The 55,930-nt window shown below is 72.6% G+C and carries 51 protein-coding genes and 3 tRNA genes (1 of these 54 cut by a window edge); 22 read left to right on the top strand and 32 right to left on the bottom strand.

The window, feature by feature from the left end; all coding sequences use genetic code 11:
* Together AC4IJH_RS26370 and AC4IJH_RS26365 are read left to right on the top strand one after the other, a co-directional pair.
* Window positions 1-891 carry the 3' portion of a Leu/Phe/Val dehydrogenase gene (locus AC4IJH_RS26370; protein WP_490854348.1) on the top strand. Its footprint begins 228 nt before the window's first position, so only the last 891 of its 1,119 coding nucleotides appear in the window; its start codon lies off the left edge, out of view; the stop codon is at window positions 889-891.
* 297 nt (window positions 892-1,188) lie between these two features.
* Window positions 1,189-1,443, top strand: coding sequence for a DUF3073 domain-containing protein (locus tag AC4IJH_RS26365; RefSeq protein WP_490854347.1), 255 nt, complete (start codon window positions 1,189-1,191; stop codon window positions 1,441-1,443).
* Between the two features lie 86 nt (window positions 1,444-1,529).
* On the opposite strand, the gene purM is transcribed toward AC4IJH_RS26365, so the two are convergent.
* Both purM and purF read right to left on the bottom strand, forming a co-directional pair.
* Window positions 1,530-2,597, bottom strand: coding sequence for a phosphoribosylformylglycinamidine cyclo-ligase (gene purM / locus AC4IJH_RS26360; protein WP_490854346.1), 1,068 nt, complete (start codon window positions 2,595-2,597; stop codon window positions 1,530-1,532).
* Between the two features lie 36 nt (window positions 2,598-2,633).
* A complete protein-coding gene (gene purF / locus AC4IJH_RS26355; RefSeq protein WP_490854345.1) occupies window positions 2,634-4,193 on the bottom strand; it encodes an amidophosphoribosyltransferase in 1,560 nt (519 codons plus the stop codon).
* Between the two features lie 431 nt (window positions 4,194-4,624).
* Between purF and AC4IJH_RS26350 the strand changes: the two genes are divergently transcribed.
* Entirely contained in the window at window positions 4,625-6,202 is a 1,578-nt protein-coding gene (locus tag AC4IJH_RS26350) for a sulfatase-like hydrolase/transferase (RefSeq protein ID WP_490854344.1), read from the top strand.
* An 88-nt stretch (window positions 6,203-6,290) separates the two neighbouring features.
* Here AC4IJH_RS26350 and AC4IJH_RS26345 read toward each other — a convergent pair whose 3' ends face one another.
* From AC4IJH_RS26345 to purS, 7 genes are all read right to left on the bottom strand, one after another.
* Window positions 6,291-7,097 (bottom strand): hypothetical protein, encoded by an 807-nt coding sequence (locus tag AC4IJH_RS26345; RefSeq protein ID WP_490854343.1) that lies wholly within the window; start codon window positions 7,095-7,097, stop codon window positions 6,291-6,293.
* 114 nt (window positions 7,098-7,211) lie between these two features.
* On the bottom strand, window positions 7,212-7,994 hold the full coding sequence (locus AC4IJH_RS26340; RefSeq protein ID WP_490854342.1) for a sterol carrier family protein: 783 nt from the start codon (window positions 7,992-7,994) through the stop codon (window positions 7,212-7,214).
* 10 nt (window positions 7,995-8,004) lie between these two features.
* Window positions 8,005-8,901 carry a M23 family metallopeptidase gene (locus tag AC4IJH_RS26335; RefSeq protein WP_490854341.1) on the bottom strand — a complete coding sequence of 299 codons (897 nt, stop codon included), beginning with the start codon at window positions 8,899-8,901 and terminating at the stop codon, window positions 8,005-8,007.
* Window positions 8,902-8,967: 66 nt separating this feature from the next.
* Entirely contained in the window at window positions 8,968-9,483 is a 516-nt protein-coding gene (locus AC4IJH_RS26330; RefSeq protein WP_490854340.1) for an ArsR/SmtB family transcription factor, read from the bottom strand.
* A 107-nt stretch (window positions 9,484-9,590) separates the two neighbouring features.
* On the bottom strand, window positions 9,591-11,840 hold the full coding sequence (purL, locus tag AC4IJH_RS26325; RefSeq protein WP_490854339.1) for a phosphoribosylformylglycinamidine synthase subunit PurL: 2,250 nt from the start codon (window positions 11,838-11,840) through the stop codon (window positions 9,591-9,593).
* Window positions 11,837-12,571 (bottom strand): phosphoribosylformylglycinamidine synthase subunit PurQ, encoded by a 735-nt coding sequence (gene purQ, locus AC4IJH_RS26320; RefSeq protein ID WP_490854338.1) that lies wholly within the window; start codon window positions 12,569-12,571, stop codon window positions 11,837-11,839. Before purQ ends, purL begins: the two co-directional genes overlap by 4 nt.
* Window positions 12,568-12,831 carry a phosphoribosylformylglycinamidine synthase subunit PurS gene (purS, locus tag AC4IJH_RS26315; protein ID WP_490854337.1) on the bottom strand — a complete coding sequence of 88 codons (264 nt, stop codon included), beginning with the start codon at window positions 12,829-12,831 and terminating at the stop codon, window positions 12,568-12,570. Before purS ends, purQ begins: the two co-directional genes overlap by 4 nt.
* A 300-nt stretch (window positions 12,832-13,131) precedes the next feature.
* Here purS and AC4IJH_RS26310 point away from each other — a divergent pair, with 300 nt between their 5' ends.
* From AC4IJH_RS26310 to AC4IJH_RS26270, 9 genes are all read left to right on the top strand, one after another.
* Complete coding sequence (locus tag AC4IJH_RS26310) at window positions 13,132-13,452, top strand: histone-like nucleoid-structuring protein Lsr2 (protein WP_490854336.1); 321 nt, start codon at window positions 13,132-13,134, stop codon at window positions 13,450-13,452.
* Window positions 13,453-13,603: 151 nt separating this feature from the next.
* A tRNA-Gly gene (locus AC4IJH_RS26305) sits at window positions 13,604-13,675 on the top strand.
* A gap of 74 nt (window positions 13,676-13,749) precedes the next feature.
* A tRNA-Gly gene (locus AC4IJH_RS26300) sits at window positions 13,750-13,822 on the top strand.
* 150 nt (window positions 13,823-13,972) lie between these two features.
* On the top strand, window positions 13,973-14,986 hold the full coding sequence (locus AC4IJH_RS26295; RefSeq protein ID WP_490854335.1) for an ABC transporter ATP-binding protein: 1,014 nt from the start codon (window positions 13,973-13,975) through the stop codon (window positions 14,984-14,986).
* The gene (locus AC4IJH_RS26290; protein WP_490854334.1) at window positions 14,983-15,804 is read left to right on the top strand and encodes an ABC transporter permease; all 822 of its coding nucleotides are present in this window, start codon (window positions 14,983-14,985) and stop codon (window positions 15,802-15,804) included. The genes AC4IJH_RS26295 and AC4IJH_RS26290 overlap by 4 nt, the downstream gene beginning before the upstream one ends.
* A 2-nt stretch (window positions 15,805-15,806) precedes the next feature.
* Window positions 15,807-17,078 carry a sensor histidine kinase gene (locus AC4IJH_RS26285; RefSeq protein WP_490854333.1) on the top strand — a complete coding sequence of 424 codons (1,272 nt, stop codon included), beginning with the start codon at window positions 15,807-15,809 and terminating at the stop codon, window positions 17,076-17,078.
* Window positions 17,075-17,692 (top strand): response regulator, encoded by a 618-nt coding sequence (locus AC4IJH_RS26280; protein WP_490854332.1) that lies wholly within the window; start codon window positions 17,075-17,077, stop codon window positions 17,690-17,692. The genes AC4IJH_RS26285 and AC4IJH_RS26280 overlap by 4 nt, the downstream gene beginning before the upstream one ends.
* A gap of 108 nt (window positions 17,693-17,800) precedes the next feature.
* Complete coding sequence (locus AC4IJH_RS26275; RefSeq protein ID WP_490854331.1) at window positions 17,801-18,256, top strand: carboxymuconolactone decarboxylase family protein; 456 nt, start codon at window positions 17,801-17,803, stop codon at window positions 18,254-18,256.
* A 230-nt stretch (window positions 18,257-18,486) separates the two neighbouring features.
* Window positions 18,487-18,559 (top strand) — tRNA-Gly (locus AC4IJH_RS26270).
* A 102-nt stretch (window positions 18,560-18,661) separates the two neighbouring features.
* Here AC4IJH_RS26270 and AC4IJH_RS26265 read toward each other — a convergent pair.
* Complete coding sequence (locus AC4IJH_RS26265) at window positions 18,662-19,561, bottom strand: phosphoribosylaminoimidazolesuccinocarboxamide synthase (protein ID WP_490854330.1); 900 nt, start codon at window positions 19,559-19,561, stop codon at window positions 18,662-18,664.
* Window positions 19,562-19,670: 109 nt separating this feature from the next.
* Window positions 19,671-20,816, bottom strand: coding sequence for an MFS transporter (locus AC4IJH_RS26260; protein WP_490854356.1), 1,146 nt, complete (start codon window positions 20,814-20,816; stop codon window positions 19,671-19,673).
* Window positions 20,817-21,048: 232 nt separating this feature from the next.
* Between AC4IJH_RS26260 and AC4IJH_RS26255 the strand changes: the two genes are divergently transcribed.
* Complete coding sequence (locus tag AC4IJH_RS26255) at window positions 21,049-21,948, top strand: LysR family transcriptional regulator (protein WP_490854329.1); 900 nt, start codon at window positions 21,049-21,051, stop codon at window positions 21,946-21,948.
* 15 nt (window positions 21,949-21,963) lie between these two features.
* On the opposite strand, the gene AC4IJH_RS26250 is transcribed toward AC4IJH_RS26255, so the two are convergent.
* The 3 genes from AC4IJH_RS26250 to purD all read right to left on the bottom strand — a co-directional run bounded on the left by AC4IJH_RS26250 (window position 21,964) and on the right by purD (window position 27,346).
* Window positions 21,964-23,442, bottom strand: coding sequence for a N,N-dimethylformamidase beta subunit family domain-containing protein (locus AC4IJH_RS26250; protein WP_490854328.1), 1,479 nt, complete (start codon window positions 23,440-23,442; stop codon window positions 21,964-21,966).
* A gap of 240 nt (window positions 23,443-23,682) precedes the next feature.
* A complete protein-coding gene (locus tag AC4IJH_RS26245) occupies window positions 23,683-25,722 on the bottom strand; it encodes a hypothetical protein (RefSeq protein WP_490854327.1) in 2,040 nt (679 codons plus the stop codon).
* A 370-nt stretch (window positions 25,723-26,092) separates the two neighbouring features.
* Window positions 26,093-27,346 (bottom strand): phosphoribosylamine--glycine ligase, encoded by a 1,254-nt coding sequence (purD, locus tag AC4IJH_RS26240; protein WP_490854326.1) that lies wholly within the window; start codon window positions 27,344-27,346, stop codon window positions 26,093-26,095.
* 282 nt (window positions 27,347-27,628) lie between these two features.
* Between purD and AC4IJH_RS26235 the strand changes: the two genes are divergently transcribed.
* Window positions 27,629-28,372, top strand: a complete 744-nt coding sequence (locus AC4IJH_RS26235; RefSeq protein ID WP_490854325.1) for an SLATT domain-containing protein — start codon at window positions 27,629-27,631, stop codon at window positions 28,370-28,372.
* A 48-nt stretch (window positions 28,373-28,420) separates the two neighbouring features.
* Here AC4IJH_RS26235 and AC4IJH_RS26230 read toward each other — a convergent pair whose 3' ends face one another.
* The 4 genes from AC4IJH_RS26230 to AC4IJH_RS26215 form a co-directional block, all read right to left on the bottom strand.
* Window positions 28,421-29,071, bottom strand: a complete 651-nt coding sequence (locus AC4IJH_RS26230) for a putative DNA-mimic protein (RefSeq protein ID WP_490854324.1) — start codon at window positions 29,069-29,071, stop codon at window positions 28,421-28,423.
* A 139-nt stretch (window positions 29,072-29,210) separates the two neighbouring features.
* Window positions 29,211-29,888: a GntR family transcriptional regulator gene (locus AC4IJH_RS26225; protein WP_490854323.1), complete on the bottom strand. Its 678-nt coding sequence runs from the start codon at window positions 29,886-29,888 to the stop codon at window positions 29,211-29,213.
* Between the two features lie 127 nt (window positions 29,889-30,015).
* Window positions 30,016-31,377, bottom strand: a complete 1,362-nt coding sequence (locus tag AC4IJH_RS26220; RefSeq protein ID WP_490854355.1) for an aspartate aminotransferase family protein — start codon at window positions 31,375-31,377, stop codon at window positions 30,016-30,018.
* Window positions 31,378-31,545: 168 nt separating this feature from the next.
* Complete coding sequence (locus tag AC4IJH_RS26215; protein WP_490854322.1) at window positions 31,546-32,061, bottom strand: hypothetical protein; 516 nt, start codon at window positions 32,059-32,061, stop codon at window positions 31,546-31,548.
* Between the two features lie 230 nt (window positions 32,062-32,291).
* Here AC4IJH_RS26215 and AC4IJH_RS26210 point away from each other — a divergent pair, with 230 nt between their 5' ends.
* Window positions 32,292-33,005 carry a response regulator transcription factor gene (locus AC4IJH_RS26210; RefSeq protein ID WP_490854321.1) on the top strand — a complete coding sequence of 238 codons (714 nt, stop codon included), beginning with the start codon at window positions 32,292-32,294 and terminating at the stop codon, window positions 33,003-33,005.
* Window positions 33,006-33,008: 3 nt separating this feature from the next.
* The gene (locus AC4IJH_RS26205; RefSeq protein ID WP_490854320.1) at window positions 33,009-34,304 is read left to right on the top strand and encodes an ATP-binding protein; all 1,296 of its coding nucleotides are present in this window, start codon (window positions 33,009-33,011) and stop codon (window positions 34,302-34,304) included.
* 126 nt (window positions 34,305-34,430) lie between these two features.
* Here AC4IJH_RS26205 and AC4IJH_RS26200 read toward each other — a convergent pair whose 3' ends face one another.
* Together AC4IJH_RS26200 and AC4IJH_RS26195 are read right to left on the bottom strand one after the other, a co-directional pair.
* Window positions 34,431-35,231: a polyphosphate polymerase domain-containing protein gene (locus AC4IJH_RS26200; RefSeq protein ID WP_490854354.1), complete on the bottom strand. Its 801-nt coding sequence runs from the start codon at window positions 35,229-35,231 to the stop codon at window positions 34,431-34,433.
* 5 nt (window positions 35,232-35,236) lie between these two features.
* A complete protein-coding gene (locus AC4IJH_RS26195; RefSeq protein ID WP_490854319.1) occupies window positions 35,237-35,902 on the bottom strand; it encodes a DUF4956 domain-containing protein in 666 nt (221 codons plus the stop codon).
* A 217-nt stretch (window positions 35,903-36,119) separates the two neighbouring features.
* Between AC4IJH_RS26195 and AC4IJH_RS26190 the strand changes: the two genes are divergently transcribed.
* On the top strand, window positions 36,120-36,626 hold the full coding sequence (locus tag AC4IJH_RS26190) for a DinB family protein (protein WP_490854318.1): 507 nt from the start codon (window positions 36,120-36,122) through the stop codon (window positions 36,624-36,626).
* Between the two features lie 173 nt (window positions 36,627-36,799).
* On the opposite strand, the gene AC4IJH_RS26185 is transcribed toward AC4IJH_RS26190, so the two are convergent.
* The gene (locus AC4IJH_RS26185; protein WP_490854317.1) at window positions 36,800-37,999 is read right to left on the bottom strand and encodes an MFS transporter; all 1,200 of its coding nucleotides are present in this window, start codon (window positions 37,997-37,999) and stop codon (window positions 36,800-36,802) included.
* A 109-nt stretch (window positions 38,000-38,108) separates the two neighbouring features.
* Between AC4IJH_RS26185 and AC4IJH_RS26180 the strand changes: the two genes are divergently transcribed.
* Complete coding sequence (locus AC4IJH_RS26180; RefSeq protein WP_490854316.1) at window positions 38,109-38,576, top strand: MerR family transcriptional regulator; 468 nt, start codon at window positions 38,109-38,111, stop codon at window positions 38,574-38,576.
* Window positions 38,577-38,690: 114 nt separating this feature from the next.
* Here AC4IJH_RS26180 and AC4IJH_RS26175 read toward each other — a convergent pair whose 3' ends face one another.
* Window positions 38,691-39,977 (bottom strand): adenylosuccinate synthase, encoded by a 1,287-nt coding sequence (locus AC4IJH_RS26175; protein WP_490854315.1) that lies wholly within the window; start codon window positions 39,975-39,977, stop codon window positions 38,691-38,693.
* Between the two features lie 440 nt (window positions 39,978-40,417).
* On the opposite strand from AC4IJH_RS26175, the gene AC4IJH_RS26170 reads away from it, so the two are divergent.
* Window positions 40,418-41,572 (top strand): diacylglycerol kinase family protein, encoded by a 1,155-nt coding sequence (locus tag AC4IJH_RS26170; protein ID WP_490854314.1) that lies wholly within the window; start codon window positions 40,418-40,420, stop codon window positions 41,570-41,572.
* A 40-nt stretch (window positions 41,573-41,612) separates the two neighbouring features.
* On the opposite strand, the gene AC4IJH_RS26165 is transcribed toward AC4IJH_RS26170, so the two are convergent.
* A complete protein-coding gene (locus AC4IJH_RS26165) occupies window positions 41,613-42,128 on the bottom strand; it encodes a GbsR/MarR family transcriptional regulator (protein ID WP_490854313.1) in 516 nt (171 codons plus the stop codon).
* A 101-nt stretch (window positions 42,129-42,229) separates the two neighbouring features.
* On the opposite strand from AC4IJH_RS26165, the gene AC4IJH_RS26160 reads away from it, so the two are divergent.
* A complete protein-coding gene (locus tag AC4IJH_RS26160; protein WP_490854312.1) occupies window positions 42,230-43,177 on the top strand; it encodes an ABC transporter ATP-binding protein in 948 nt (315 codons plus the stop codon).
* Window positions 43,174-44,814 carry an ABC transporter permease gene (locus tag AC4IJH_RS26155; protein ID WP_490854311.1) on the top strand — a complete coding sequence of 547 codons (1,641 nt, stop codon included), beginning with the start codon at window positions 43,174-43,176 and terminating at the stop codon, window positions 44,812-44,814. The genes AC4IJH_RS26160 and AC4IJH_RS26155 overlap by 4 nt, the downstream gene beginning before the upstream one ends.
* A 161-nt stretch (window positions 44,815-44,975) precedes the next feature.
* Here the strand turns inward: AC4IJH_RS26155 and AC4IJH_RS26150 are convergent, their stop codons facing one another.
* Window positions 44,976-46,187: a cytochrome P450 gene (locus AC4IJH_RS26150; protein ID WP_490854310.1), complete on the bottom strand. Its 1,212-nt coding sequence runs from the start codon at window positions 46,185-46,187 to the stop codon at window positions 44,976-44,978.
* 98 nt (window positions 46,188-46,285) lie between these two features.
* Here AC4IJH_RS26150 and AC4IJH_RS26145 point away from each other — a divergent pair, with 98 nt between their 5' ends.
* On the top strand, window positions 46,286-46,591 hold the full coding sequence (locus tag AC4IJH_RS26145) for a hypothetical protein (protein ID WP_490854309.1): 306 nt from the start codon (window positions 46,286-46,288) through the stop codon (window positions 46,589-46,591).
* 271 nt (window positions 46,592-46,862) lie between these two features.
* Here the strand turns inward: AC4IJH_RS26145 and AC4IJH_RS26140 are convergent, their stop codons facing one another.
* The 8 genes from AC4IJH_RS26140 to fbaA form a co-directional block, all read right to left on the bottom strand.
* Window positions 46,863-47,519, bottom strand: a complete 657-nt coding sequence (locus tag AC4IJH_RS26140) for a response regulator (RefSeq protein WP_490854308.1) — start codon at window positions 47,517-47,519, stop codon at window positions 46,863-46,865.
* A complete protein-coding gene (locus tag AC4IJH_RS26135; RefSeq protein WP_490854307.1) occupies window positions 47,516-48,904 on the bottom strand; it encodes a sensor histidine kinase in 1,389 nt (462 codons plus the stop codon). Before AC4IJH_RS26135 ends, AC4IJH_RS26140 begins: the two co-directional genes overlap by 4 nt.
* A 122-nt stretch (window positions 48,905-49,026) precedes the next feature.
* On the bottom strand, window positions 49,027-49,932 hold the full coding sequence (locus AC4IJH_RS26130) for an alpha/beta hydrolase family protein (RefSeq protein ID WP_490854306.1): 906 nt from the start codon (window positions 49,930-49,932) through the stop codon (window positions 49,027-49,029).
* Window positions 49,929-51,233 (bottom strand): kynureninase, encoded by a 1,305-nt coding sequence (gene kynU / locus AC4IJH_RS26125; RefSeq protein ID WP_490854305.1) that lies wholly within the window; start codon window positions 51,231-51,233, stop codon window positions 49,929-49,931. Before kynU ends, AC4IJH_RS26130 begins: the two co-directional genes overlap by 4 nt.
* Complete coding sequence (locus AC4IJH_RS26120) at window positions 51,226-52,176, bottom strand: tryptophan 2,3-dioxygenase family protein (RefSeq protein ID WP_490854304.1); 951 nt, start codon at window positions 52,174-52,176, stop codon at window positions 51,226-51,228. Before AC4IJH_RS26120 ends, kynU begins: the two co-directional genes overlap by 8 nt.
* 229 nt (window positions 52,177-52,405) lie before the next feature.
* Complete coding sequence (locus tag AC4IJH_RS26115; RefSeq protein WP_490854303.1) at window positions 52,406-52,819, bottom strand: DUF3151 domain-containing protein; 414 nt, start codon at window positions 52,817-52,819, stop codon at window positions 52,406-52,408.
* Window positions 52,820-53,052: 233 nt separating this feature from the next.
* Entirely contained in the window at window positions 53,053-54,621 is a 1,569-nt protein-coding gene (locus AC4IJH_RS26110; RefSeq protein ID WP_490854302.1) for an MFS transporter, read from the bottom strand.
* Between the two features lie 141 nt (window positions 54,622-54,762).
* Window positions 54,763-55,785: a class II fructose-bisphosphate aldolase gene (gene fbaA, locus AC4IJH_RS26105; RefSeq protein ID WP_490854301.1), complete on the bottom strand. Its 1,023-nt coding sequence runs from the start codon at window positions 55,783-55,785 to the stop codon at window positions 54,763-54,765.
* Window positions 55,786-55,930 lie beyond the last annotated feature (145 nt).

Below are 55,930 nucleotides of genomic sequence, written 5' to 3'. Positions count from 1 at the left end.
GACGCGCTGAATCTGTCCCGCGGCATGTCGTACAAGAACGCGCTCGCCGGTCTCGACCACGGCGGCGGCAAGGCCGTGATCATAGGAGACCCGGACCTGATCAAGTCCGAGCAACTCCTGCTTGCTTATGGCCGGTTCGTGGCGTCTCTGGGTGGCCGGTATGTCACGGCCTGCGACGTCGGCACGTACGTGTCCGACATGGACGTCGTCGCCCGCACCAACCAGTGGACCACCGGCCGCTCGCCCGAGAACGGCGGCGCCGGGGACTCCTCCGTCCTGACCGCCTTCGGCGTCTTCCAGGGCATGCGCGCCAGCGCCCAGCACCTGTGGGGCGACCCCTCGCTGCGCGGCCGCACGGTCGGTGTCGCGGGGGTCGGCAAGGTGGGCCACCACCTCGTCGAGCACCTCCTCCAGGACGGCGCCGAGGTCGTGATCACGGACGTACGGGAAGCGTCCGTGCGCCGCGTCCTGGACAAGAACCCCCAGGTCAAGGCGGTGGCCGACACCGAGGCGCTGATCCGCACGCAAGGCCTGGAGGTCTACGCCCCGTGCGCGCTGGGCGGCGCCCTCAACGACGCGAGCGTGCCGGCCCTGACCGCGAAGGTGGTCTGCGGCGCGGCCAACAACCAACTCGCCCACCCCGGAGTGGAGAAGGACCTCGCCGAGCGCGGCATCCTCTACGCCCCGGACTACGTGGTCAACGCCGGCGGCGTGATCCAGGTCGCCGACGAACTGCACGGTTTCGACTTCGACCGCTGCAAGAAGAAGGCGGCGAAGATCTTCGACACCACGCTGGCGATATTCGCGCGTGCGAAGGAAGACGGTATTCCGCCCGCCGCCGCGGCCGACCGTCTCGCGGAGCAGCGCATGGCGGAGGCCCGGCGCGGCTGAAAAGCGCCTGGAGATTCGGCGAGCGGCCCGCTCGGCGGGTGGCGAAGGAGACATCCCTCACCACCCACCGGCGGGTCGCCGTACAAGACGGGTTAAAATCGCAGCTGACCAGCGGGGACGGGGCGTCTCGCGAGTCATGCCAGGCGGTCGGTGGTGCGGGCGACGTACCGTACGGCCGCGGAAGCAGGTACCGTTAAAGCCCTACGGACCGGCCTCTCCCAGGAGAGTCCGTTCCGACTCATGAACGCGTGTCAAGACTCTGGGGCCATGAAGCCCCGTCATTGAGGGGGTCGACCCATGGGGCGCGGCCGGGCCAAGGCCAAGCAGACAAAGGTCGCCCGCCAGCTGAAGTACAGCAGCGGTGGGACGGATCTCTCACGACTGGCCGACGAGCTGGGTGCATCGACGTCGAACCAGCAGCCTCCGAACGGCGAGCCGTTCGAGGATGACAAGGACGACGACGACCCGTACGCACAGTACGCGGATCTGTACAACACCGACGATGACGATGAGGACGAGGGCAACTCGTCCCAGCAGCGTCGTCGCGCCTGACGCCCTGCGCGTTCGAGGCACTCACAGCAGCATCACGGACCCGGTCCGGGGCATCGCCCGGACCGGGTTCTGTGCTGCCCCGGTGATCAGCTCGCGTAGTCACCGGTCAGGGTCACTGCCTCTGCGTGGTCGCCGCGCTCGACGATCTCCCCGCTGACCCAGGCGTCCACACCGCGGTCGGCCAGGGTGGTCAGCGCCACGTCCACCGACTCCTGCGGCACGACGGCGATCATGCCGACGCCCATGTTCAGGGTCTTCTCCAGCTCGCCGCGCTCGACCGAACCGGCCGTGCCGACCAGGTCGAAGACCGCGCCCGGGGTCCAGGTCGAGCGGTCGACGGTGGCGTGCAGACCGTCCGGGATCACCCGTGCCAGGTTGTTGGCCAGACCGCCGCCGGTGATGTGCGAGAAGGCGTGCACATCGGTCGTACGGGTCAGGGCCAGGCAGTCCAGCGAGTAGATCTTGGTGGGCTCCAGCAGCTCCTCGCCGAGGGTACGGCCCAGCTCCTCGATCTCGCGCTCCAGCGCCAGGCCGGCCCGGTCGAAGAGGACGTGCCTGACCAGCGAGTACCCGTTGGAGTGAAGTCCGGAGGAGGCCATCGCGACGACCGCGTCGCCCGTACGGATGCGATCCGCGCCCAGCACGCGGTCGGCCTCGACCACGCCCGTACCGGCACCGGCGACATCGAACTCGTCGGCGCCCAGCAGGCCGGGGTGCTCGGCGGTCTCGCCGCCGACCAGGGCGCAGCCGGCCAGGACGCAGCCCTCGGCGATGCCCTTGACGATGGCCGCGACCCGCTCCGGGTAGACCTTGCCCACGCAGATGTAGTCGGTCATGAACAGCGGCTCGGCGCCGCACACGACCAGGTCGTCGACGACCATGCCGACCAGGTCGTGGCCGATGGTGTCGTACACGCCCATCTTGCGGGCGATGTCGACCTTGGTGCCCACGCCGTCGGTGGCGGAGGCGAGCAGCGGGCGCTCGTACCGCTTGAGGGCGGAGGCGTCGAAGAGGCCGGCGAAGCCCCCGAGGCCGCCGACGACCTCAGGGCGGGTGGCCTTCTTCACCCACTGCTTCATCAGCTCGACGGCGCGGTCGCCCGCTTCGATGTCGACGCCCGCGCTTGCGTAGCTGGCACTGGTGGTCTCAGACATTGCTTGAGAACTTTCGTGTCGTGTGAAGTACGAGCCCTACGGGCGGCGCAGGGCGTCGGCGCCGCCGACCCCGGCCGTCAGTGTCTCGACGCCGTCCAGGTCCGGCTTGGCCTGGTTGGCGGTCTCCGACTCCAGGAGGTGCTTGCCCAGCAGCTCCGGGTCCGGCAGCTCCATGGGGTATTCGCCGTCGAAGCAGGCACGGCACAGATTCGGCTTGGCGATCGTGGTCGCCTCGATCATGCCGTCGATGGAGATGTACGCGAGCGAATCGGCGCCCAGCGACTTGCCGATCTCGTCCACGGACAGGCCGTTGGCGATCAGCTCGGCGCGGGTGGCGAAGTCGATGCCGAAGAAGCACGGCCACTTGATCGGCGGGGAGGAGATCCGGATGTGGACCTCGGCCGCGCCGGCCTCGCGCAGCATCCGTACGAGAGCGCGCTGGGTGTTGCCGCGGACGATCGAGTCGTCGACGACCACCAGGCGCTTGCCGCGGATGACTTCCTTGAGCGGGTTGAGCTTGAGGCGGATGCCCAGCTGGCGGATGGTCTGCGAGGGCTGGATGAAGGTCCGGCCGACGTAGCTGTTCTTGACCAGGCCCGAGCCGTAGGGGATGCCGCTGGCCTCGGCGTAGCCGACGGCGGCCGGGGTGCCGGACTCCGGAGTAGCTATCACCAGGTCCGCCTCGGCCGGGGCCTCGGCGGCCAGCTTGCGGCCCATCTCCACCCGGGAGAGGTAGACGTTGCGGCCCGCGATGTCGGTGTCGGGGCGCGCGAGGTAGACGTACTCGAAGACACAGCCCTTGGGCTTTGCCTCGGCGAAGCGAGAGGTGCGCAGGCCGTTCTCGTCGATGGCGACGAGCTCGCCCGGCTCGATCTCGCGGATGAAGGAGGCGCCGCAGATGTCGAGCGCCGCGGTCTCGGAGGCCACCACCCAGCCGCGCTCCAGGCGGCCGAGGACCAGCGGGCGGATGCCCTGCGGGTCGCGGGCGGCGTACAGGGTGTGCTCGTCCATGAAGACGAGCGAGAAGGCGCCCTTGACCTTGGGGAGCACCGACTTGGCGGCGTCCTCGACGGTCAGCGGCTTGCCGTCCTCGTCGACCTGGCCGGCCAGCAGGGCCGTGACGAGGTCGGTGTCGTTGGTGGCGGCGACCTGGGTGGCGCGGCCGTTCTCGCGGGGCAACTCGGCGACCATCTCGGCCATCTCGGCCGTGTTGACCAAGTTGCCGTTGTGGCCGAGTGCGATGGAGCCGTGCGCGGTCGCACGGAAGGTGGGCTGGGCGTTCTCCCACACCGACGCACCGGTGGTGCTGTAGCGGGCGTGGCCCACCGCGATGTGGCCCTGCAGCGAGCCGAGGGAGGTTTCGTCGAAGACCTGGGAAACCAGGCCCATGTCCTTGAAGACCAGGATCTGGGAGCCGTTGCTCACCGCGATGCCCGCGGATTCCTGGCCCCGGTGTTGGAGGGCGTAGAGCCCGAAGTACGTGAGCTTTGCGACCTCTTCACCCGGAGCCCAGACACCGAAGACGCCGCAAGCGTCCTGGGGGCCCTTCTCGCCGGGGAGCAGGTCGTGGTTGAGTCGTCCGTCACCACGTGGCACGCCACTGAGTCTAGGGCAGGTCTCGGATTCATCCGAACCGGGGATCGAACCGGCCGCCGGGCGGGTCCGCCCCGTGGGCACATGCTTGACGCGGGCGCGCGGCCGAGGCCAGGATCGCGGACCATGCAGACTCCGCAGCCCTTGGTGCAGCGCCGCCACGTCGACTTCGGTCGCGTCGCCAGCGCCATCTGTCGCCGGCTGCCGCGCGGTTGATCACGCGCCTTTTTCCCCTGGGCTTCTGTACGTTCCGTACGCCCTGAACCCGGGCCGCCGCGCCCTGCCGTGAGACACACCTCGGGGTGATCTCCACCACATCCGCACCCGCCCCGCCGTGAAGGCCGAACTGCCGGTGCGGGGCCGGATCGGTGCGGCCGGTGGGCGCCGTGGACCCGTCGCGCGCTCGCCCGCAACAGGGCGGCGCGGGGCCGGAGATGTGCGGACGGGAACGCCCCGGGCCCGCTGGATCGCTGGCGATTTCTCCCCTTTCGCCATCCGCCCCCCCTCCTCCCTCCTCCTTCCGCCTGCCGTCACGAAGGGCCACTCCTGTGCCGTCCGCTGCCCGACCTCAGCCCGAAGAGCCCCGTACATCCGGGATATCCCGGATATCCCGCAGAGCCTTCGGAGGCCTCGTGGGAGCCACCGCCGCGGCCGGACCGCTGGGGGCCGCGGCCCCGCAGGCCGTCGCCCAACCCGCGCCCCGGGAGCGGGAGTTCCGGGCCGCTGGCAGGCGCGCCTCCCGGCGCCCCAACATCCTGTTCATCCTGGGGGACGACCTGGGCTGGGCCGACCTGTCCTCCTTCGGGTCGCCGCACATCAAGACCCCGCACCTGGACCGGCTGGCCCGCCAGGGCGTGCGCTTCACCCAGTCCTACGCCGGGTCCGCGACCTGCTCCCCCACCCGCTTCTCCCTGTACACCGGGCGCTTTCCGGGCCGTACGAAGGGCGGGCTGGCCGAGCCGATCGCGGACCGGGGCGTCGGCCTGGAGCCCGGGCACCCGACCCTGGCCTCCCTGCTGCGCGACGCCGGCTACGCGACGGCGCTGATCGGCAAGTGGCACTGCGGCCATCTCCCCGACTACAGCCCCACCAAGTCCGGTTGGCAGACCTTCTTCGGGAACTTCGGCGGGGCGCTGGAGTACTACTCCAAGCTGGGCCTCGGCGGGGAGTACGACCTGTACGAGGGCGATGTCGCGGAGGGCGACGCCGCGTACGAGGACCTGCGCTACTACACGCGGATCATCACCGAGCGGGCCGTGGAGTACGTGGGACGCCGGCACGAGACGCCCTGGCTGCTGAACCTCAACTTCACCACCCCGCACTGGCCGTGGATCGCCGACGGCGACCAGGAGCAGAGCGCCGAGATCGTGCGGCGCATCAAGGCGGGCGAGCGGGGCGCGCTCCAGCACCGGGACGGCGGCTCGCTGGAGAAGTACGCGCAGATGGTCCAGGACCTGGACCGCTCCATCGGCACGGTGCTGGCGGCGCTGCGCCGCTCCGGCCAGGAAACCGACACACTGGTATTTTTCGCCAGCGACAACGGCGGGGAGCGCTGGTCGTACACCTGGCCGCTGACCGGCGGCAAGGGCTCGCTCCAGGAGGGCGGCATCCGGGTGCCGGCGATCGTGCGCTGGCCGGCCCGGATCGACGGCGGCCAGGTCAGCCACGTACCGCACTTCAGCCCCGACTGGACGGCGACGCTGCTGGAGGTCGCCGGGGCCCGGCCGGACCGCGCCCATCCGCTGGACGGCACGAGCCTGGCGGGCCATCTGCTGCGCGGCGAGCCGGTCGCCGAGCGCGATCTGTTCTGGCGGGTACGGGGCGAGCGGGCGCTGCGCCGCGGCGACTGGAAGTACTACCGGGGCAGGAGCGGCCGGGACCAGCTCTTCCAGGTGGCCGAGGACCCGCGCGAGCAGGCGGACCGGGCGGGTGCGGAGAAGGCGCGGCTGGCGGCGCTGCGGGCGGCCTGGGAGGCGGTGGACGGCACGCTGCTGCCGTATCCGCGGGCTTAGCGCGCGTGCCCTGTCCGGGGGCCGGGCGCGCGCGTGGGGCGGACCGGAGGATCGGTCCGCCCCACGCGAGGTGCGTGCTGCCGCCGGGTCAGAGCACGCCGAGGATGTTCAGGCCGAGCAGGCCCTTCCAGTCGGACGTCTTGGCGCCCACGTCCAGGCCGAGGTCCAGGCCCAGGTCCAGATCGCCCGCGATGGAGACGTCCAGGTCGAGGTCGAGCAGCGTCTTGAGGCCGGCGAACAGCTTGACGTCCAGCAGCGCGTCCAGCTGGGCGGCGATGTCGGCGTTGAGCTGGATGTCGGCGTCGATGGTCAAGGTGTTGGTCTTGACGTCGACCGTCTTCTTGTCCAGCGTGGGCCGGTCGAAGGAGCCGAGCTTGACCTCCGCCTTGCCGTTCACCGACGCCAGCAGGGCACCGGCCTCCAGGTCGACCCTGAGGTTGGTCAGGCTGATGCCCTTCTTGGCCTTGACGTTGACCAGGCCGACGCAGGTGTCGGCCAAGGCGAGCTTGCCGCCGGCCTTCTTGTCCTTCTCCGCGCGCAGGTCACCGGCCTTCACGCCCACGCTCAGCGCGGTGATCGGGCGCACCTTGGCGGGGATCTTGCAGTCGGAGCCGAGCTGGGCCACGACCACGCCCTTGGCGCTGAGGCCCTTGAGCAGGTCGGCGGAGAGCTGCAGCTTCACGAGGCCGCCGTCGACCGGCACGTCCGTCTTCGGCTCGGGCTTGGGCTTCGGCTTGGTCACCACCGTGTGCGCGGTGTCGGCGGCGGAGGCGGCCAGAGCCGTGGCCGGTACGGCGGACAGCCCCAGGGCCAGCGCGCCGGTGACCAGCGCTGCGGTGCCACGGCGGCGGGCGCTGCGGGCGGCCGGCTTCGGTTCACGGGTGAGTGCGGGCATGACGAGACGTTCCCTTCTGAAACCTTCTGGATGTTCGGGGTCGCACTAATCACCAAAAGCGACAATGCGCGACCGCGCGACTTCAGAGGGTGTTCGGGTCGCCCGTCTGCCTGATCAGCGCAGGACGGGGAGGTACGGCGCCAGGTCGGCGCGCTCGCCGCTCGCGCTGACGGCCGCGTCCTCCAGCGCCGCCTCCCAGGCCGTACGGCCGGTGGCCAGCCGGAGCCAGGTCAGCGGGTCGCTCTCCACGACGTTGGGCGGGGTGCCGCGGGTGTGCTTGGGGCCCTGGACGCACTGGACGACGGCGAAGGGCGGGATACGGACCTCGACCGAGCCGCCGGGGGCCTTGAGCGCCAGGGCATCGGCCAGCAGCCGGGTCGCGATGGCCATGGCCTGCCGGTCCCGCGGGATCTCCAGGCCGGTGGCGGCGGCCAAGTCGTCGGTGTGCACGGCCAGTTCGACACAGCGGGTGACCAGGAAGTCGTCCAGCCGCATCGCGCCCTCGGGGGCGGCCAGCAGGCGGTCACCCGGGGCCGCGGGGACCGTGGCCGCACAGCGCTCGGCGGCGCGGTCCAGCAGCTCGGCGGGCGCGGTCTCCCGGTCTACGGCGGCCGGCTCCCAGGACAGCGCGGCCGTCAACGGCCAGTCGGGCAGGGCGACTTCCTGCGCGGGCGGGGCGGGCCGCTCCAGCAGCGCGCACACGCCCTCGACGGTCAGCGCCAGGTGCGCGGCCAGCTCGCCGACGGTCCGGCCGCCCGGCCGGGTGGGCAGCGCGAGCTGCTCGGGCCCCAGGCCCCGCACGGCCTGCCGTACGTGGTCGAACTGCGCGGTCAGGGCGGCGCGGGTCCTGGCGGGGTCGTAACTGCGGGTGCGGGCCTTGCCGCGGGCGGGTGGCATGCCGCCGAGGCTAATCGAGACCACTGACAACGGCCTCGCGGGAGGCGGGCGTCCCCGGGCCGTCGGACGGCGGCCCGACGGCGCCCGCGGTGAAGGTCTCCTTGCCGGCGGGCACGCCGACGCCGCGCCAGGTGAACGGGACGCCCCGGGCGGTCTCCAGGTCCGGCCCGTCCATGAGCTGGAAGTGCACATGCGGCTCGGTGGAGTTGCCCGAGTTGCCGCAGTGGGCCAGGAGCCCGCCCGCGCGCACCCGGTCGCCCGCGCGGACGGCCAGCGAGCCGCGCCGCAGGTGCGCGTACATGGCGTACGTACCTCCGCCGAGGTCCAGGACGACGTGGTTGCCGGCGACCTGGCCCGGGCCGCCAAGGGAGCGGAAGGTCCCCTCGACGAAGAGGAAGTAGAGCAGGGCGGGGAGGGAGGTGCGGCTGAGGTGGTCGCGCCGGTGGTCCTGTGCCCGTACGACCGTGGCATCGGCGACGGCGAGCAGCGGCGCGCCGAACGCCGGGAAGGCGCTGCTGCGGCGGGCGGGCGGCCACCAGCCGAAGGCCGGGCGGGGCGCGCCGGCGGGCTCGGCGACGATGTCGATGGCGTAGGTCTGGCCCAGGGCGTGGGTGCCGTGGCTGGGGGTCCTGCCGGCCGGGCTGTTGAGCGCCCGCCAGCGCCCGGTGACCGGCGGGAGGACCTCCACGGGCTCGACGGTCCCGGCGGCCGCCACGGCCGCGGCCGCGGTACGCCTGGCAGCCCGCCTGAGCGGCAGGTTCACCCCGAAGGCCAGCAGCAGCCAGAGCGCGGCCGCAGCACACGGCCACCACAGCGGCACATCGGCGAGGAAGGCGGCTGCTGTCAGCGCGAGGAAGGCCAGCAGGCAGCAGCGGGTGACGAGCAGGGACAGCTTGCGTAAGAACATCGGCCCCCCAGGGTCGGTCGGGTCACGGGCCGGCCGGTCCGGCCGGCACGTGACGGTCTTCGGCTGTCAGCGCCGGGCGGCGAGCAGCATCACCATCAGCGGGACCACCCGCCCGGCCGGGACCGCGTAGCGCCCCCGGGCCTCGGTGTGCAGCCATCCGGCGGCGGTCAGCTGCCGCAGGTGGTGGTAGATCTGGCCGGACGTGCCGACCCCGGCCAGCTCGGTCAGCTCGGCGGCGCTGCGGCGGCCGCCGAGGATCTCGCGCAACAGCCGCAGCCGTACGGGCTGGCCGAGCGCGGCGAACGCCTCGGCGGCCGGTGCCCAGTCGCCGTCCAGCAGTTCGTCGGTGGCCTCGCCGTACTGCCACTCGTAGCGCTCCCCCTGCGGCAGCCGTACGTCACCGGTGAACAGCACCCCGCCGTCCGGGTGCCCGCCCTCGGCCAGCTGGGCCTTGAGCCCTTCCAGCGCCCAGAACTCCTCGTCCGCGCGCGGCTCCCGGGCCGCCGGGGGCCCGGCGGGGCGCTCGGCCTCCAGCGCGGCCAGCCGCCGCTCCAGATCCGCCAGCCTCTTCTCCACATCCATGCATCGAAGATACGTAATTACGTAATTGCAGGCAAGGAGAGGGCGCGGAAACGGCGACGGCCCGCCCCCTGGAGTGGGGGCGGGCCGTCGGGTGGAGGGGTCGGGTGCTACGCGAGCAGGCCCGGGACGGTTTCCTCGAAGGTGGTCCTGAGGTCGCTCAGGGGGATGCTGAACTCGCCCTGGATCTCGATCTCTTCGCCGTCCACGACGCCGATGCGGGTGGCCGGGAGGCCGCGGGCGCCGCACATGTCGGTGAAGCGCAGTTCCTCGCTGCGCGGCACGCAGACCACCGCGCGGCCCGCCGACTCGGAGAAGAGGAAGGTGAAGGCGTCCAGGCCGTCGGGGACGACCAGGCGGGCGCCCTTGCCGCCGCGCAGGCAGGACTCGACCACGGCCTGCACCAGGCCGCCGTCGGACAGGTCGTGTGCGGCGTCGACCATGCCGTCGCGGGAGGCGGAGATCAGGATCTCGCCGAGCAGCTTCTCGCGGTCCAGGTCGACCTTGGGCGGCAGGCCGCCCAGGTGGTCGTGGACGACCTGGGACCAGGCCGAGCCGCCGAACTCCTCGCGGGTCTCGCCCAGCAGGTAGAGCAGCTGGCCCTCCTGCGCGAAGGCGATGGGCGTACGGCGCTCGACGTCGTCGATCACACCGAGCACCGCGACCACGGGGGTCGGGTGGATCGCCACCTCGCCGGTCTGGTTGTACAGGGAGACGTTGCCGCCGGTCACCGGGGTGCCCAACTGCAGGCAGCCGTCGGCCAGTCCACGGGTGGCCTCGGCGAACTGCCACATGACGTCCGGGTCCTCGGGCGAGCCGAAGTTGAGGCAGTTGGAGATCGCCAGCGGCTTGGCGCCGGAGGCGGCCACATTGCGGTAGGCCTCCGCCAGCGCCAGCTGCGTGCCCGTGTACGGGTCGAGCTTGGCGTACCTGCCGTTGCCGTCGGTCGCCATGGCCACGCCCAGGTTCGACTCCTCGTCGATCCGGACCATGCCGGCGTCCTCGGGCATCGCCAGGACCGTGTTGCCCTGCACGAAGCGGTCGTACTGGTCGGTGATCCAGGACTTGGACGCCTGGTTCGGGGAGCCGATGACCTTCAGGACCTGCTCGCGCAGCTCCACCGGGGTCGCCGGGCGCTCCAGCTTGCCCGCGTCGTCGGCCTGGAGGGCGTCCTGCCAGGAGGGGCGGGCGTACGGGCGCTGGTAGACCGGGCCCTCGTGGGCGACGGTGCGCGGCGGTACGTCCACGATCTGCTCGCCGTGCCAGAAGATCTCCAGCTGGGAGCCGTCGGTCACCTCACCGATGACGGTGGCGATGACGTCCCACTTCTCGCAGATCTCCATGAAGCGGTCCACGTGCTGCGGCTCGACGACCGCGCACATGCGCTCCTGCGACTCGCTCATGAGGATTTCCTCGGGCGAGAGGGTCGCGTCGCGCAGCGGCACGGTGTCCAGCTCGACGCGCATGCCGCCGGAGCCGGCCGAGGCCAGCTCGCTGGTGGCGCAGGAGAGCCCGGCGCCGCCCAGGTCCTGGATGCCGGCGACCAGCTTCTCCTTGAAGATCTCCAGGGTGCACTCGATGAGGAGCTTCTCCTGGAAGGGGTCGCCGACCTGGACGGCGGGGCGCTTGGTGGGCTTTGAGTCATCGAAGGTCTCGGAGGCCAGGACCGAGACGCCGCCGATGCCGTCGCCGCCGGTGCGGGCGCCGTACAGGATGACCTTGTTGCCCACGCCGGACGCCTGCGCGAGGTGGATGTCCTCGTGCTTCATCACGCCGATGCAGCCGGCGTTGACCAGCGGGTTGCCCTGGTAGCAGGCGTCGAAGACGACCTCGCCGCCGATGTTGGGCAGGCCCAGGCAGTTGCCGTAGCCGCCGATGCCCGCGACGACGCCCGGCAGGACGCGCTTGGTGTCGGGGTGGTCGGCCGCACCGAAGCGCAGCGGGTCCACGACGGCGACCGGGCGGGCGCCCATGGCGAGGATGTCGCGGACGATGCCGCCGATGCCGGTGGCCGCGCCCTGGTAGGGCTCGATGTAGGAGGGGTGGTTGTGCGACTCGACCTTGAAGGTGACCGCGTACCCCTGGCCGACGTCCACGACGCCCGCGTTCTCGCCGATGCCGACGAGCATCGCGTCGTTCTCGGGGACCTTCTCGCCGAACTGCCGCAGATGGACCTTGCTGCTCTTGTACGAGCAGTGCTCGGACCACATGACGGAGTACATGGCGAGCTCGGCGCCGGTGGGACGGCGGCCCAGGATCTCGCGGATGCGCTCGTACTCGTCCTGCTTCAGGCCCAGTTCGGCCCAGGGCTGGTCGGTGTCCGGAGTCGCGGCGGCGTGCTTGACCGTGTCCAGCGTCATGCGTTGACCAACTTCTTCAGGATGGAGGTGAAGAACCCGAGGCCGTCGGTGCGGCCCGTGCCGATCAGCGGCTCGACGGCGTGCTCGGGGTGCGGCATGAGGCCGACGACGTTGCCCGCCTCGTTGGTGATGCCGGCGATGTCGCGCAGCGAGCCGTTGGGGTTCATGTCCAGGTAGCGGAAGGCGACCCGGCCCTCGGCCTCCAGCTCATCGAGCGTGCGCTCGTCGGCGACGTACCGGCCGTCCATGTTCTTGAGCGGGACCTGGATCTCCTGGCCCTGCTCGTAGTCGGCGGTCCAGGCGGTGCCGGCGTTCTCCACCCGCAGCTTCTGGTCGCGGCAGATGAAGTGCAGGTGGTTGTTGCGCAGCATCGCGCCGGGCAGCAGGTGGGCCTCGGTGAGGATCTGGAAGCCGTTGCAGATGCCCAGGACGGGCAGGCCCGCCTTCGCCTGCTCGATGATCGTCTCCATCACCGGCGAGAAGCGGGAGATGGCCCCGGCGCGCAGGTAGTCGCCGTAGGAGAAGCCGCCCGCGAGAACGACCGCGTCGACCTGCTTGAGGTCCTTGTCACGGTGCCACAGCGGGACGGGCTCGGCACCGGCGAGACGGGCGGCGCGCAGCGCGTCGCGGTCGTCCAGCGTCCCGGGGAAGGTGACGACTCCGATACGGGTGTTACCGCGGCCCGAAGGGCCTCCTTGACGGGCGGTGGCGGGAGACGGGTGGGCCGTCATGACCCGGCCCCTGCGGACTCGTCGACCCGCACGGTGAAGTCCTCGATGACGGTGTTGGCGAGGAAGGTCTCGGCCATCTCGCGGATACGGGCGAGGGCGGCGTCGTCGACCGGACCCTCCACCTCAAGTTCGAAACGCTTGCCCTGACGGACGTCGGCGATCCCCTCGAAACCCAGGCGTGGCAGTGCGCGCTGCACCGCCTGCCCCTGCGGGTCGAGGATCTCCGGCTTGAGCATGACGTCGACTACGACGCGTGCCACTGGCACTCCCGGTGGTGTGGTGCGTAAGGCGGTGAGCTCACAGTACCGTGTTCGAAAATCTACGCGGGTAGATATCTTGGCGGTCCTGTCACTGTCCGGTAACGGGACCAGTAACCACTGTGGAAAATCCTCGAAAAGACCTAGGGTCCGGATTGCGGGATGACACGCTGAGGAAATTAACTGGGCTTCACAATGCATTGCCCGCCGCTGTACAAATGAAAAAGCATTGATCCCAAACAGCCGGATCTTCAGCATCGCCGCATGTCAGCGCGGGGTTGCTGCACGAAAGGACCGATATCCGTGGCGCAGCGCGTAGTGGTCACGCTCTCCGATGACATCGATGGCGGAGAAGCCGCAGAGACGGTCGCCTTCGGATTGGACGGGAAGTCGTACGAGATCGACCTCAATCCCGCCAATGCGAAGAAACTTCGCGTCGCCCTGGCACCGTACGTGGAGGCCGGCCGCAAGCGGTCGAAGTCCGGGAAGGCGTACCACCGCACGGCCGTGACGCCCGACCCGGCGGCCGTCCGCGCCTGGGCCCGCTCCAACCACATGGACGTCCCGCCGCGCGGCCGCATCCCCAAGAAGGTCTACGAGGCCTTCAACGAGGCCAACCGCTAACGGACTTGCCGCCGGCCGCCCGCCACCGCGGGCCCCGGCGGCCCGCCGTCTCCCCCTCCAGGCAGCCGATTTGCATTGCACCCCTCCTGATCAGCTAGAGTCTGGAGCACGCCGAGGGGCGAGGCCGAAGGGCCGGATCCCACGGAGTCACGCGGGTGTAGCTCAGTAGTAGAGCGCCCCCTTTCCAAGGGGGAGGCGCAGTGTGCAATCCCTGTCACCCGCTCTGACAGTTCGACCGGTCCATTGGATCAGGTAGAGTAGCTGTCGCGCCGCTCGGTGAGAGCCGAGTGGATGCATGCGGACGTAGCTCAGTTGGTAGAGCGCAACCTTGCCAAGGTTGAGGTCGCGAGTTCGAGCCTCGTCGTCCGCTCAGAGAAAAGGCCCCGGTCATCGAGACCGGGGCCTTTCGCGTACCCCGGCTCCGGGCCGGCTCCCCCGGCGGGCGCCAACTGACATTTGTCATCGGTTGCGATGACAGGGCGCACTGCCCGGGCCGCTGTCCTCGCGGGAGCGTTGAGGCATGAACACCGGGGATTACGGATCACAGGCGAGCGTGATCGAGGCCACTGGCCTGCGGCGGCGCTACGGCTCGCCGGGCAAGGGCGGGAAGAAGGCCGGGAAGAGGGACGCCGGGGCGAAGGGGCAGCGCTCCTTCGACGCCGTGCGGGGGATCGACTTCTCCGTGGCGCGCGGGGAGTTGTTCGCGCTGCTGGGGACCAACGGGGCGGGCAAGACCTCCACGCTGGAGCTGCTGGAGGGGCTGGCCGCGCCGAGCGGCGGGCAGGTGCGGGTGCTGGGCCACGACCCGTACAAGGAGCGCGCTGCGGTGCGGCCGCGGATCGGTGTGATGCTCCAGGAAGGCGGCTTTCCGGGCGAGTTGACGCCCACGGAGACCGTACGGATGTGGGCGGGCTGCACCAGTGGGGCACGGTCCGTGGACGAGGCGCTGGCCCTTGTCGGGCTGAGCGGGCGCAAGAACGTACGCGTCAAGCAGCTCTCCGGCGGGGAGCGGCGGCGGCTGGATCTGGCGCTGGCGCTGCTGGGGCGGCCCGAGGTGCTGTTCCTGGACGAGCCGACGACCGGGCTGGACGCCGAAGCGCGGCGCGAGACCTGGGAGTTGGTGCGCGATCTGCGGGACTCCGGGACGACGGTGCTGCTGACCACGCACTACCTCGAAGAGGCCGAGGAGCTGGCGGACCGGCTCGCGATCATGCACGCGGGGCGGATCGCGGCGGCCGGGCGGGTCAGCGAGGTGGTGGCCGCGCAGCCCTCGCGGATCTGCTTCGAGCTCCCCGAGAGCTATCTGGTAGGGGATCTGCCGCCGCTGGCGGAGCTGGGCGTCACCGGCCACGAGACGGCGGGGCGGACGGTGCGGCTGCGGACGGACGAGCTGCAGCGGACCGCGACCGGGCTGCTGGTGTGGGCCCGGGACAAGGGCATCGAGCTGCGCCGGCTGGATGTGCGGGCGGCGTCGCTGGAAGAGGCGTATCTGCAGATCGCAGGCGGGATGGGACAGGCGGTGGAGGAGCAGTGAGTGTGACCGGCGCTGAGATGGGTGCTCGTACGGGAGCGGGAGCGGCAGGTGCGCGAGGCAGTCTGGGGCGGCTGAGCGCGCTGGGGCGGGCGGAGCTGACGCTGCTGGGGCGCAGCAAGCTCATGATCTATTCGGGGCTGTTCGCGCCGCTGCTGATCACCTACGCCATGAAGTCGATCCTCGGCCGGCAGCTGGACTCCGCGAAGACCGGGCTGTCGATCGGGGAGCTGCTGCTGCCCGGCGCCATCGGCATGGCGCTGCTCATGGCCGTCTACAACAATCTCGTGGGCGTGTACGTGACGCGGCGCGAGGACCTGGTGCTCAAGCGGCTGCGGACCGGTCAGCTGGCCGACTGGGAGATCCTGGCCGGTACCGCGCTGCCCGCGCTGCTGATCACGGTGGCGCAGTGCGCGCTGTACGTGGTCGGCGGCAGCCTGGTGCTGAAGATGGAGATGCCCGCCGCCCCGCATCTGGTCGTGCTGGGGGTGCTGATCGGCGCGGTCATGCTGGTGGCGATGGCGGCCGTCACGGCGGGGATCACCAAGTCCGCGGAGGCCGCGCAGCTGACCCCGACGCCGCTGTACCTGCTGTCGATGATGGGGTCCGGGCTCTTCTTCCCCTTCTCGATGCTGCCGGACCGGGTGGCCGCGGTGCTCGAATTCCTGCCGCTGTCCCCGGTGGTGGGGCTCGTACGGGCCGGCTGGTCCGGTGCGGCCGACCTGGGCGAGACCGTGAAGCTGCTGGTCATCGGGTTGGTCTGGATCGCGCTGGCGGTGTTTGCTGTGAAGCGGTGGTTCCAGTGGGAGCCGCGGCGGTAGGCATGGTCGGGGACGAAGGCGGGGATCGCGTGATCGGGCGGGTGCGCAGGAGCTGGAAGGGGCGGGGCAAGGCGGCTCAGATCGACGGCTACGTCCGGTGGGCGCTGTACGCCGTCAGCTGGTTCTTCGCCGTGATCGCGCTGCCCCCGCTGATGCCGACGGCGCTCGGCGGGACGCCCGCCGCGTCCTGGGCGGCGGCCACGATCGGCATCGTCCTGGCCCAGGCCGTCCTCTCCAAGCCGCAGTTGAACCGCGCGCTGGATCACTACCTGGGGCGCGGTCCGGCTCCCCGGCTGCTGATGGCTGTCTCGGGCGCCCTGGCGCTCATGGCCTGGGTCACCGGCATAGCGATGGTCTTCACCGCGGAAGCCGCCGACAAGGCCGCCGTTCAGGGGGCCGGGTACGCCCTCGGGGTAGCGCCCCTGCCGTTCTACACAACCTGGGGTGTGGTGACGCGCCCCCGGATCGTGCTGGGGACGGTGGCCGCAGTGGCCCTGGTGGCCGGAACCGGTATGGGGCTGGCCGGCGGGCTGCTGGAGGTCGGCGTACCCACAGTGGTGTCCGTCTTCCTCCCCGCCCTGCTCGGCACCATCGTCGGCCGCCCCAACGCCTGGCACCTGCGCGTCGTATGGGAACTGGAGGCCGCGCGCGGCGTACAGGCCCGGCTGGCCGTCGCCGAGGAGCGGCTGCGGTTCGCGCGGGACATGCACGACGTGATGGGGCGGAATCTGGCGGTGATCGCGCTCAAGAGCGAGCTGGCCGTGCAGCTGGCGCGGCGCGAGCGGCCCGAGGCCGTGGACCAGATGGTGGAGGTGCAGCGGATCGCGCAGGAGTCGCAGCGCGAGGTGCGCGAGGTGGTACGCGGCTACCGGAAGGCCGATCTGCATGTGGAGCTGGCCGGGGCGCGGTCCATCCTGCGGGCCGCCGGGATCAGCTGCCGGATAGAGGCGGACGAGGCGACGGACCTGCCGGCCGAGGTGCAGTCGGCGCTGGGCTGGGTCGTACGGGAAGGCACCACGAACGTGCTGCGGCATGCGCCGGACGCCGGGTGCTGTGTGATCAGGGCACGGGTGGAACAGGAGCGGGCAGTGCTGGTGATGGAGAACGACGGGGCCCGGCACGGGGGTCCGGGCCCCGACGCGCACGCCGGGGGCAGCGGCCTGAAGGGCCTGCGGGAGCGGCTGGTGCCGCTGGGCGGCACCCTGGAGTCGCAGCGGCGTCCGGGCGGTGCGTACCGCCTGACGGTGGAGCTGCCCGTACAGGAGGCGGCATGAGCGAGCGAGCGATCCGGGTGCTGCTGGCCGACGACGAGCATCTGATCCGGGGGGCGCTGGCCGCGCTGCTGGCCCTGGAGGACGATCTGCTGCTGGTGGCCGAGGCGGCGTCCGGGCCCGAGGCGCTGGCGATGGCGCGGGCGCACCGGCCGGATGTGGCGGTGCTGGATCTGCAGATGCCGGGGGCCGACGGGGTGGCGGTGGCCAGGTCCGTACGCAATGAGCTCCCCGGCTGCAAGACGATGATCGTCACCAGTCACGGCAGGCCCGGGCATCTGAAGCGGGCGCTGGAGGCGGGGGTGCGGGGGTTCGTGCCCAAGACGGTCTCGGCGCAGCGGCTGGCGGAGATCATCCGCAGTGTGCACGGCGGGAGCCGTTATGTGGACCCGGAGTTGGCGGCCGACGCGATCAGTGCGGGCGACTCGCCGCTGACGGCACGGGAGGCCGAGGTGCTGGAGCACGCGGAGGACGGGGCGCCGATCGCGGAGATCGCCGAGCGGGCCTCGCTGTCGCAGGGGACGGTACGCAACTACCTCTCCTCGGCCGCGGCGAAGCTGTCGGCGGACAACCGTCACGCGGCGGCGCGGATCGCGCGGGAGCGGGGGTGGCTGTGAGGCCGGCGGGCGCGGGGGAAGGCTCTGGACCGCTCGGTGGATTGGCCCAGGGAATCGGTCCGGAAGTGCACCATGGGTGCGGTCACTCCGGCTCCTAGAGTCGACGGCATGACGACACCACAGCACTCCCGCCGGATCGACTTCGCCGAGCACGCCCCCAAGGCCTTCAAGGCGATGATCGCCCTGGACACCGCGGCGCGTGAGCACCTGGAGCACTCGCTGGTCGAGCTGGTCAAGATCCGCGCCTCGCAGCTCAACAACTGCGCGTACTGCCTGGACATGCACACCACCGACGCCCGCAAGGACGGCGAGAGCGAGCAGCGGCTGTATCTGCTCAGCGCCTGGCACGAGGCCGAGTGGCTCTACACCGAGAAGGAGCAGGCGGCGCTCGCGCTCACCGAAGCGGTGACGCTGCTGCCGGGCGGGGTGCCGGACGAGGTGTACGAGCGGGCCGCCGGGCAGTTCTCCGAGCAGGAGCTGGCCCAGCTGATCGCGATGATCTTCACCATCAACGCGTGGAACCGGATCGCGGTGACCACCCGCAAGGTGCCCGGGCAGGGGTGAGCCTCCGGTTGTGGACGGCCGCCCGTCCCGTCCCGCGTTCCGCTCCGCCCGGAGCGCGGGGCCGCACCCACCGCACGTGCCGTACGTCACACACCGCGGGCCAACTCCCTTGTGCCGTCGGGAATCGGCCCGTACGACGGCGTCCACTGCGCCGTTCGCGGCACGGGGGACCTGCCGCATTGGCTATAGTGGACTGCGCACCGCACGGAAAACCGCCGAGCGCAGTGCATGCGGACGTAGCTCAGTTGGTAGAGCACCACCTTGCCAAGGTGGATGTCGCGAGTTCGAGTCTCGTCGTCCGCTCAGAGAAAAGGCCCCGGTCATCGCGACCGGGGCCTTTCGCGTACCCCTGGACGGGCCCGCGGCATCCCGCCCGACGTACGGGCGGGATGCCGCACACACGCCTCAGGACCAGGTGAGACCGGTCAGGCGCTCGTAGGCCTCGACGTACTTGGCGCGGGTGCGGGCCACGATGCCGGGCGGCAGGGCGGGCGGCGGCTCCTGGCCGTTGCGGTCCCAGCCCGCGTCCTCGGAGACCAGCCAGTCGCGCACGAACTGCTTGTCGAAGGACGGCTGGGGGCGGCCCGGCTGCCACTGGTCGGCCGGCCAGAAGCGGGAGGAGTCCGGGGTCAGCACCTCGTCGGCGAGGGTCAGCTCCTCGCCCGCGAAGCCGAACTCGAACTTGGTGTCCGCCAGGATGATGCCGCGCTCGCGGGCGATGTCCCGGGCCCTGCCGTAGACGGCGAGGGTCGTCTGGCGCAGCTGGGCGGCGGTCTCGGCGCCGAGTTGGCGGGCGACCTCCTCGTAGGAGACGTTCTCGTCGTGCTCGCCGACGGCGGCCTTGGTGGCCGGGGTGAAGATCGGCGCGGGCAGCTCGGAGCCGTCCAGGAGGCCCTCGGGCAGCGCGAGGCCGCAGACCGTACGGGTCTGGTCGTACTCGGCCAGGCCGGAGCCGGTGAGATAGCCGCGGGCCACGCACTCGACCGGGACCATCGAGAGGGACTTGCACACCATCGTGCGCCCGGCCCAGTCGGCGGGGGCGCCGGCCGGGACGTCGGTGGAGACGACGTGGTGCGGCACGAGGTCGGCGAGCTGGTCGAACCACCACATCGACAGCTGGGTGAGGATCCGGCCCTTGTCGGGGATCTCGGTGGGCAGCACCCAGTCGAAGGCGGAGGTGCGGTCGCTGGCGACCATGATCAGTTCGCCGGCGGCGTTCTGGTAGAGGTCGCGCACCTTGCCGGTGTGGAGGTGGGTGAGCCCCGGAACCTCCACCGGCTCGGGCTTTTCTACGAATCCGGACACGCTGCCTCCGCGTAGGTTGATCCAGGAGTCCTTCCGATTCTCCCGTATGCGCCCTGGCGTTGGACCCGCAGGGTCGCGCCAGGTGCAGGAGCGTGCGGCGATCCGCCGGTTATGTGGTCTTTCGTGCCGCCTGCCACAGGACCGTCACCAGGGTGAGGACGGCCAGCGCGGCGGCGCCGAGCAGGACCGTGGCGGGGGCGAAGGCGCCGGAGAGCAGGGTGATGGCGTACGGGGTCAGAAAGCCCAGGTAGCACAGCGCCCAGAAGCGGGCGGTGAGGCGGGCCAGCCGGTGCGGCGGCGCGAGCACGGCGACCTCGGTGAGGCCGTACGCCACGCACAGCCCGTATCCGGCGCCGAGGACGGCGGCGGCGACCAGGCCGACGACGGGCTGGGTACAGGCGACGGAGAGCGCGGCGACGACCAGCCCGAGGCAGGCGGCGGCCAGGCCCACCACGGCGGTGGCGATGCGGTGCTTGGCGGCGAGGCGGCGGGCGAGCGGGGCCATGAGGATCCCGGCGCCCGGGGTGACGGCGGTCATGACGCCCGCGTAGACGGTCTGCCAGCCGGCCAGGTTCACGGCGACCAGTCCGGGCAGGGTCGCCAGGGCGACGCTGGGGGCGATGAACACCCAGGGGGCGACGGGGGCCACCAGGCGGCGGAAGGCCTTGGGGTGGGCGGTGCTGATGGGGGCGGTGGGGCGAGAGGGGACCTGGCGCCGCTGGAGGGTCTCGGGGACGCGGGCCGCGCTGAGGGCGGCCGCGGCGGAGAGCACCAGGTGCGGGACGTACGCCGTGATCATGGGCTGCGGGGCCCACTGCGCGATCAGGGACGCGGCCAGGCCGCCGGTGGCGAAGCCCGCCGAGAGGAAGAGGCCGGAGCGGCGGGCCGCGACACCCGGCGCCGAGACGGTGTCGTGCGGCGCCGAGGACAGCTCCTTGATCCAGGCGCTGCCCGCGCTGAGCAGCGCTCCGGCGCCGATGCCGGTAACGAAGCGGCCCGGCCACATCAGCCAGGTGACGGCGGGGCCCGCCATCAGCAGGCAGGTGGCCAGCGCGGACAGGGCCAGCGAGGCGAAGACGACCGGGCGGCGGCCGCGGCGGTCGGCGAGCGGGCCGCCGAGCAGCAGGCCGGGTATCAGGCCCAGGACGTAGACCGCGAACAGGGCCGTGGTGGTGGCGGTGGCCAGCCCGAGGTCGCTGCGGTAGGCGCCCAGCAGGGCGGAGAACTGGTTGGCGCTCCAGCCGGAGGCGGTCATCACCCAGCCCGCGCGCAGCCAGTGGCGGCGGGGTGCGGCGGGTGCCTGGTGCGAAAGGGGTGCCGGGTGTGAGGTGGGTGCTGTCGTCGTCGCTCCGCCCGCCGTGCAGGTCGCGCCTGTCGTACTCGTCATGACAGCCGTTGTACGGGCCGCGGGGGCACCGGCGCCGCCCCCGTTCAGCAATCGTGAACGGCCCCGGGAAGCGGCAGGTGGGCGGCCGTATGGTGGCGGTATGGATCTGCGGCGGCTGTCTTCGTTTCTGGCCGTGGTCGAGGAGGAGCACTTCGGCCGGGCCGCCGCCCGGCTGTTCCTGTCCCCGGCCGCGGTGACCGCGCATGTGCAGCAGTTGGAGCGGGAGTTCGGTACGCAGCTGCTGGAGCGCGCCCCGGTCGTGCCGACGGCGGCCGGGCGGCGGCTGGTCTCCCACGCCCGTACGCTGCTGGCCGCCGCGAACGCCGCGGTGGAGGACATGTCCGAGGCCGCCCGCAGCACGCCGCCGGTGCGGGCGCTGCGGGTCGGCGTCATGGGGCACGGCTCCTCGGAGGTGACGCCGGCGGCGGTCAGCGCCTTTCGCCGGGCGCGGCCCGAAGTGCCGCTGACGCTGGTGGAGTTGATGTTCACCGAGCACTGCAGCGCGCTGCGCGAGGACCGGGTGGACGTGGCGTTCGTACGGCCCGCCGTGCAGGCCGAGGACATCGAGGTGGACGTGCTGACCACCGAGCAGCGGATCGTGGGGGTCTCGGCGCACTCGCCGCTGGCCGACGCGGCCGGTGAGGGGCTGCGGCTCGCGGACGTCATCGACCTGCCGTTCCTACAGGTGCCCCGGCACACCCCGCGCCCCTTCGCCGACTACCTCTACTTCGACGAGGGTCAACGGCGCGCCCCCGACCGGGCGTTGAACCCGCACGACGTCCTGACGAGCGTGGCGGCCGGGCGCGGTGTGGGGTCGGGGCTGAAGTCCTTCGCGCGCTATTACCCCTGGCCGGGGACGGTGTTCGTACCCGTGCTGGACGCGCCGTGGGCGCACAGCGTGCTGGCCACCCGCGCCGGGGACCCGAATCCGGAGGTACGCGTCTTCCGGGCCCTCACGGTCGCGCTGGCCCGGGAGCTGGGGCCGGCCGCGGGGCGGTGACGTGGCCTTTCGCGGTCAGTCGCGTTTGCAGATGCGGTCCAGGAGGTTGGCCGTGGCGCGCTGGACGCGCTCGTCGACATGGCCCGGGCGGTCCAGGGCCGGGGACCAGGCGAAGGTGCCCGAGGCGAAGACCAGGGCGCCGCTGGGGGCGCGGTACAGCGAGGTCTCCTGATGGCGGCGGGTGCCCTCGCTGTCCTCGTACGGGGAGTGGGCGAGCAGGATGCGGCGGGTGTGCTCGGGCAGGCAGGTGCGCGGGAAGTAGCGGTCGGCCTCGCCCGCTACCAGGCCCGGCAGCTCGTCGCCCTCGTACGCGCCGGTCGCCTCCCACAGCCAGTGGTCGCTGTTGCGGACGATCAGCGGCGCGGGGTCGGGCACCCGGCCCGCGTACTGGATGCCCATCAGCTGCTGCTCGGGCTCGCCCGCCTCGCGCCACAGGGCCGGGCGGCCCGGGCCCTGGCGCTTGTGGCAGGTCAGCAGCCGGTCGGGGCCCGAGGGGGAGGGGGAGAGCTCGATCTGCCAGTACATGGTGTTGGCGGAGAGGAAGACCAGTGAGGTGCCGCCGTCGCGGGCGGCCTCGACGGTGCGGCGCATGGGGGTGGACCAGTACTCGTCGTGGCCGGGGAAGACCAGGCCGCGGTAGCGGGAGGCGTCCACGCGTCCGGCGTGCAGGTCGCGGGCGTCGGCGTAGGCCAGGTCGTAGCCGTAGCGCTCGGCCCAGCGGATGAAGTCGTAGGCGTGGCCGACGTGCAGGGGCAGGCCGGCGCCGGCGTAGGGGCGGTCGAAGGAGACGGTGGTGGCGGCGTCCCGCTCGCCGAGCAGGGCGCCCTTCTCGTCCCAGGCGTGGTAGAGGCTGGCGCCCGAACGGCCGTCCTCCGGATAGAGGTTGTAGGCCTGCCAGGTGATGTCGGGCAGGACCAGCAGGAGGTCGGCGGGGTGGTCGTCGCGGACGGTGAAGGGGATGTGGGAGCGGTAGCCGTCGGCGGTGGTCAGCACGGCCACGTGCGCGCCCACGTTCCAGTACGCGGGGACCTGCAGGCGCCAGGACATCCACCAGTGGTGGCAGGAGACCGTGCGGTCGGCGGTGAGCGGGAGCGGCTGGACGATGCCGGACAGCCGGGGGCTGGTGGTGAGCTTGGAGGCACCGGCGCCGCCGTAGTGGCCGATGCGGTAGACGTCGATGCTGAAGGGCTGGGGCGGGTCGACGGAGACCCGGAAGTCGATGGCCTCGCCGGGGGCGACCGTGCCGGTGGTGGCGAAGCCCTTGATCTGGCGGTGCACGTCGTCGGCGGTGCGGGGGCAGGTGTTCGTACGGGGCGCGGGCAGGCGCGCATCGCCCCGGGCGAGGGCCGGATCGACGTACCACGGGACCACCTGACCGGAGTCGAAGTAGTTCTCGCTGCCGCGCAGCCATGGCAGTGGGCCCTGTCCGAACGGGTCCGTGACCGCGTGCGCGAGAGCGCCCGACTCCCAGCGCCGGATCTGCTCCGTCCCCACCCTTGGCTCCCCTCCCGCGTCCCCCCGCCGACCGAGTCGGCCGGATCTGTACTCACCTTCGTGTTCGGTTGAACGACCGTGACCGAACCCAGCACATCACATTACGCACTCACCCCGTCACCCTTCGTCGTGAATTGGCGGCCCCAGGGCCCCGAAACGCGAACTGGAAGGGAACATTCGGCCGCCGCTCCCGTACAGATGGACACTCCCGCTCCCCCGCGGCCCGCCACCGCTGCCGCGTCACACGAGCCGGACCGGCTTTTCCGGACGCACGCCGATGGTGTTCAGCCAGCCGCGCAGCGGTTCGGCGTCGCCGTCGTCGACGAGGCTGAGCACGGGGCGGCCGAAGTCGCTGCGGCGCTCGCCGCCGACGAGGAGCGCGGGGCCGTCCAGCCAGTCCAGGCCGGGGGCGGCGCCGGCGGTGTCCACCGCGGCGCAGCAGACCATCGCCGTGACGTGGTCGGCGAGCAACTCGCGGGTGGTACGGGGTGGTTGCAGCGGGAAGAGCGGTACGCCCGTCTCGCCCAGGCCGTCGCCCCAGGACAGGGGGATGCCCGTGGTGTCCGGGCCCGCCGGGGCGTCGGCGGGGTCCGGGCCGTCCGCGGGGTGCGCGCCGGGTGCGGGAGCGGGGGTGGAGGTAGGGGTGGGCGCCGAGTTCGCGCCGTCCGGGCCGTCCGAGCCTCCCGTGCGGCCTTCGGGGCTCTCGGGGTGCGTGGTGTGCTCGGTGTCCTTGGCGGCCTTGCTGTTCTTGCCGTTCTTGTTGCTCTTGTTGCCCTTGCTGTTCTTGCCGCGGGTACGGGATGCCGCGCGCGCGGCCCGTGCCCGTTCCTCGCGCTCCTCGCGCTCCAGCTCGGCGCCCAGGCGGGCGGCGACCAGATCGCCCGCGCCCTCGTCGCGTACGAGGTGCTCGATGACGCGGGCGAGTGTGGGGCCCGAGCACTCGGCGCCCGGGCGCCCTTCGGGGGTACCGGTGGGTATGGAGGGGGCGGGCCCGGACGCGGTGGCGGCCGAGGCCGCGGGCGGCGGGAGGTCGTCCAGGACGCGGTGCAGGCGGGCGGCCTCCAGGCGCCACTTGCGGTCCACGACCTCCTCCGGATACTGGCTCCAGCCGATCGGGGACCAGGTGGGCCCCGGCTCGGCCGGGCCGCCGTGGAAGAGGCGGGCGGCCAGCAGGGAGGCGGCGCGGTCGACGGCGCCGGGCTCCTCCAGCAGGTCGCAGGCCGGGCGCTCGCCCAGGCGCGAGGCGAAGCCCTCGGCCAGGCGGTCGCGGCGGGAGAGCTCGGTCAGGGCGGAGACCACCCCGGCGTCCAGCCGGGAGGGCCAGCGGCCCATCCGCCAGGCGGGCAGCGCCACCCGGGTCAGCAGCCGGTCCCAGCCCGCGTACGCCAGCCCCACCTGCTCCTGGGCGACGATCCGCAGGCCGTAGTCGACGGTCTGGGCGCGCTCGGAGGCGGCGGCCGCGACCCCGCGCTCCATCTCGGCGGCGTGGTCCCTGCAGGCCCTGAGCATCAGCCGGGAGAGCCGCCCCACCAGGCCCAGGACCGGCCCGCGCAGGGGGCCGCGGGCGCGGGCGGAGACCGCGACGGCCGCGTCCAGGCCGCGGACGAAGCGGCGGGCGGCGGCTATGTCGGGCTGCGCCGAGGGGCCGGTGCCCGCGACGACCGGCGCCAGCAGCGCCCGCAGCTCGGCCACCCGCATCCACCACAGGAACGGCGAGCCGATGACCAGCACCGGCGCCTGGGCGGCGCGCTCGGCGCCGCGCCCGCCTCCGACGGCCTCGGGCCCACCGCTGCTGCCGCCCGCCGACCCGGCCCTGCCGCCGGACCGCTTCCTGCCCGGCCGACGGCCGCGTTCGGGTGAGGCGTGCGCGCGGTGCGTACGGTCCTCCAGCCAGCTGTCGCAGTCGGGGGTCAGGGCTATCGCGGACGGCGCGGGGACCTCCAGGCGCTCGGCGAGGTCGCGTACCAGGCGGTAGAGGTCGGGGGCCGACTCCTCGGCGATGGGGACGGTGGGGCTGAGCGCGGGCCTGGCGCGGGCGACCACCACGGCCACCAGCGCCGCCACGGCGAGCACCACCAGGGCCACGCCGGTCACCGCCCAGCGCGCCGCGCCCCAACTGCCGTCCTCGAAGCTGCCGATGCGCCCGGTGGCGCCGCCGATGAGCAGCACCACCGCCACCGCCGCGGGCAACAGGGCCGCGCCCAGCGCCGCGCCGCGGATCCGCAGCACCGCGAGGGCGCAGGCGCGCGCCGCCTGGGCGCCTGCCTCCGGACCTGCCACGAGCCTGCACACCCCCTGCTGTCCTGGGAACGGACAAAGAGATCACGGGACGGGAGAACACGGGAGAAAGGGGCAACGGTGCTGACGGACCGGGCGCCCGTCGACGACGTTGCTCACTCCCCCCACCACTGTGGCACCGGCCACTGACATCGCAATGTCGGTGAGCCACTTGCCGGACGCCGCCGGGGCCGGCGGGCCGGATTCCGGCGCAGCAGCCACAGGACGCTTGTGCGGCACCCTAGTTGGGGGTTCCGCCCACGTCAGCAGGATGACGGTGCGGTCACTCGATGGAATGGCTTTGGGTAAAGCCGGGAACGCATGGTGAAGAGCGTTCCCGGCCGCTTGTGCCCGCTTGTGCCCGCGCGGGGGCTCAGCCCTGCGCCGCCTTGGCCGCGATGTCCGTGCGGTGGTGGGAGCCCTCCAGGGTGATCCGGCCCACCGCGCGGTAGGCGCGGTCACGGGCCGTGGTCAGGTCCGCGCCCGTGGCGGTCACGGACAGTACGCGCCCGCCCGCGCTGACGACGGTGCCGTCGGCCTCCTGCTTGGTGCCCGCGTGGAGCACGTACGCCTGGGGAGCGTCCTGCTCGGCGACGTCGGCCAGGCCCCGGATGGGGTCGCCGGTGCGCGGCGTACCCGGGTAGTTGTGCGAGGCGATGACGACCGTGACCGCGGCGCCGTCGCTCCAGCGCAGCGGCGGGAGGGCGGCCAGGGAGCCGGTCGCCGCGGCGTGCAGCAGGCCCGCCAGGGGCGTCTTGAGCCGGGCCAGGACGACCTGGGTCTCCGGGTCGCCGAAGCGGGCGTTGAACTCGATGACGCGCACGCCGCGCGAGGTGATCGCCAGGCCCGCGTACAGAAGGCCCGAGAAGGGCGTGCCGCGGCGGCGCAGCTCGTCCACGGTGGGCTGCAGGACGGTCTGCAGGACCTCCTCGACCAGCTTGGGGTCGGCCCACGGCAGCGGGCTGTACGCGCCCATGCCGCCGGTGTTCGGGCCCTGGTCGGCGTCCAGGGCGCGCTTGAAGTCCTGGGCGGGCTGAAGGGGCACCACGCTCTGTCCGTCGGTGACGGCGAACAGGGAGACCTCGGGGCCGTCCAGGAACTCCTCGATGACAACGCGGTCGCAGGCGTTGGCGTGCGCGCGGGCCTGCTCAAGATCGTCGGTGACCACGACGCCCTTGCCCGCGGCCAGGCCGTCGTCCTTCACGACGTAGGGGGCGCCGAAGGCGTCCAGGGCCTCGTCGACCTCGGCGGGGGTGGCGCAGACGTAGCTGCGGGCGGTGGGAACGCCCGCGGCGGCCATCACGTCCTTGGCGAAGGCCTTGGAACCCTCCAGCTGCGCCGCCTGGGCGGAGGGGCCGAAGGCGGGGATGCCACGGGCGCGCACCGCGTCCGCGACGCCGGCGACCAGGGGGGCTTCGGGGCCGACGACGACCAGCTCCGCCTCCAGGCTCGCCGCCAGGTCGGCGACGGCCGCGCCGTCGGTGGCATCGACCTGGTGCAGCTCCGCCACCTCGGCGATGCCGGCGTTGCCGGGGGCGCAGTGCAGCGCGGTGACGTCGGGATCGAGGGACAAAGAGCGGCACAGGGCATGTTCGCGGGCGCCGCCGCCGATGACGAGGACCTTCACGGGGCCAGGGTATCCGGGCGCCGCGCCGGGGCTTTGCCTGCGGGTGCGCAGGGCCCTCAGGGGCGGGTGCGGCAGGGTCACGGGCGCCGCCGCGACGCGCGGGACCTCTTTCGAGTGAGGCACCGGGCGGGCCCATAGCCGACGTGACGCCACTTCCGGGCGGAAATATCGCGATCTTGGGGGCGAGGCCAGCCGTTCGGCGGTAGGAAGGGTGCTGCGCGTAAGTCGGCCGTCTCGTACGTACCGCGCGCACCGCACGTATCTGCAAGAGGGAGTGCACGGGTGAGTCAGCCGGAGATGCAGCCCGAGGGTCCCCCTCGGGAGGAGGGCGGGCGGGGCCAGGGCCGGGGTCGGGACGACCTCGCGGGCCGGTCCTTCCCGCTCGGGGACTGGGGCGAACCGGCGGAACGCCTGGACGAGTTGTACCAGTGGGTGGAGGCGGGCGCGCTGCGCGTCGCCGACTGGTATCTCAAGGACCGCGTATGGAAGCGGCGCGGCGCCCGCGCGCTGCGCCTGGGCGCCGCCCTCGGCGTGGCCGTCGGCGGGCTGCTGCCGCTGCTGGATCTGACCGGGGTGTTCGGCGGCGGGTCGCGGTGGGGGTATGTGGCGCTGCTGGTGGCCGTGGTGTGCGTGGGCTGTGACCGCTTCTTCGGGGTGACGGCCGGCTGGATGCGCGATGTCGCCACCGCGCAGGCCGTGCAACGGCGCCTGGAGACGCTGCAGTTCGACTGGGCCTCGGAGAGCGTGCGCGAGGTGCTCGGCCCGACGGAGGGCACCGCGAGCGAGGCGGCGGAGCGCTGCCTTGGGGTGCTGCGGCGCTTCAGCGAGGACATCGCGGAGCTCGTACGGTCCGAAACCTCCGACTGGATGGTGGAGTTCAGGGTCGGACCGGCGCCGCTGGCCACGCAGTCGACGGTGCCGTGGGGGCCGCGCCCGGAGAGCAACGGCCAGCCGCGGCTGACCGCGCTGCCGCCGGGGACGCGCCCCAACATGCCGCGGCAGCGGCCCCCCGAGCCGCCTCGGTGATCCGGGGAGCCGGTGTGCGGCCCCCGGCCCTGAGGGCCGGGGGCGCGCTCAGCTGAAGACGATCATCGAGCCCTGGCCGAGGCTGCGGGTGGCCGCGGCGTGCAGGCCCAGCCAGACGTGCCGCTCGCGGGCGAAGGGGCTGTCGTCGGCGGGGGTGCCGTCGGCCCGCTCCTCCAGGGAGGTGGGGCGGGTGGGCGGCGCGGGTGCGCCGGGCGGGTTGGCGGGGTCGATGCCGATGGCGGGGGCGACCAGCTCCAGGTCGCGCAGCAGGCCGTGGGAGGAGCCCAAGGGGCCGCCGCCCTCCAGGAGTTCGTCGTTGGCGAGCGGGTGCGGGAAGTCGACGGGTACGTAGGCCCCGGCGTGGTCGTAGTGCCAGACCAGGTGCGACTGCTGGGCGGTGGTCTCGAACATCTCCAGCAACTGCTCGTAGTCGCCGCCCAGTTCGCCCACCGGGGTCACCGCGAGGCCGCAGATCTGCAGGAGGTAGGCGCGGCGCAGGAAGTGCAGGGCGTCGTAGTCGAAGCCGGCGACCGGCGCGACATCGCCGGACAGGCCCGGCATGTAGCTGAAGACGGGGACGGGCGGCAGGCCCGCTTCGGTGAGCGCCGCGTCATATGCGGCGAGTTCCTCGGAGAAGGGGTTGTCGGGGCTGTGGCACAACACATCGACGAGGGGTACCAGCCACAGGTCACATGCCACGGGTGAATGCTCGCTTCCGGTCGGGTGCGTGCGGACACGGTACGTACAGGAAGGACCTCGCGTACAGGGCGCACGGCATACCGTACGCACACGGGCCGTCAGGGGTGTCTCTTCGGTCGATGGTCGGGGCAGCGTAGCGCTAGGCGAGGCCCTCGACGAGAGAGAGGGAGTGCTCGTTGTACTCGCGAACAAGCCGTTGTGCCTCGGCCAGGTCATGGCGTACGACGGCGTTGACCAGCTCGCGGTGGCCGTGCCAGAGGTAGCCCTCCAGGTCGGTGCGGCGGCGCAGCAGCGGCACCGCGAAGACCCAGGTCTGCACCCGGATTCGCCCGAGAAATTCGGTGATGTACGGGTTTCCTATGATGCTTCCCAGCTCTCGCCAGAAGCGCAGGTCATAGCCGATGAGAACGTCCAAGTCGCCCGCGCGGGCGGCCCGTTCGGCCTCCTCGGCGCGGCGCCGGATGGAGACCATCACCGAGCACGGGGCGGTGCGCAGCGCCTGGTCGGCCCGGCCGCGGAAGATGCCCTCGATGATGAGGGTGCGGGCCTCGACCATTGACCGGAAATCGGCGGCCGTGAACGCGTGCACGCAAAAGCCGCGGTGCTGTTCGACATCCAGCAGGCCCTGGGCGCACAGGTCCAGCAGGGCCTCGCGCACGGGCGTCGCGGAGACGCCGTACTGGTCGGCGATCTCCTTGACGGTGAACTGGTGGCCTGAGGGCAGCCGGCCCGCCAGCACCTCGTCCAGCAGCGCGTCGGCGATCTGCTGGCGCAGGGTGCTGCGCCGTATGACTGCGCTGGCTCCGCCGGCGGGCATCGTGTCCGTCTCCTTCGACGTCCTCATGACCGCGTGCGGGAGCGCGGCCCTCGCCATCACGATAGGCGAGGGCCGTGGGGGGCTGTCACGCAGCGTGCGTCTCGGGAGGCGAGGAACGCCCCATGGCTCACACCGTGTGCGCGTCCGCCACCGAGAGTGCCTCGTCCAGGGCGGCCAGGCCTTCCTTGGCCTCCGCCTCGGTGACGGTGCAGGGCGGGACGACATGGGTGCGGTTCATGTTCACGAACGGCCACAGGCCGCGTTCCTTGCAGGCGGCGGCGAAGGCGGCCATGGGGGCGTTGGCCGCGCCCGCGGCGTTGTAGGGCACCAGCGGCTCGCGGGTCTGCTTGTCCTTGACCAGCTCCAGTGCCCAGAAGACGCCCAGGCCGCGCACCTCGCCGGCGCAGGCGTGGCGCCCGGCGATCTCCCGCAGGCCCGGGCCGATGACCTTCTCGCCGATCTCGGCGGCGTTCTCCACGATGCGCTCCTCGGCCATGGCGTTGATCGTCGCCACGGCGGAGGCGCAGGCCAGGGGGTGTCCCGAGTACGTCAGGCCGCCCGGGTAGGGACGCTGGGAGAAGGTCTCGGCGATCTCGGCGGAGAGGGCGACGCCGCCCAGGGGGACGTAGCCGGAGTTGACGCCCTTGGCGAAGGTGAGCAGGTCGGGGACGACGTCGAAGTGGTCGGCGGCGAACCAGCGGCCGGTGCGCCCGAAGCCCGCCATGACCTCGTCCAGGATGAAGACGATGCCGTAGCGGTCGCAGATCTCGCGGACGCCCGCCAGGTAGCCGGGCGGCGGGACCATGATGCCCGCGGTGCCGGGGACGGTCTCCAGGATGATCGCGGCGACGGAGGCCGGGCCCTCGAAGGCGATGGTCTCTTCCAGGTGGGCCAGCGCGCGCTCGCACTCCTGCTCCTGGGAGACGGAGTGGAAGGGCGAGCGGTAGGCGAAGGGGCCCCAGAAGTGGACGACGCCGGCGGAGGCGGTGTCCGAGGGCCAGCGGCGCGGGTCGCCGGTGAGGTTGATCGCGGCGGCGGTGGCGCCGTGGTACGAGCGGTAGGTGGAGAGCACCTTCGTACGGCCGGTGTGCAGGCGGGCCATGCGGACGGCGTTCTCGACCGCCTCGGCGCCGCCGTTGGTGAAGAAGATCTTGTCGAGGTCGCCGGGGGTGCGCTCGGCTATCAGGCGGGCGGCCTCGGAGCGTACGTCCACGGCGAAGCCCGGCGCGATGGTGCACAGCTTGGCGGCCTGCTCCTGGACCGCGGCGACGACCTTGGGGTGCTGGTGGCCGATGTTGGTGTTGACCAGCTGGGAGGAGAAGTCGAGGTAGCGGTTGCCGTCGTAGTCCCAGAAGTAGGAGCCCTCGGCGCCGGCTACGGCGAGCGGGTCGATCAGGCCCTGCGCGGACCAGGAGTGGAAGACGTGGGCGCGGTCGGCGGCCTTGACCGCCGCACCGGCGGCGGGGTCGGGCAGGGAGGAGGGAGGCATCGTGGTCACGGTCAGTACCTCGGATCGGGTCGCTCGGGTCCGCCGGGAGGGCGGCGCACGTCCTCAGCCTAGGGATCACCCTCCCGCCGCCGGTACCGACACTGTGTATGGCGCTCGCCACGCCCGTCGACACACTGTCGGCGGCCCCGGCGCCCGCCCGCGCACCGCTCAGTCGTCGTCATCGGCGTCGTCGTCGCCCTGGCCCGCGGGCGGTACGGCCTGCGGCCTGCCCTGGGCGCAGCCGATCCCGTACGCGCGGTCCTCGCCGTCGTCGCCGTTGTCGATGCGCTCGAAGGCGATGACGGCGACGGCGGCCGGGCCGCGGGCGACCTCGTCCTTGACGCGGTAGCCCGAAGCCGGGCTCCAGGCGGTGAGGTAGATCCGGCCGTCGGCGCGGCACTGGGCGGTGACGCTGCCGCCGGTGACGCGGACGGTGCCGCCGGTGGTGTGCGGCGTGGGGGCGGCGGTGCGCTCCGCAGGCGCCGTCGAAGGGGTGGCGGCGGGCTGCGGGGAGGCGGAGCGGGCCGCGGCGAGCTTGTCGCGTACGGCGGCGTCGTCCAGCGGGGCCGCCCGGGTGTTGCGGCCGCCGGTGTCGGCGTTCGCCAGCGACCAGGCGCCCAGGGCGCCCGCCCCGGCCACCGCGCACACCCAGGCCGCCGTCACGGCCACACTGCGCCAAGCCATCTGCTGTTCCTCCCGGTTGTCCGGCCGTTCGGTCGACTGCGGGCCGTCTGTGGCGGCTGGTCGCGCCCACGCGGCAAAGCCGCCTGCCGGCGCGGTCCCGCGCCCCTTACGGAGGCGCGTCTGCCCGTCGCCCCACCCTCCCGCACCCTTTCCTAACGTCCGGTTAAGGCCCGTTCAAAGACCGAGGCCGGGGCTCCCCCGCGGCCGGCCCGCCTGGCTACGGTGGCGGCATGTCCCATCTCCTCGTCGTCGAGGACGACCCGCAGCTGCGCGGCGCGCTGGTGCGTGCGCTGCGCGACCGCGGCCACGCCGTGGCCACCGCCGCGACCGGCATGTCCGGTCTGGACGCCGCCGTGACCGACCGCCCCGACCTGGTCGTCCTGGATCTGGGGCTGCCGGACGTGGACGGCGCGCAGGTCCTGCGGATGCTGCGGGCCGTCAGCGACGTACCGGTGATCGTGGCCACCGCGCGGGACGAGGAGCCGGACATGGTCGCGGTGCTGGGCGACGGCGCCGACGACTACATCGTCAAGCCGTTCGGCGCGGCCCAACTGGACGCCCGCATCAAGGCGGTGCTGCGCCGGCTGGGCGGCACCGAGCCGGAGCCCGCCCTGCGGGTGGGCGAGCTGGTCCTGGACGCGGCGGCCCGCGAGGTGTCCCTGGCGGGCCGGGCGCTGGACCTGACCCCGCGCGAGTTCGACCTGCTGGCCTACCTCGCCCGCCGCGCCGGGCAGGTGATATCCCGGCGCGAGCTGCTGGCCCAGGTGTGGCAGCAGCCGCTGGGCGGCGCCGACAAGACGGTGGACGTCCATCTGTCGTGGCTGCGGCGGAAACTGGGCGAGACGGCGCAGCGCCCGCGCTACCTCCATACGGTGCGCACGGTGGGCGTCAAACTGGCCGCGCCCGACGGCTCGTCCGATGGCTCGTGCGACGGCGACGGGTGAGCCGTGCGCCGCAGCATCCTGCTCCTGACCGCCGCGACCACCGCTCTCGTGCTGGCCGCGCTGCTGGTGCCGCTGGCCCTGCTCACCCGCAGCCACGCCGCCGACCGGGCCACCGCGGACGCCACCTCGCGCGCCCACTCGCTGGCCACCGGCGTGGGCCAGGCGCTGTCGGGCGGGGGCCGGGCGGCCGCCGCCACGGTCGTCACCTCCGCCAACGGGCCCGATCTGCCGCGCACTTCGGTGATCCTGGCCGACGGCACGGTCCTGGGCCCCGCCACTGCGGTGACCGACGCGATCCGGCTGGCCCGCTTCGGCCGGGCCTTCGCCTACGAGCCCGCAGGCGGCGGGCGTACGGTCCTGGTGCCGGTGCAGGGCATCGCCGGCGGCACGGCCGTCGTCCATGTCGCCCTCAGCGACCAGCAGTTGTACGCGGGCACGCTGGCCTCCTCGCTCTCCTTCGCCGGGCTCGGCGCGGGCCTGATCCTGCTCGGCCTGGCCGTCGCCGACCGGCTCGGCGCCCGCCTGGTGGGCTCCACCCGCCGCCTCGCCCAGATCGCCGACCGCCTCGCGGCGGGCGATCTGACCGCCCGCGCCGCCCCGTCCGGACCGCCCGAACTCCGCCTGGTCGCCGCCCAGCTCAACCATCTCGCCGACCGTATCCACGGCTTCCTGACCGCCGAGCGGGAGAACGCCGCCGACCTGGCGCACCGCCTGCGCACCCCGGTGGCCGCGCTGCGCCTGGACGCGGAGGGGCTGCGCGACACGGCGGAGGCGGAGCGGATCGCGGCGGACGTGGCGGCGCTGGAGCGCAGCGTGGACGAGGTGATCCGGACGGCCCGCAGACCGCTGCGCGAGAACACGGACGGCCCGCCGCACGCCGATCTGGCGGCCGTCGCCCGCGAACGCGCCGACTTCTGGCGCCCGTTGGCCGAGGACCAGGGTCGCACCCTGGACTGCGCGGCCCCCGCCTCCCCCGTCCCCGTACGCTGCGCCGACACCGAACTGGCCGCCGCCCTGGACGCCCTGATCGGCAACGTCTTCGACCACACGCCGGAGGGCGCGGGCATGCGTGTGACGGTCCTGGCGGACGGCGGCCGCGGCCTGCTGGTCATGGAGGACGACGGGCCCGGCTTCCCCGAGGGCCATGTCCACGAGCGCGGCAACAGCGGCGGCGGCTCCACCGGGCTGGGCCTGGACATCGTGCGCCGCGCCGCCCAGGAGTCGGGCGGCGCGGTGGAGTTCGGGGCGGGGGCGGGAGGCGGCGCGCGCATCACGGCGGCGTTCGGGGCCGGGCCCTAGGACGATTCGGCCGTGCCCTACAGGGGCGCGGGGAGCTGCGCGAGAAGGGGCGCGGGGCCGTGTCGCTCTGCGGATCCGCCGCGTGGGCGCGGCCGGCCACGGCGCACCGCGCCCCCGGCGAAGCGCTCAGGCCGCCGGAAAGGGGGGGGGGCCCGCCCCCCCCCCCCGCCGCCATCGGTTCGCGTTCAGGTCCGGCCGCAGCGCGGCCAGCGCGCCGCAGTACTTGGTGAACTCCGCGGCGCGCAGCCCGTACCCGTGCAGCAGCCGGTCCGCCTCCGTCAGGCGGCCGGTGGTCTTGGTCTCGACCAGGACGAGGCCGCCGTCGGAGCGCACGGTGCGCCCCGTCTCCAGGTCGCGGCAGACCAGCCCCGCGTCGCAGGTGATGCGCTGTCCGTCCGCGACGAAGGTGGCCCGCTGGTAGTCGGTCTCTATCGACAGTCCCAGGTCCGTGGGGGCCTGGATGCCGTACGTACGGTCCAGGACGGCGGCCAGGAAGCCGCGCGGGGCCTGCCCCAGCGCCGCGTCGCCCGGCATCAGCGGCTGCCGGTGCTTGACCGTCTCGCCGCGCCGCCCCTTGAGCTTGATCTCGAACTGCCGCTCCCCGGTGTCCTCGTAGAGCCGCTCGCGGATCTTGAAGCGGAGGCGGCGGCCCTGCCGGTGGTCGTGGAAGCAGCGCAGCGCGGGGGTGTCGTAGTAGACGGAGTGGTAGCGGAACCAGCGGCGCCCGTTGATGCACAGCGACTTGAAGGGGCCGCCGGGTCTGCGCGGGTCGGTCAGCTCGGCGGCGAACTCGGCGAAGATCTCGTACGGCACGAGATAGCTGTGGTCGAAGCGGGCCAGCAGCTCGGCGCGGACCTGGAGTTCGGACAGGGTGATGGGGCGGGCGGCCAGCGCGGCGCGGCCGATGGCGCGTACGGCGGGTATCACGGGGCTCACACGGTCTCCTTGCTGGGCGTACGGGGACGGGTGATCGTGCGGGACCGGTCGGCGGTGCGGTGTGTCGTTGTACGAGTCACGGACCCGGAAAGTTCCGGCAAAGCTTTCGGCAGGCGGAAGCGGACATCCACCACCATCAGGTCCCGGACATAATCCACTTCCTGCACCGTCCACTTCAGCGGCTCCCCCAGGCGCGCGGCCAGGTCGGCGCGCAGCTCGGCCGGATCGCTGTGCACCACGTCCAGCGTGACCAGCGCGCGGCGGCTGCGGCTGAACAGCCGCGGGTGGTCGGCGACATGGATGACCAGCAGCAGGAAGGCGGCCATCGAGGCGGCCACCGGGAAGTCCAGGTGCGGCAGCCCGCACAGCAGCCCCAGCACCAGCGTCGTGAAGTAGTACGCGACCTCCTCGTGCTGGATGGAGTCCGAGCGCAGCCGGATGATCGACAGCACCCCGAACAGCCCGAAGCCCAGCGCCATCCCGCCGCCCTCGCCCACCCGCGCCAGCGCGGCGACCACCGAGAACAGCGCGACGTTGAGCGAGAGATAGGCCGGTATCAGATCCCGCCGCCGGTGCCGCGGGTAGTAGACGGCGAAGGTCAGCACGCACACCGCGGCCAGATCCAGCCCGAACCGCGCGGCGAGCTCCCCGAATGTCCCCATGACGCCTCCTGTCGTTCCACGGCCCGCCCATCTTTGGCAGGTACGCGCCGAACGCTAGGGACGGCCGGGTTAACCCCGCCCCTGGCCGCGGTTAACACCCTTCGCACGGCCGGGACAGGAGCAGCGCCGCCCACCGCGATATTCACTGCGGACCACCCCCGCCGCCCGGCAGAATCCGGCAGAGCCGCCCGCCCCTCCCTGAAGGAAGCGCACCCCCATGACGACCGAACGCATTGCCCCGCCCCTGATCGCCGACGAGCGCGAGGCGCTGCGCTCCCACCTCGAATTCCAGCGCGCCACGCTCGCCATGAAGTGCGAGGGCCTGGACCAGGACGCTCTGCGCCACCGGTCGATGCCGCCCTCCGCGCTCTGCCTGCTCGGCCTCGTACGGCACATGGCAGAGGTCGAACGCGTCTGGTTCCGCCGGGTGATCAACAAGGAGGACGTGCCGTTGGTGTGGTCGCCCGAGGGCGACTTCCAGGTGGCCTACGACGCGCGCGAGGCCGACGCCGAGGAGGCCTTCGCCGCCTGGCGGGCCGAGATCGCCCACGCCCGCCGCATCGAGGCGGCCGCCGCCTCCCTCGACATCACCGGCCACCAGCCCCGCTGGAACGGCGAAGTCTCCCTGCGCATGGTCCTCCTCCACGTCACCAACGAATACGCCCGCCACAACGGCCACGCCGACTTCCTCCGCGAGGCCATCGACGGCAGCGTCGGCGCCTGAAACCACCCACCGCCCCACAGGCGACCGGGCGCCCACGGCGCACTCCAACCGCAAGCATGCCGATCAGCAGCAGGAGGGCGTTGGGCCGGTCGCACGGGTCGGCGAGGCGCGGTCCTGTGCCCGCTCGCCGGGGAAGTCGCGCCTCTTCACGACCGGATGAGGTGGTACGAGGTTCAGTTGGCGGCGAGTTCGGGTTCGTGGTTCTGGGGGGTGGGGCTGGGGGGCTGGGGGGTGGAGGAGGTGGCGGGGAAGCCGTGGTGGCGGCTCAGGGCGACCGTGAGGGTGGCACCGGCGGCCAGTACGGCGGCGATGACGGGCAGCCAGCCGACACCCAGGTGCGACAGGACCTGTCCGCCGCCGCCGGACCCGGCGAAGATGCCCAGGTTGAAGGCCAGGATGAACAGCGAGGACGCGGCGGTCCGGGCGGCCGGTGAGGCCTTGAGGGCCGCGGACTGCAGGAGGGTGGGCAGGGCGGCGTAGGCCAGGCCCAGCACGATGGACAGCGCGACCGTCACCACGGGCGCGCCGTTGACGGCGCCGAGGCCCGCCATGGAGAGCGTGACCAGCCCGGCCGCCCACAGCATCGCCCCGCGCGGCCGCTTGTCGACCAGGACACCGGCCGCCCAGACACCCACGATGCCGGCGACGCCGAAGCCGAACAGCACGCCGCTGACGCCCGTTTCGGGGATGCCGCGGTTCTCCAGGTAGGGCGCGATGTAGGTGTAGAAGGTGAAGTGGCCCAGCATGATCAGGGTCGTGGCGAGCACGATCGCCTTGACGCCCGGGGTCCTGACGGCGACACCGACGCCGACCTTGCCGGACTTCACGCCCTCGACCTGCGGCAGCAGCGTCGCCGCCGCGATCACGACGAGGACGGATATGACGCCCATGGCGGTGAAGGAGACCCGCCAGCCCAGCGCGTTGCCGATGGCGGTGCCCAGCGGCACGCCGAGGGTCAGCGCGGCGGAGTTGCCCGCGAAGACGACGGCCACCGCGCGGCCCGCCTTCTCCGGGGGCACCAGGCGCGTGGCGTAGGCGGCCATCATCGACCACAGCACGCCGTGCACGGCGGCGGCGATCAGCCGGGCCGCGACCGCGACGGCATAGTTCGGTGCGACGGCGAGCAGGAGGTTGCTCGCCGCGAACACCACCATGATCGATACGAACAGCCCACGGCGTGGCCAGTGCGAGGTCCACGCGGTGAGCGGCAGCGTCACCAGCAGCGTGACGAGCGCGTAGAGCGAGACGAGTTGGCCGGTCATCGACTGCGAGACACCGATGCTCTCGCTCATCTGCGGCAGCAGCCCCATGGGGAGCGTTTCGGTGGTGATGGTGAGGAAGGCTCCGACGAAGAGCGTGATCAAGCTGGCCACAGCCGCCTTTCCGGACGGCGGTGCACCGTTGGCCGTTGCATTCATAGCCAGGACCGTAAACTTTTCCATCAATGTGAAGGTCAAGCCGCCGGACAGTGAGGTAGACCACGTGAAGATCGGAGAGCTTTCCCGCAGAACGGGCGTCAGCACCCGGCTGCTGCGCTACTACGAGGAGCAGGGTCTGCTGCACCCGCACCGCAGGCCCAACGGCTACCGCACCTATGCCGAGGGCTCCGTCGAGCGCGTCGAGCAGATCCGCGATCTGCTCAAGGCGGGCCTGTCCACCCAGGCCATCCGGGAGTTCGTACCGTGCTTCGTCGGCACCGGTACGGAGATGCGCCCGATGGTCCACCCCACCCTGGCCGCCAACCTCGCCCACGAACTCGCCGAGATCCAGCAGCGCATCGACGTCCTGGTGCGCAACCGCGACGCCATCCGCGCCTACGTGGAGGCCGCCGGCATCGCCGACGGCGCACCGCCCGCCGGCACGGCCCGTATGCCGTGCTCGATGCCCGCGCAGAGCGCGGCGGAAAGCGAGGCGGAGAGCGGGGCCGCCGCGCGGGCCGCGGCCGGCTGAGGTACCGGCGCCCCGGCCCCGCCCCGCGCACGCCGAAGGGCCCGCCCCCGGAAGTCGGTCCGGGGTGCGGGCCCTTCGGCATCGGTGCGTCTCTCGGCTACGAGAGGGACTTCCTTACGACAGGAAGGAGTTGATCTCGATGGTCTCGTCGCGGCCGGGGCCGACGCCGATGGCGGAGATCGGGGCGCCGGACATCTCCTCAAGGGCCTTGACGTAGGCCTGGGCGTTCTTGGGGAGGTCGGAGAAGGACTTCGCCTTGGTGATGTCCTCGTTCCAGCCGGGCAGCGTCTCGTAGATCGGCTTCGCGTGGTGGAAGTCGGTCTGGGAGTACGGGAGTTCCTCGACGCGCTTGCCGTCGATCTCGTAGGCGACACAGACCGGGATCTGCTCCCAGCCGGTGAGCACGTCGAGCTTGGTGAGGAAGAAGTCGGTCAGGCCGTTGACGCGGGTCGCGTAGCGGGCGATGACCGCGTCGAACCAGCCGCAGCGGCGGTCGCGGCCGGTGGTGACACCGCGCTCGCCACCGATGGTGCGCAGCGCCTCACCGTCGGCGTCGAAGAGCTCCGTGGGGAACGGGCCCGCGCCGACGCGGGTCGTGTAGGCCTTCAGGATGCCGATGACCCGGCTGATCTTCGTGGGACCGACACCCGCGCCCGTGCAGGCGCCGCCCGCGGTGGGGTTGGAGGAGGTGACGAAGGGGTACGTGCCGTGGTCGACGTCGAGGAGGGTGCCCTGTCCGCCTTCGAACAGCACGACCTTGCCGTCGTCGATCGCGTTGTTCAGGATCAGCGTGGTGTCGGCGACGTACGGCTTGATCTGCTCCGCGTACTGGAGCATCTCCTCGACGATCTTGCCGGACTCGATCGCGCGCCGGTTGAAGACCTTCGCCAGCAGCTGGTTCTTGGACTCCAGCGCCGCCTCGACCTTCTGCTGAAGGATCGACTCGTCGTAGAGGTCCTGGACGCGGATGCCGGTGCGGTTGATCTTGTCGGCGTACGTCGGGCCGATACCGCGACCGGTCGTGCCGATCTTCCGCTTGCCGAGGAAGCGTTCCGTCACCTTGTCGAGGGTGACGTTGTACGGCGTGATCAGATGCGCGTTGCCGCTGACCAGCAGCTTGGACGTGTCGACGCCGCGCTCGTTGAGTCCGCTCAGCTCGGAGAGCAGGACCGCCGGGTCGACGACGACGCCGTTGCCGATGACCGGGGTGCACCCCGGCGAGAGGATTCCGGAGGGGAGAAGATGCAGCGCGTATTTCTGGTCGCCAACGACGACCGTGTGGCCGGCGTTGTTGCCGCCCTGGTAGCGCACCACGTAATCGACGGATCCACCGAGCAGGTCGGTGGCCTTTCCCTTGCCCTCGTCACCCCACTGAGCACCGAGCAGCACAAGTGCGGGCACAGGCGTACACCCCTTCCGGGCGGGGCATGTCCAACGTGCGAGCGGCTTGCGGCATGGCGCAGCCGCCGCTCGAGCCGTCGAACCGGTGCCCCGGATAGACGAAGCCCCTGGCGCAACAGCGACAGGGGCTCTTGCACCGAGAGATTACCGAACATTTCTCTCGGGCGACGAACAGGACGGCCCCGGGCGCCCGTCTCCGACCGGGGACGCGCAGCCCCCGGCGGCCTGCCGCAGGTGTTCCTCGCCCCCGGGAAACCGCGTAGAAGTAGCGATGTAGCAGCGAAGAAGCAGGTCAGCAGCAGCGTAGAAGTACCGCACCAGCAGCACCGCAGCAGCACTGCCAAGGCGCCCGGGGCGCGATCCGTTCGCACCGTGGACGCGCACCGCCCGGCGCCCGGCAGAGGCACCCGAGAAATCGCAGCACCTGAGGAAGGACCGAGGTGTCGGCTCCAGACCCCGCCGAGCACTCGTTGCTCGTGGTCATCGACCCGGTCGCCCGCGGCACGGACGGTGAGTCCGTGCGCATCGCGAAGGACGTGCTGTGCGCGGGCGCGGCCACGAAGATCTGTTTCCCCGACGGCCCCGAGGAGTACGCGCGGGCACTCGCCCGCCTGGGCCATCGCCGCCCCGTCGTGATCGGCGACGACCGTGCGCTGCTGCGTGTGGTGGCACTGCTGCACAAGGAGCGCGAGCTGGCGCGGGTGGCGCTGTCGGTGGTCCCGGTGGGCGCCCCGTCCGCCGTGGCGCTCACCAGAGCGCTGGGCGTGCCCACCGACGCGGTGGCCGCGGCGCGGGCCGTCCTGGACGGCGAGGAACGCGCCCTGGACCTGCTCTCCGACGACAGCGGCGGCATCGTGCTGGGGGACCTCGCGGTGCCCGCCGGCGCCGTCTTCGGGCTGGAGGAGGGCGCCGGGGCGGAAGATTTTGCGCGGATGGGGCCGTACGGGGGACACGGCGGCCATCCGGGCTACGGGCAGCGCGACGGCCTCGAAGGGGCGGGGCGCGGCGAGCGGGAGCCGGGCGAGGGGACCTCGCCCGACGGCTCTGCCGCACCTTCGGGCCCCGGCGGCGAAGGTCCCGGCGCGGCGCGGCGGGGGCGCCGCGACGGGGCCTGTGAACCGTGGTGGACGCCGCCGCTGCGCAGTTGCCGCTCCTTCGTACGGACCCTGACGCGGCCGCTGCCCGTACTGGGCTCGGCGGGCGGCTCGGGGGCGGGCGGCGGCCGGGCCGGGGAGCGGCGCTCGGCCTACCGGCTGCGGGTGGAGGCGGACGGGGTGCTGCTGGCGGACCTGGACCGGCCGGTGGCCGGGGTGTCGGTGTCCACGGCCGGGCCGCTGCCCGCCGCGGAGGCGGGCACGGGCGAGGGGCCGAAGGGCGGGCTGGCGCGGGTGGTCGTGCGTCCCGCGCCGGGCGCGGGCCCCAAGGACGGCGGCGCGGACGACGACGCGGCGCTGGTCGTGGCCCGGGCCCGCGCGGTGACGGTCTCGGGCGCGGACTTCCGCTACCGGGCGGACACGGTGGTGGGCGGCCCGGTCAGGACGCGGACCTGGACGGTCCAGCCGGGCGCCTGGCGCCTCACGCTGCCGCGGAAGTGAAGTGAAGTGAAGTGACGGGCGGGGCGGGCGGGCCTGAGGGCTACGCCCCGCTCCCCCGCCGCTGGTCCTCCAGGTAGACCTTCCAGCGGTCCATCAGCTCGCCCATCTCCTTGTGCAGGAACTCGAAGAAGAGCAGCGTCTCGCCGACCCGGCCGCCGGCCGGGGTGTCGCTGCCCAGGACGGAGATGCCCTCGCGCAGCGTGGCCTCCCAGCGGGTCAGGAAGCTGTCGCGCTGGGTCATGGCCTCGTACCACTGGGAGCTGTGCACGCGGTAGCGGTCGCGCCGGGAGCCGGGCTCGCGCTCGCGGCTGACCATGTGCATCGTGCTGAGGTAGCGGACCGCGCCGGAGACGGCGGCGGGGCTGACCTGGAGGCGTTCGCCCAGTTCGGCGGAGGTCAGCACGCCCTCGTCGGAGGCGAGCAGGCAGGCGAAGATGCGGGCGGGCATCCGCGGCATGCCGGCCTCGGCCAGTTGTGAGGCGAAGCGCTCGACGAACTGCCCGACGGCTTCCGTGTCCCGTTCGTGTGCCCCGCCGGACGCCTGCTGATCGCTCATGTCCGCATCCTCTCCGCTGCTTGCCTGCTCAGAGCCCCCGGCCCAACTTTATACGCTTCCTTAACTTCACAAGTTTGTGAAAGTAGCGTACGTTCAGAAACATGACCAAGGCAATCTCCGTGGTCGGCCTCCATAAGTCCTTCGGCCGGACCCACGCGCTGGACGGCCTCGACCTCGGCGTCGAGACCGGTGAGGTGCACGGCTTCCTCGGGCCCAACGGCGCCGGGAAGTCCACCACCATCCGCGTCCTGCTCGGGCTGCTGCGCGCCGACCGCGGCGCCGCTCAACTGCTGGGCAAGGACCCCTGGCGGGACGCCGTCGCCCTGCACCGCCGCATCGCCTACGTACCCGGCGACGTCACCCTGTGGCGCAACCTCTCCGGCGGCGAGGTCATCGACCTGTACGGCAGGCTGCGCGGAGGGCTCGACAAGGCCCGCAGGGACGACCTCCTGGAGCGCTTCGAGCTCGACCCCACCAAGAAGGGGCGCACCTACTCCAAGGGCAACCGCCAAAAGGTCGCCCTGGTCGCCGCGTTCGCCTCGGACGTGGATCTGCTGATCCTGGACGAGCCGACCTCGGGCCTGGACCCGCTGATGGAGGAGGTCTTCCAGGACTGCGTCGCCGAGGAGCGCGACCGCGGCCGTACCGTCCTGCTCTCCAGCCATGTGCTGTCCGAGGTCGAGGCGCTGTGCGACCGGGTCAGCATCATCCGCAAGGGGCGGACCGTCGAGTCCGGCTCGCTGGCCGACCTGCGGCATCTGACCCGTACGAGCGTGAGCGCCGAACTGGCCGGGGCACCCGACGGCCTCTCGCAGCTGCCCGGCGTGCACGACCTGGACGTACAGGGCCACCGGGTCCGCCTCCAGGTGGACACCGACAAGCTCGACGCGGTGCTGCGCTCGCTGACCGGGGCGGGGGTGCGCAGCCTGACCAGCACGCCGCCGACGCTGGAGGAGCTGTTCCTGCGGCACTACCAGAACGCAGGGGCCACAGGGGCCGGCGTACGGGCGGGGTCCGGCGCCACCGCGCACCAGGCGGCCGCGCGATGACCGCCGTGGCCACCGCCCCCGTCGCCCGCCGCCGCTCGCGCGGCGAACTGGCCGGTACGGGCGCCCTGTTGCGGCTCGCGCTGCGCCGCGACCGGGTCATGATCCCGGCGTGGGTGCTGGCGCTGGGCCTCACCGTCGTCAGCATGGCCTCGACCATGGAGACGCTGTACGGCACCGCCGCCCAGCGCGCCGGCATCGCCCGCTCGATGAGCGCCAACGGGTCGATGCGGGCGCTGTACGGGCCGGTCTTCGACGACTCCGTGGGCGGGCTGCTCGCCTGGCGCATCGGGGGCTTCGCCGCCGTCCTCGCCGCCGTGATGAGCCTGCTCGTCGTCGTACGGCACACCCGCGAGGAGGAGGAGACGGGCCGTCAGGAGATGCTGTCGGCCGCCATGGTGGGCCGGCGCGCGCCGCTGACCGCAGCCCTGCTCACCGCGCTCGCCGCCAATGCGGCGCTCGCGCTGGTGATCGCCGCGGGGCTGGCCAAGTCCGGTCAGCCGACGGGTGGTTCGCTCGCGCTGGGCCTGGGCATCGGCGCGAGCGGCATGCTCTTCGCCGCGCTGGCGGCGATCGCCGCACAGCTCACCGAGAGCGCCCGGCTCGCCAAGGGCCTGACCGGCGCGGTGCTGGGCGCCGCCTTCGTGCTGCGGGCCGCGGGCGACGCCGACTCCCAGGACGGCTCCTCGCCGCTGACCTGGATCTCGCCCATCGGCTGGGCGGAGAACCTGCGCGCCTTCGCCGGTGAACGCTGGTGGGTCCTGCTGCTGTTCCTCGCCGCCACGGCGGTCGCCGCCTGCGCCGCGTACGCGCTGACCGCCCGCCGCGACGTGGGCATGAGCTTCCTGCCCGCCCGGCCGGGACCGCGGCACGCCCCCGCCTCCCTCAACGGCGCCTTCGGCCTGGCCTGGCGCCTGCAGCGCACCACCCTGCTCGGCTGGTCGCTCGGCTTCCTCTTCGCCGGAGCCGTCTTCGGCGGCATCGCCGACGGCGCCGCCGACCTGGTCGGCGACAGCGCGCAGACCCGCGAGATCGTCGAGCGGATGGGCGGCCAACAGGGCCTGACCGAGGCCTTCCTGGCCACCATGGTCGGCATGCTGGGCATGGTCGCGGCCCTGTACGCGGCGGGCTCGGTGCTGCGGCTGCGCTCCGAGGAGAGCGCCGGGCGGGCCGAGCCGGTGCTGGCCTGCGCGGTGGGACGGCTGCGCTGGGCGGCGAGCCATCTGGCCCTCGCCTTCCTGGGCACGGTCGTGGTGACGGTCGTCGGCGGGCTGGCCCTGGGCGTCTCGTACGGCATCGCGGTGGAGGACATCGGCGCGCAGCTCGGCCCCGTACTGGGCGCGGCCCTCGCGCAGGTCCCGGCGATCTGGGCGCTGACCGGCGTCGCGGTGCTGCTGTTCGGCGCGCTGCCCAGGGCGACGGCGGCCACCTGGGCGGTCGTCGGCGGCTGCCTGGCCCTCGGCTGGATCGGCCCCGCGCTCGACCTCCCCCGGGCGGTGATGAACCTCTCTCCCTTCAGCCACCTGCCCAAGCTCCCGGGCGCCGAGGCGAGCGCCGCTCCCTTCCTGTGGCTGCTGCCGGCCGCCGCGCTCGGCGTGGTGCTGGGGCTGGCCGCGTTGCGGCGGCGCGACATCGGCTGACGCCGGGAGGTCGGCGGCCTGGGGTCAGAGCCTGTGTCGGCTGCGGGCCGTCTGCGGCCGGCCGCGCAGTTCCCCGCGCCCCTGACGGGACGCTGGCCACTCGACCGCTGTCCACACCCTGTGGGCAGCGGTCGGTGCGCACGACGGCCCACTGCGGGACCTCACACCTCCACCAGCAGCCCCCTCAGCCCGCGGATCACGAAATGATCCTTCCACTCGGGCTCCGCGGTCAGCCGCAGGCGCGGCGCGCGGCGCAGCAACGCGCCGAAGGACGCGGCCAGTTCGAGGCGGGCGAGCGGCGCGCCCAGGCAGTAGTGCAGGCCGGCGCCGAAGCTGAGGTGGGGGTTGTCGCGGCGGGTCAGGTCCAGCTCGTCCGGGCGGGCGAAGCGGTCCGGGTCGCGGTTGGCGCAGCCGAAGAGCAGCGCGACCTCGGCGCCGCGGGGGATGACGGTGCCCCCGACCTCGATGTCGTCCAGCACCCAGCGCTCGAAGAGCTGGAGCGGGGTGGCGTAGCGCAGCAGCTCCTCCACGGCGGTGGGCAGCAGCGCGGGGTCCGCCCGCAGCGCGGCCAGCTGCCCGGGGTGCCGCAACAGCGCCCACCAGCCGTTGCCCGTGGTGTTCACCGTCGCCTCGTGCCCGGCGTTCAGCAGCAGGACGCAGGTGGAGACCATCTCCTGCTCGCTCAGCCGCTCCCCCTGGTCGTACGCCTGGATGAGCCCGCTGATCAGGTCCGCTCCGGGCTCGGCCCGGCGCCGGGCGATCAACTCCCGCAAATACGCGGAGAATTCCAGCGAGGCCGTAACGGCCCGCGCCGCCGCCTCCTCGCCCGGGTTCAGCTCGTACATCCCGCAGATGTCCGCGGACCACGGGCGCAGCAGCGCGCGGTCCCGCGGCGGGATGCCCAGCATCTCGGCGATCACCGCGACCGGCAGCGGCTCGGCGACCGCCGCGATCAGATCACCGCCGCCCTCGCCGACGAACGCCTCGGCCAGCTCGTCGGCCAACCGCCGGACGGTGGGCGCCAGTTCGGCCACCGTACGCGGGGTGAACGCCTTGGAGACCAGGCGGCGCACCCGCGGATGATCCGGCGGCTCCAGCTCCAGCAGCCCGTTGTCATTGAGCACGTGGAACGCCTCGTGCCCGCGCGGCGGCGGCCGCTTCCCGAACTCCTCGTGCGTAAAGCGATGCAGATACGTCCGCCCCAGCCGCCGGTCCCGCAACAGCGCCGCGACGTCTTCGTAGCGGGGGATCAGCCACTGGTCGGTGGGGTGGAAGAAATGCGCCCTGCCGCGCGCCCGCATTACGTCGTAGACGGGATACGGGTCGGCGATGAACGTCGGTGACCACGGTGCGAAGCCGGCGACGGCACTCATATCCCTGGAGAGTATTCGGCCAACTCCCCTTCCGGGAAGGGGGAATTCCACCGCCGGCACGCCCGGCGGTGCTTCCCGCGGCGAGATTCCATGCCGCGATGAGGGCATACGGGCACCAGCGACCCCACGCAAGAAGCGGAACACCCGAACAGGCGGCCTCATGGAGAGCCCACTCCACCCGGCCGTTCCCACTGGAGATCACCACGGCTCGCGGCAAGCGGCGTTCCCCCACGTCGGCGGCGGGTCAGGCCTATGGCGCGGCCGCGGCCTCCAGCGCCGTACCGGTCCTGTTCTACATGGCCAGGGCCCTGCGGCTGCAGCGCGCCGAGACCACGCTCCAGCGCAAGGAAATCCGGCTGCAACGCAAGGAAATGCGCCTTCAGCGAGCCGAATTGGAGCTATAGCGCGACGAAATGCGCCGTTCCGCAGGAGAGTTGTACCGCAGCGCGGAGGCCGGTCTTCGGAATCTGCAATGCAGTTGATCAAAATGAGCATCGAGTCATCACGCAGGCGTACGCCCAGGGTTGTGAGCTGTCCGCGCCCTCCGCCTCACCCGGGGGAAACTGCCGCCCGACGCAGGGTGCGCCGACTACGAGCGGATCGTGGTGATCACCAGAGAGACCCTGCTGCGGGCCGAGGACGACTTCGCCGCGCTGTGAACCGGCGCCCCCCGCGTCAGCCTCCCGGTGTGACCAGCCGGGCCTCGTAGGCGAAGACCGCTGCCTGGGTGCGGTCGCGCAGGCCGAGTTTGACCAGGATGCGGCTGACGTGGGTTTTGACCGTGGACTCGGCGACTACGAGGTGTTCGGCGATCTCGCCGTTGGACAGGCCCTGGGCGACCAGGACCAGGACCTCGGTCTCGCGTTCGGTGAGGTCGCCGATGCGCTCCTGGGTGGGCGCGCGGGTCGTGCCGAGCTTGGAGAACTCCGCGATGAGGCGCTTGGTGACGGTGGGCGCCAGCAGGGCCTCGCCGCTCGCCACGATCCGTACGCCCTCGGCCAGCTGGCCCGCCGAGGCGTCCTTGAGCAGGAAGCCGCTGGCCCCGGCCCGCAGCGCCTGGTAGACGTACTCGTCCAGGTCGAAGGTGGTCAGCACCAGCACCTTCGCGTCCGCGTCGGCGGCGACGATCTCGCGGGTCGCCTCCAGCCCGTTGACCTCCGGCATCCGGATGTCCATCAGGACCACATCGGGCCGCAGCGCCGCGACCTTGGCCACCGCGTCGCGGCCGTCCACCGCCTCGCCGATCACCTCGATGTCGGGCATCGCGCCGAGCAGTACGGAGAACCCCTCGCGGACCATCACCTGGTCGTCCACGATCAGTACCCGGATCATGCGTCCACCTCCGTGTCCGCGGCCGGCGCGGGGGCGACCGGGATGAAGACCGCGACCTCGTAACCGCCGTCGTCGGTCGGCCCGTTGGTCATCTCGCCGCCCAGCATGCCCACCCGCTCGTGCATCCCCAGCACGCCGTGCCCGGCGCCCGGGGAGGGTTTGGCGAGCCGGTTCGGCCGCCCGTTGACGATCCGTACGCCCAGCCCGCCCAGCACGTAGGAGATCTCCACCCGGGCCTCGGCGCCCGGCGAGTGGCGCAGCGCGTTGCTCAGCGCCTCCTGCACGATGCGGTACGCGGACAGCTCCACGCCCTGCGGCAGCGGCCGCCGCGCGCCGGTGACCACCGCCTCGACGCCCAGCCCCGCGCCGCGCACGCTCTCCAGCAGCGAGTCGAGGCTGGCGAGGGTGGGCTGCGGGGCCTCTGGGTCGGCGTCGGCGAAGGCGTCCGGGTCGGCGCGTACGACACCGAGGATGCGGCGCAGCTCGGTCAGCGCGGCCACCGCGTTCTCCCGGATGGTGGTGAAGGAGCGGGCGAGCTCCGGCGGGGTGTCCTTGACGCGGTAGGGCGCGGCCTCCGCCTGGATGGCGATGACGGACATGTGGTGCGCGACGACGTCGTGCAGCTCGCGGGCGATGGTGGCGCGCTCCTCCAGCAGGGTGCGCCGCGAGCGCTCCTCGGCGGTGACCGTCTGGGTCTTCACGACCTGCTGGTGCTCCTGGCGCCAGGCGCGGATGGCGGCGGCAAGGATCAGCGGGACGGCGCCGTACACGGCATAGGCCGCCACCCCGCTGGGACGGGCACCGCCCACGATGCTGAACAGGGCACCGCCCGCGAAGGTGACCAGCCACATCTCCAGGGCCATCCGGGGGCGGGTGCGCAGCACGGTCAGCGCCATGACGGCCAGATGCACGGCTGCCACCATCGTGACCCAGCGGCTGTCGGAGCCGTAGGGGTAGCCGTCGACGTAGCCGTCACGGAATCCGGCCGATGCGATCAAGGCGATGGCGAGGGCGGCGAACGAGACCCAGAAGGCGCCGACCGGGCGGAACAGCGTCATCACCGGTGTCAGCGCGAAGACCAGGCAGAAGCCGCCGAGCAGAAGGCCCACCACCGGCCCGTGGGAGAGGCTCTCCACCAGCGTCACCATCAGGACCAGCGCCGAGAAGCAGCTCACCAGGGCGTGCGGCGTCCAGCGCACGTACCGGCGGGCCCGCGCGGGCAGCCACGGCAGGCGGGCGGCGAGCTGGGCGTCGTCCAGCGGTGGCAGCGGGCGGAAGGCGAAGGCGTCGACGAACAGGTCCCGGCGCAGTCCTTGCAGCGCGCCGCTGGCTATCCGGGCCTCGGAGTGCAGCGAGGTCTTCTGCGTCTGGCTCGTGTCGTTCACATCTACAACGGTAAGCAGGGCGGACGCGGGCGGCGTCCGGCGCAGTGGGGATCTGTGAAGGTCCGCCTCAAGTACTACGTGGGACGGTAAAGGGCCCGTCACCCGGCCTGCCATCGTGCCTGTCACTCGCCCTGTACGGCGGCCAGCAGGGTGCGGAAGGCGGCCGTGCCGGGGGTGATGGCGGCGTAGTGGCCGGTGTCGGGCAGCTCGTCGAGGGCGACGGCGGGGTGCGCGGCGGCGTACCGGCGCGAGAGGTCCACGGGGACGTCCAGGTCCTCCCTGCCGTGCAGGACGGTGACGGGCAGGCCGGGGGCGGGCGGGTGGCACAGGGGGTCGGCGGCGGCGATACGGGCGGCGGTGGCCGGTGCGGTGGCGGCTTCTGCGTTCTCTGCGTTCTCTGTGTTTTCTGTGTTCTCTGTGTTCTCTGTGTTCTCGGCGTGTTCGGCGTCCAGCTCCAGGAATTCCGCCACCGCGCCGTTGCTCAGCCCCAGCTCGTGGGCGCGGGCCAGGTCGGCGACGGGCGCGAGGGCGACGGCGGCGTCGACGGCGCCGGGGTGGGCGGCCGCCATCAGGGCGAGGTGGCCGCCCGCGGAGTGGCCGACGGCCACCACCCGCCCGCCGCCCGTCGCCCTGGCCGCCGCCCCGAGGGCCGCCAGGACGTCCTGGTGGGTCTGCGGCCAGCCGCCGCCCGCGCCCGCTCTGCGGTATTCGGCGAGCGCGACGGACAGGCCGTGCCGGGCCAGCTCGGCGGCGAGCGGGGACTGGTGACGGCGGTCGTAGGCGGCGCGCCAGAAGCCGCCGTGGAGCAGGACGACCGTCACCGGGGCATGCGCGGCGCCGTACAGGTCGATCACCTGGTCCGGGTGGTCGCCGTAGGACACCGTCTTGTCCGGCGGTACGGGCGCGAGGCCGAACAGCGCGGCCTCCTCGGCCGCCGCGATCCGTGCCCGCCGGTCGTCCCGGTCACGCCGGTCGTCCCGGAAGTCCCGGTCGTCCCGGTCGCTCCGCTCGCGCCCGTCCGTGCTCATCCGCCCTCGCCCGCCCGTTCCGCCAGTACCTCGGCCAGCACGCGCGCGGCCCGCTCGGTGTCCGCGAAGGAGGTGTAGAGCGGGGTGAAGCCGAAGCGCAGTACATCGGGGTGGCGCAGGTCGCCGACCACCCCGCGCCGGATCAGCTCCGCCATCACCTCGGCGGCGTCCGCGCACCGCAGCGCCACCTGGCTGCCGCGCGCCGCGTGCTCGCGCGGGGTCACCGACCGCACCCGGCCCTCGGGCACGTACGCCGCCACGCAGGTGAGGAAGAAGTCGGTCAGCGCCAGGCTCTTGGCGCGCACCGAGGCGAGCCGCACGCCGTCCCACACCTGAAGCGCCGCCTCCAGGGAGAGCAGCGACAGGATGTCCGGGGTGCCGACACGGCCGCGTACGACGCCGTCGGCCGGGGCGTAGACCGGGTCCATCCGGAAGGGGACGGCGTGCGAGTTCCAGCCCGGGAGCGGGGAGTCGAAGTGCTCCTGGAGGCCGTGGCGTACGTAGAGGTAGGCGGGCGAACCGGGGCCGCCGTTGAGGAACTTGTAGGTGCAGCCCACCGCGAGGTCGACGCCGTGCGCGTCCAGGCCGACGGGCAGCGCGCCCGCGCTGTGGCACAGGTCCCACACGGCCAGCGCGCCCGCGGCGTGCAGCGCGGCGGTGGTGCCGGGCAGGTCGTTGAGGCGCCCCGTGCGGTAGTCGACGTGGTTGACCAGCGCGAGCGCGGTGCGCTCGGTGACCGCGGCGGGGAGGTCGGCGGCGTCCACGGCGCGCAGCGTGCAGCCGGTCATACGGGCCGCGGACTCGGCGATATAGCCGTCGGTGGGGAAGGTGGCGGCGTCCACGAGGATCTCCTCGCGCCGCGCCGCGCCGTCCCCGCGCGCCTGCGCCATCCGTACACCGGCCACAACCGCCTTGAAAACATTGACACTTGTGGAGTCGCTGACGACGACCTGGCCGGGGGCCGCGCCGATCAGCGGGGCGATGCGGTCGCCGATCCGCTCGGGCGCCTGCCACCAGCCGGACTCCGTCCAGGAGCGGATGCGCAGCTCGCCCCACTCGCGGGCGATGACGTCGGCCAGGCGGCCGGGGACGGAGCGGGGCAGCGCGCCCAGGGAATTGCCGTCCAGATAGACGGTGTCGTCCAGAGTGAAACGCTCGCGGACCGCGGCGAGTTCGTCGGCGGCGTCGAGGCGTCGGGCCTCGGCGGCGAGGTCGCCGTGCGCCTGCCGCCCGCCCTTGTCCGCGTACGACTCGGACTTGTCCGCGTACGGTTCCGGCTTGTCCGCGTACGGCTCAGACATAGCTGCGGGCCGTCCACAGCTCGGGGAAGACGGTCTTGCGCGCCCGCTTCTCCAGCCAGGCCACGCCCGCCGAGCCGCCGGTGCCCATCTTCGCGCCCATCGCGCGCCGGGTGGCCACCAGGTGGTCGTTGCGCCAGCGCCAGACCTGCTCGGCGATATCGGTCAACAGCTCGCCGAGGCGGGTGAGTTCGCTCTCCTGCGGGCCGGCGTAGATCTGCGCCCAGACCGCCTCGACGCCCTGGTCGGGCTCGTAGCGCAGGGCGGGGTCGCGCTCCAGTACGGCGGCGGGGATGTCGTAGCCGCGGCGGGCGAGCAGCCGCAGCACCTCGTCCCACAGGCTCGGCTCCTGCAGCGCCTTCTCCAGCTCGGCGTACTCGCGCGGCGCGCCACGGTGCGGTACGAGCATCGAGGCGGACTTCTCGCCGAGCAGGAACTCCAGCTTCCGGTACATCGCGGACTGGAAGCCCGAGCCCTCGCCGAGCGCGGAGCGGTAGGCGTTGAACTGGGCGGGCGTCAGCCGGGCGAGCGGCTTCCAGGACGCGGTGAGCGCCTCCAGCTCGTAGGCGGAACGCTTCAGCGCGTCCATGGCGACGGGTATGTCGTCGCTGCGCAGCGCCCGGCAGGCGGTGTGCCACTCGTGGACGATGACCGTGAACCACAGCTCCATGACCTGGGTGGTGACCAGGAAGACCATCTCGCCGGGGTCGTCGGAGAGCGGGTGCTGGAGGTGGGTGAGCACATCCGCCTGGACGTAGTCCTCGTACGGAGTGGTGGTCTTGCTGCCGATGCTCAGGTCGGGCGCGAGTTCACCGTCCTGCGGGGCGGGGCCACTGCCCCGCGGTGCGGCGCCGGACAGCGGGCACACCGCCTCCTGGCCGTCGGTGGCGCGGGCGGCCGGCTCCGCGTCGGGGGACACGGCGGAGGGCGTCGACTGCTGCGACATGAGGGACTCCTCGCTGCTGCGGATCTGCCGGGTAGCGGTCCGCCCCTTCCTTGTCGGCTCGGGAGCCCCGGTCCCCTCGGGCGCGGAACTCCCGGCCCACTGGCATCATCCGTGCTGCGCCCAAGGCACGCAAGGGCCGACCGCGATCATGCGGCCGGCCCTCGGGAGTGCCGTACGTCAGGTGCGGTGCGCGGGGCCCCGCCGTCCTGCCCGGCTGTGGTGCGGCCCGTCAGGAGAGGGTGTCCGCCGCCGTCGGGGAGGAGTCGCGCAGGAACTGGGTGCAGCGCTCGTACTCCTCCTGCTCGCCGATCGCCTGCGCGGCGCGGGCGAGGGCGTGCAGGGCACGCAGGAAGCCGCGGTTGGGCTCGTGCTCGAAGGGGACGGGGCCGTGGCCCTTCCAGCCGGCGCGGCGCAGCGAGTCCAGGCCGCGGTGGTAGCCGGTACGGGCATAGGCGTACGACTCGACGGTCCGGCCGGCCTGGAAGGCGTCGTCGGCGAGCTGCGCCCAGGCCAGGGAGGAGGTCGGGTACTTCGCCGCGACGTCCGCGGGGGCCGCGCCCGAGGCGAGCAGCTCGCGGGGCTCCGGGTCGTCGGGCAGGTGGGTCGGGGGCGGTCCCCCGAGCAGGTTCTCGTGAATGGCCATGCCCCCAAGTCTGCCTGCTCGCCCCGCCCTCCATGCGCCCACCCGGCACCCGGCCCCCACTCCGGCGGCGTTCCGCGGCTTGTGCGGCATTCCGTACGGGGGCGGGGTGCGCGACGGCCCTGCCGGGGGGCGGCGGGGGCACGGAGGCCGACGGGGAGTCAGCAGGTCCGGCAGCGAACGACACGGGTGCCAGCAGGGGCCGACGCGAGGGTCGGCAGAAGCCGGCGCGAGGGTCAGCGGGGGTCGGTCGCGTCGCCCGGGTCCAGTGGTGGGGATGCCACTGCGCAGTGGTAGGTGCACTCCGGGTGGCAGCGCTCACCCGAGTCCGCGTCGCCGCCCGCGCCCTCGCCGTCGGGGCGCAGCGCGTCCGTCCGTACGGTCAGCCACGCGATCAGCGCGCCGAGCACCAGCACCCCGGCGCACAGCGGCATCGCGCGCCGGAACGTGGCGGCGAACTCGGCCGAGGAGCGGTAGGCGTCCGGTCCCATACCCGCCAGGAGCGGCAGCGCCGCCACCGCGACCAGGCCCGCGGCCCGCGCCGCCGCGTTGTTGATGCCGCTGGCCAGGCCCGCGCGGTCGACGTCGACCGACGCCAGTACGGTCGAGGTCAGCGGCGCGACCAGGGTCACCATCCCGGCGCCCAGGACGACCAGCGCGGGCAGCACGTCGGTGACGTACGAGGCGCCGGGGCCCACCCGCGTCATCAGCAGCATTCCGGCGGCGCACAGCAGCGGCCCCACGGTCAGCGGGATGCGCGGGCCGATGCGCTGGCCGAGTTCGCCGGAGCGGGCGGAGAACAGCAGCATCAGCACGGTGGTCGGCAGCAGGGCGGTGCCCGCGGCGAGGGCCGAGTAGCCCGCCACGACCTGGAGTTGGAGGACGGCCAGGAAGAAGAAGCCGCCGAAGGCCGCGTAGACGCACACCGTCACCGCGTTCACGGCGGTGAACTGGCGGTTGGCGAAGATGCCCGGCGGCAGCATCGGGTCGGGGCGCCGCTTCTCGACGCCTACGAAGGCCACCGCGAGCAGCGCCCCGGCCACGGCCGTGCCGACGACCGCCGGGGAGGCCCCCTGTTCGGGCGCCTCGATCAGGGCGTAGGTGACGGCGCCCAGCGCCAGCGCGGCGAGCAGCGCGCCCAGGACGTCGAAGCCGCCGTGCTCGGCGGTGTCACGGGTCTCGGGTACGTGGCGCATCGCGACGGGGACGCAGAGCGCGGCCAGCGGCACGTTGAGGAAGAACACCCAGCGCCAGCCGGGGCCGTCCACCAGCCAGCCGCCCACGAACGGGCCGACCGCAGCGGCCACCCCGCCCAGCCCGGACCACGCGCCGACCGCGCGGGCCCGGTCCTCGGGGTGGAAGACCGCCTGGAGCAGGGCGAGCGAGCCGGGGGTGAGCAGCGCGCCGCCGATGCCCTGCAGGGCGCGGGCCGCGATCAGTACGGCGGCGTTCGGGGCCAGCCCGCACAGGAGGGAGGCCAGCGCGAACCACACGATGCCGATGACGAAGACCCGGCGGCGGCCGTAGCGGTCGCCCAGGGCGCCGCCGAGCAGGATCAGCCCGGCGAGGGTGAGCATGTAGGCGTTGACGGTCCACTGGAGAACGGCCAGGTCCGCGTCCAGGTCGGCGCCGATGCGCGGCAGGGCCACGTTGACGACCGTGCTGTCCAGCAGCGCCATGCCCGAGCCGAGCACGGCCGTCAGCAGGACCCAGCGGCCCTGCGCCGAGGACATCCGGATGCCGCCGGGGGCGGTGGGACCCGCGTCGGCGGGACCGGCAGGACCGGACGGGGGCGCATCGCTCATAGGGCGAGCTTGCCCGGCGCCGCGGGCTCCCGCACGGCGAGGGCCCCGCGCCGTGGGGACGACGCGGGGCCCTCGTGGCCGTACGCGGAGGTACGCGGCCGTACTTCAGCGGAGGTACGGAACGTACGGAGCGGTACGGACTTACTTGATCTTGGTGCCCGTGGAGCGCAGGTTCGCGCAGGCCTCGGTGACGCGCTTGGCCATGCCGGCCTCGGCCAGCTTGCCCCAGCTGCGCGGGTCGTAGGTCTTCTTGTTGCCGACCTCGCCGTCGACCTTCAGCACGCCGTCGTAGTTGCGGAACATGTGGTCCGCGACGGGGCGGGTGAAGGCGTACTGGGTGTCGGTGTCCAGGTTCATCTTCACGACGCCGTTCTCCAGCGCGGTGGCGATCTCCTGCTCGGTGGAGCCGGAGCCGCCGTGGAAGACGAAGTCGAAGGGGGAGGTCTTGCCGTACTTGGCGCCGACGCCCTCCTGGAGGTCCTTGAGCAGCTCGGGGCGGAGCACGACGTTGCCCGGCTTGTAGACGCCGTGGACGTTGCCGAAGGACGCGGCCAGCAGGTAGCGGCCCTTCTCGCCCAGGCCGAGCGCCTCGGCGGTGCGCAGCGCGTCGTCGACCGTGGTGTAGAGCTCGTCGTTGATCTCGTGGGTGACGCCGTCCTCCTCGCCACCGGTCGGGGTGATCTCGACCTCAAGGATGATCTTGGCGGCGGCGGCCTTGGCGAGCAGCTCCTGGCCGATGGCCAGGTTGTCGGCCAGGTTCTCGGCCGAGCCGTCCCACATGTGCGACTGGAACAGCGGGTTCTGGCCCTTGGCGACGCGCTCCGCGGAGATGTCCAGCAGCGGGCGGACGTAGCCGTCCAGCTTGTCCTTGGGGCAGTGGTCGGTGTGCAGCGCGACGGTGATGCCGTACTTGCCGGCCACGACGTGCGCGAACTCGGCCAGCGCGACCGCGCCGGTCACCATGTCCTTGCTGTACTGACCGCCCAGGAACTCCGCACCACCGGTGGAGATCTGGATGATGCCGTCGCTCTCGGCCTCCGCGAAGCCACGCAGCGCGGCGTGCAGGGTCTGGGTCGAGGTGACGTTGATGGCCGGGTAGGCGAACTTGCCTGCCTTCGCCCGGTCGAGCATCTCGTTGTAGACCTCGGGAGTTGCGATGGGCATCTGTCCGCTCCTTGTGATGTGCGGGTTGCGTTCTTGGCCCTGACCAGGGGGCGACGACATCGCCGTAGTCATCTTCCCAGACTCGGCGGATTGCTCCACATCGCGCAGCCGCCGAGTACGGGCGAGGGGGGGGGGGGGGGGGGGG

It is taken from the genome of Streptomyces sp. UF-297 (assembly GCF_058245575.1).
The sequence above is the reverse complement of the archived record's forward strand: the minus strand, read 5'-3'. Positions and strand labels throughout refer to the sequence as shown.

Bases quoted from the DNA above. Each gene is read 5' to 3' on its own strand.
- AC4IJH_RS26365 (WP_490854347.1), top strand. From the start codon at position 1,189: ATGGGGCGCGGCCGGGCCAAGGCCAAGCAGACAAAGGTCGCCCGCCAG.
- purM (WP_490854346.1), bottom strand. From the start codon at position 2,597: ATGTCTGAGACCACCAGTGCCAGCTACGCAAGCGCGGGCGTCGACATC.
- AC4IJH_RS26350 (WP_490854344.1), top strand. From the start codon at position 4,625: ATGTGCGGACGGGAACGCCCCGGGCCCGCTGGATCGCTGGCGATTTCT.
- AC4IJH_RS26345 (WP_490854343.1), bottom strand. From the start codon at position 7,097: ATGCCCGCACTCACCCGTGAACCGAAGCCGGCCGCCCGCAGCGCCCGC.
- AC4IJH_RS26340 (WP_490854342.1), bottom strand. From the start codon at position 7,994: ATGCCACCCGCCCGCGGCAAGGCCCGCACCCGCAGTTACGACCCCGCC.
- AC4IJH_RS26335 (WP_490854341.1), bottom strand. From the start codon at position 8,901: ATGTTCTTACGCAAGCTGTCCCTGCTCGTCACCCGCTGCTGCCTGCTG.
- AC4IJH_RS26330 (WP_490854340.1), bottom strand. From the start codon at position 9,483: ATGGATGTGGAGAAGAGGCTGGCGGATCTGGAGCGGCGGCTGGCCGCG.
- purL (WP_490854339.1), bottom strand. From the start codon at position 11,840: ATGACGCTGGACACGGTCAAGCACGCCGCCGCGACTCCGGACACCGAC.
- purQ (WP_490854338.1), bottom strand. From the start codon at position 12,571: ATGACGGCCCACCCGTCTCCCGCCACCGCCCGTCAAGGAGGCCCTTCG.
- AC4IJH_RS26295 (WP_490854335.1), top strand. From the start codon at position 13,973: ATGAACACCGGGGATTACGGATCACAGGCGAGCGTGATCGAGGCCACT.
- AC4IJH_RS26285 (WP_490854333.1), top strand. From the start codon at position 15,807: ATGGTCGGGGACGAAGGCGGGGATCGCGTGATCGGGCGGGTGCGCAGG.
- AC4IJH_RS26280 (WP_490854332.1), top strand. From the start codon at position 17,075: ATGAGCGAGCGAGCGATCCGGGTGCTGCTGGCCGACGACGAGCATCTG.
- AC4IJH_RS26275 (WP_490854331.1), top strand. From the start codon at position 17,801: ATGACGACACCACAGCACTCCCGCCGGATCGACTTCGCCGAGCACGCC.
- AC4IJH_RS26260 (WP_490854356.1), bottom strand. From the start codon at position 20,816: ATGACCGCCTCCGGCTGGAGCGCCAACCAGTTCTCCGCCCTGCTGGGC.
- AC4IJH_RS26255 (WP_490854329.1), top strand. From the start codon at position 21,049: ATGGATCTGCGGCGGCTGTCTTCGTTTCTGGCCGTGGTCGAGGAGGAG.
- AC4IJH_RS26225 (WP_490854323.1), bottom strand. From the start codon at position 29,888: ATGCCCGCCGGCGGAGCCAGCGCAGTCATACGGCGCAGCACCCTGCGC.
- AC4IJH_RS26220 (WP_490854355.1), bottom strand. From the start codon at position 31,377: ATGCCTCCCTCCTCCCTGCCCGACCCCGCCGCCGGTGCGGCGGTCAAG.
- AC4IJH_RS26215 (WP_490854322.1), bottom strand. From the start codon at position 32,061: ATGGCTTGGCGCAGTGTGGCCGTGACGGCGGCCTGGGTGTGCGCGGTG.
- AC4IJH_RS26210 (WP_490854321.1), top strand. From the start codon at position 32,292: ATGTCCCATCTCCTCGTCGTCGAGGACGACCCGCAGCTGCGCGGCGCG.
- AC4IJH_RS26195 (WP_490854319.1), bottom strand. From the start codon at position 35,902: ATGGGGACATTCGGGGAGCTCGCCGCGCGGTTCGGGCTGGATCTGGCC.
- AC4IJH_RS26190 (WP_490854318.1), top strand. From the start codon at position 36,120: ATGACGACCGAACGCATTGCCCCGCCCCTGATCGCCGACGAGCGCGAG.
- AC4IJH_RS26165 (WP_490854313.1), bottom strand. From the start codon at position 42,128: ATGAGCGATCAGCAGGCGTCCGGCGGGGCACACGAACGGGACACGGAA.
- AC4IJH_RS26160 (WP_490854312.1), top strand. From the start codon at position 42,230: ATGACCAAGGCAATCTCCGTGGTCGGCCTCCATAAGTCCTTCGGCCGG.
- AC4IJH_RS26155 (WP_490854311.1), top strand. From the start codon at position 43,174: ATGACCGCCGTGGCCACCGCCCCCGTCGCCCGCCGCCGCTCGCGCGGC.
- AC4IJH_RS26150 (WP_490854310.1), bottom strand. From the start codon at position 46,187: ATGAGTGCCGTCGCCGGCTTCGCACCGTGGTCACCGACGTTCATCGCC.
- AC4IJH_RS26145 (WP_490854309.1), top strand. From the start codon at position 46,286: ATGAGGGCATACGGGCACCAGCGACCCCACGCAAGAAGCGGAACACCC.
- AC4IJH_RS26140 (WP_490854308.1), bottom strand. From the start codon at position 47,519: ATGATCCGGGTACTGATCGTGGACGACCAGGTGATGGTCCGCGAGGGG.
- AC4IJH_RS26130 (WP_490854306.1), bottom strand. From the start codon at position 49,932: ATGAGCACGGACGGGCGCGAGCGGAGCGACCGGGACGACCGGGACTTC.
- kynU (WP_490854305.1), bottom strand. From the start codon at position 51,233: ATGTCTGAGCCGTACGCGGACAAGCCGGAACCGTACGCGGACAAGTCC.
- AC4IJH_RS26120 (WP_490854304.1), bottom strand. From the start codon at position 52,176: ATGTCGCAGCAGTCGACGCCCTCCGCCGTGTCCCCCGACGCGGAGCCG.
- AC4IJH_RS26115 (WP_490854303.1), bottom strand. From the start codon at position 52,819: ATGGCCATTCACGAGAACCTGCTCGGGGGACCGCCCCCGACCCACCTG.
- AC4IJH_RS26110 (WP_490854302.1), bottom strand. From the start codon at position 54,621: ATGAGCGATGCGCCCCCGTCCGGTCCTGCCGGTCCCGCCGACGCGGGT.
- fbaA (WP_490854301.1), bottom strand. From the start codon at position 55,785: ATGCCCATCGCAACTCCCGAGGTCTACAACGAGATGCTCGACCGGGCG.